The organism is Acinetobacter sp. 18QD2AZ41W (assembly GCF_009829025.1).
In the GTDB taxonomy this organism is placed as follows: domain Bacteria; phylum Pseudomonadota; class Gammaproteobacteria; order Pseudomonadales; family Moraxellaceae; genus Acinetobacter; species Acinetobacter pseudolwoffii.
The window spans coordinates 461,373-519,043 of record NZ_WURP01000002.1 but is presented as its reverse complement, the minus strand read 5'-3'; the positions used below and the strand labels follow the sequence as shown (position 1 = coordinate 519,043).

Below are 57,671 nucleotides of genomic sequence, written 5' to 3'. Positions count from 1 at the left end.
CTTTGGCAATATTTACAGTACTTGAAGCACTTGGATCTTGTGCCACGCTAATACTGTTAATCTTCATCTCAGGAGTGGTATTTTGAAAATGCTGATACAGCTGAGCAGGCGTAAGTTTGTCACCTTGCTGAACCTGAACCGTATAACTGTCGTTATTTATCCATTTTAAGATTTGTTGTTCATAGGAATAAATTGCGCCAGTGACGCCCATCAAAGAGAGGATTAAACCTGCTGTAATCCCCAGAAACCAGTGGATTTGGAAAAATGTTTTTTTAAACATGGTCGTCAGATTAAGGGTGAGCTTTATAAAAGTGGGCAAATTATAACTGAACTTTAATACTGAATTATAGGTGTTGAGGATAATATTTATTCTCATTATCATTTATTGTTTTAGGATTAAAAAAACCTCCATGCCGGGGCAGGAGGTTTTTTGTTGAAACGTGTACAAGTTTAGATTTGTTTGGCTGCGCCAACTTCTGCTTCTAGATGCTTACGAATCGTGTTAAAAGAAAAGTTTTTGCTGTCCAGACGTTTAGGCAGGATATAAGCACCTTGCTGGCCTTTTACCTTGAAATTGACCAACATGAATTCTGGTGTGTTGTACCATTCATAAATGTCTTTCCAGCTGATCGCACCCACACCTTCCTGCATGCCCATTTTCTGACGCATGATGATACCGTGCGGTTGTACGCCCAGACGAACACCTTTGATTTCCTGTACCGGAAATTCATTCATCTTGCGTTTAACATACCATTCCAGACCAAAGGTACGGATCAGGTAATACAACACCACACAGGCAATCGCCACCCAGCAGAACACGGTTGAATAGTTCTTGAGAAGCAGAAGGCCCAGAATAGAAAGTGCAACAACAGCACCCATGATCAGCCATGCTTTCATGCCAATTTTATTGGTACTACGCCAGATCACCAGCTGAGCATGACGCTGCTCGGCTTCTGAAATTTCATAGTTCACAGGCTGTAGGGTATAAGCGTATAAATTTTTCGCGGTCATAGTGAAACTAGCAGATTTAAAACTGTAAAAAGTTTAGCATTAATTGTACCAATTCAGTGAGTATATTGTTCCAAAATCATCCAAATTATAATGAACCGAGTTCTGTTGCCTGTTCATCACGCTCATGACTCAAACTTTGTTTCAATTGGCTCAACTGGTTTAAAATACTGAACATTAAAGACAGCTGCTGCAAAATGATCAGAGATTTCTGATCTTGTTCCTGATCATGTGACAGGCGCTGTCGAATATGGACAATCATATTTTGCGCCCTTAAATCGGGCGTTTCGTCTCGTAATAATGCACCGCGAATGTTCTCTAATGCATTATCCAGTAAATTCAGAATGTCCTGATCCTCAATTCTTCCTCGGTGCGCACCCAGCGCGGCGATATAACTGATAAAGGTATGGTTCAGACACAGGAACTCAAAGGCCAGCGATTTTTGTACCGGATCAATATCCGGTTCAGTGGCCAGGGTCGAAATGAGTGAAGCCACCTCGGCATCGGTATTGTGGGCAGCACGGCGCACAATCCGATATTTCAGGCCATTATTACGCCCCGATTTATATTGCTCGATCACTTCACTTAAATAGTCCGCTTCTGCCTGCAAGCTGCGTTTGATACTGCGCGGCAAACGTCGGAACTTCCAGTCCGGGAAAATAAAGCTGACCCCGAACCAGGCAATGGCACAGCCAATCAGGGTATCAATCATCCGCGGGATAGCCGCAGCAAAGCCCATACCATCCAGATTGAAGTTGATCAACGCAAGAATCGTGATAAAGGCCGTGGCTTGGGCATACTGTTTACTACGCAATTCAAAGAACAAGATCCCGCTGAACACCAGCAGTAATAATTGTCCTTCGACAGAAGGTACAAAATATAAAATGGCATAACCGAAAATAATACCGACCAAGGTACCGACAATCCGCAGACGTAAACGCCGTTTGGTGGCGTTAAAGTTTGGCTGGCTGACAAACAGTGCAGTTAATAAAATCCAGTAACCATATTCAATATTGCTGACCTGTACAAAGATATAGCTGATCAGCAGCACAATCGACAGGCGGATGGCATGCCGGAACAGCACCGATTCTGGGGTGAGATGCTGTTTAATTCGAACCTTGATGTCATCCCAGCCTTTCAGGTCATCATCTCTGAGCTGGTTTTCAATATGTTTAAAACGCTCGGCTTTGATACTTTGCTCGGTTTCCAGGTTACGTAACTGGGCATCAATCGATTTCAGGTTCTGAAATAGTGAAAATAAGGCATTAATCCAGACCTGATCATAATGCTGATCCTGACGTAATTTCTCCAGAGACAGCCGAAGATTGTCAAAAGCATGCTTGAAGCGTTTGTTATGTACATAAGGCTTGCGCAGCAGCAAACTTTCGCTCAGGTCCTTGCAGGCTTTGCCCTGAATCGACATGATGCGCTGAAAGCGGAACAGGATGTCGCTGTGCTGGAAAATCTTGGCCAGTTTCTGATAATCAATATGGGCTGAATCGGCACGTTCATGAATATCCTGCGCCACAAAATAATATTGCAGACTGCGACGGGTATCTTTTTGCCCACGGTCGCCTTTTAGACGGGTCAAGAGCGCCGTTTTCATTTCGTTAAAAATGGCAATCAGTTTGCCATTTTCAAGAGAAAGATCAATCATGCTCTGCTGATAACTGGTCGGGGTCATGTCCACATCAAACAGATTGGACTTGGCATATAAAAAGTCACCAAGCGAAGCATAAGAGGTGGCAAGCTTGTCTTGTGCCAACCGGGCAGGGAAGACCAGGAAGCTGAGCGTCGACAGAATGCCGTACCACATCGCACCGATGACCAGCAAGCCGGCCTGCTTATACCATTCATCGAACAGTTCGACACCCAGCATGGCATAGACGGAAACCACCAGACAGCCATAAGAAATTGTGGCATAGCGCCTGCCAAGGGAGCCAAGCAGAATCAGGCCAATACAAGAAACAATCAAGGCCAAGGCGAACAGCGGCGGATAAGGATAGAGCAGATAAACGCCAACCGCAGTAATAAAGAAACCCATGTAGGTATATAGCAGATTGAGAATACGCACCGAAAAGCGGTCATCAATATCGCTTAAACCGGCTGCGACCACGCCTAAAGTCAGGGGAATCGTCATCAATTGTTGCCCCATAAAATAGGGAACAAAGGCGGTACCTGCAAATGCCGTCATCATTCGCAGGTTATACATCAAGGTCGTATTATAGGTGGTTTGCTTGAGACGAGTGAGCCAAGATTTCAAAGGTCGTCCTTTATACTGCAGTCTTACAGGTGAATCTGAATATGCCAATGAAAAATAGTAGGTTTATAAAATTTCATTTCAAGTTAAATCATACTATGCACTGTGTTAACTTGTCTGCATATTAGCGCTTTAAATCTTCATGCTTATGCCATCGAATAAAATCGTACAACCACCTTATGCCATGTCCTGGATTGTTTTGCTAGCGGCACTGAGTGCGCTCGGACCTTTATCCATTGATATGTATCTTTCTGCCTTGCCGGCGATGGCAGCAGATTTTGGCGTCAGTACCCAAATGGTCTCGAATAGCTTGCCGGCTTACTTCTTCGGTCTGGCTGTGGGGCAACTGATTTATGGGCCGATCAGTGACCGGATTGGGCGTAAACCACCGCTGTATTTTGGGCTGTGTTTATACATTGTGGCAAGTCTGCTGTGTGTGTTTGCACAGGATGAATGGAGTCTGATCGCTGCACGGATTCTGCAGGCCTTGGGTGGTTGTGTCGGGGTGGTCATGGCCCGTGCGGCCATTCGTGATCGTCTGGATATGCATTCAGCAGCTCAGGCCTTTGCCAGCATGATGATTGTGACCGCCATTGCGCCAATCATCGCCCCAAGTCTGGGGGCCTGGGTGTTGATGTTTTATGAATGGAACATGATCTTTGTGGTACTGATGGGCTGTGGTCTGTTGAGTCTGGCCTGTGTACATTTTCTATTTAAAGAAACCTTGGAACCAGAACGCCGTCTCAAACTGAACTTTCAACAGGTATTAAGTTTGTACCGTACTATTTTTCAGGATCCAAGCTTTCGACGCCCGCTCTATGCCGGTTGTTTCTCCGGTGCGGTGATGTTCTGTTATATCAGTGCTTCTTCGGCCATTCTGATGGATCGTTATCAACTGACCGAGCAGCAGTTTGCTTATGCCTTTGGTGCCAATGCCTTCGGGATCATGCTGTTTTCGACCTTGAATAAACGTCTGGCTGGGCGATTCTCGATATTGCAGCGTCTGAAAATTGGCACCTGTCTGCAGTTTGCTGGTGTATTAGGGTTAATCTTACTCGGCTGTCTGGACGTCGATTCTGTGTTCTGGGTGTTGTTAGGCATGTTTATTGTGGTGGCGTCGATCGGTTTTACTGGCCCGAATGCTATGGCATTGGCTATGGCGAAGCAGGGTGCACGTGCAGGAACTGCTAGCGCGATTATGGGCAGTATGCAATTTGTCTGTGGCTTATTGGGCGGGCTTTTACTAAATTTTCTGGTTTGGAATGCTTTATTAAATATGGCATTGATTATGCTGGTTTTTGTTTGTATTACCGTCTGGGCAATTTGTCAACTTGAGCTGCCAGTATTCAAACATGAATAAATGCCTGATCTGGCTCTGGCCAGATAAAATCTAAAGATCTGAAAATAAGGCCAAGTCGATAGACTCAGCCTTGATTCAATCACTCATCAATAAATACAGCGAATTCTTCTACCGGGACACGCGGCGTAATAAAGCTGTTAATGATCTGCTCTGGATCGGCATAGCCCAAGGCCATGCCACAGACCAGTTCTTCATGTTCAGGTGCACCGACCAGATCGAGTACGATGGGATGGAAATGATTCCAGGCGGCCTGCGGGCAAGTATCCAGACCGCGGGCTTTTGCTGCAATCATGACATTCTGGATCATCATCGAAATATCCATTTTCGAACCAATGGCCAATGAGCGATGTACGGTAAAAAACAGTCCCACCGGTGCATCAAATAATTCAAAATTACGCAGCTGCTGCCGTGCCATTTTTTCTTTTTCGCCTTTTTGAATATTCAGCAAACCATATAAGCCCCAACCATTTTCACGACGACGTTCAATAAACGGCGAGAGCCATTGTTCAGGATAATAGGCAAAGGTTTCTTGGTATTGTTCCGCCAGCTCGGGATTGGCATAGATTTGCATTTGGGCCTGACAGACGCGTTCTACCAGTTCATCGCGTTTTTTACCTGTCACAACATAGACTTTCCAAGGTTGGGTATTGGTGCCCGAAGGTGCGCGGCTGGCCACAGTTAAAATCTGTTTCAAGATGTCTGTACTGACCGGCGTATTTAAAAAAGCGCGCACCGAATGGCGAGAGGTGATCGTTTGATCTACAGCATGAACAAGTTTTTGATCCATTTTGATGTCCAATCGAATATCCATATGAAGTTTTGAATGACTATAAACTAAACAAACAGTAGGGTGGACAGAAAAATTAAATCGCGGGCCAGAATGGAAAAAGTATTTATCAGTGAAACAAAAGATTGATATCTAGCTTGATGTTTTAAATAGCCTCAGTCAAATAGTCAGGACATTGGTTAAAAAGCTTTGATGAAATTAAAAATTAGCTTAAAACTCGGATGCTTGAACCATTTGAACATACTAATTGCCTGCACAGATGAAGTGGATTGGGATAGAAAACCATGTTAATTTCATTGAAATTTCTTGGTTTGATAAAGTTTTAAGTAAGAGATTAATATTTTTTTTCGATAACTAGAGAGTTTGACCCTCATCTAAAAACCCTAGACTAATAATTATTTTTTATAGATTGATTAACTATTCTTAATAAAAAACAATAAAACTTTATACAAAGAAACAGCATAATATGCAGCTTTTCATCTTAATCCATGCGCTTTGGGAAAATTCAAGGTCGGCATGCACAAGATTTATTTTAAATAACGCTATTCCAAGTGGCTTGAATTAAGCTAGTCAGGTTAAAAGCGCTCACTAAACCTTGGTGTTTTTTGAGAAGTAGAACACAGTCTTATAGATCTGACTCTCCTGTTAAATTTGTATGCTTATACCATTCATTGACAGCAATAGAGCTTAAATCAAAGCTGTATTTTGGCTTTTATAAATCTCTCATTTGTTGAATATGATCGTGATGATGATATTCATAAGTTTGAAAGAGATGGTGGATCATTTTGTTATTTTAAAAGCATTAGATGAGGTCAGAATATTTTAGGTCGAAATCGATGAGAGATCTAAAGCTCGGTATCTCTGCATCACTTTTAGAATGATAAAAAATCAACATTATCTTGGGCAAAAAATTATGGATTTTACTTTTAACGCATTTTATACCTTGATTGCCGCAGTTATTGTTTTGTTACTCGGCCGATTCCTGGTTAATAAAATCGATTTTTTAAAGCGCTACAATATTCCTGAGCCGGTCGCGGGCGGTTTGGTTGCGGCGATCATCTCATTGCTGGTGCATTCATTGTGGGGATATAGCATCACCACCAGTGCAGAATTACAAACCAGCTTTATGCTGATTTTCTTTGCTTCGATTGGTCTGAGTGCCAACTTTTCCAAGTTGCGTGAAGGCGGGATCGGTCTGGTTATTTTCCTGTTTGCTGTTTCGGCTTTCATTATTTTGCAAAATGCGGTCGGCATAAGTCTGGCCACATTACTGGGTATTGACCCCTTGATTGGCCTGATTGCAGGCTCAGTTACCTTAACCGGTGGTCATGGTACTGCGGGGGCATGGGGGGAAATTTTTGAAGTTGAACATGGTATTCAAGGTGCGCTGGCACTAGGTATGGCCAGTGCGACTTTTGGATTGATTATCGGCGGTATTATTGGCGGACCTTTGGCCAAGTTGCTGATCAACCGTTATAACCTGGCGACTGCACGTACCGATCAGCAGATCGAAAAGCGTGACAATACGCCAATGGACAGCACCACCAGCGAATATGTACCGTTTGAATATCCGCATCAGGTGCGTTTAATTACCGCTGATAATGCAATCACGACCTTGGGCCTGTTTGCAGGCTGTTTGGCTTTTGCAGAGTTTATGACGGGTTTCAGTAAAGGTACAGCATTTGAACTGCCAACATTCGTGTGGGCATTGGCGGGTGGTGTCATCCTGCGTAATGTACTGGAAGGTATTTTCAAAGTTCAGATTTTCGATCGTGCGATTGATGTGTTCGGTAATGCTTCATTGTCGCTGTACTTGGCGATGGCATTGTTGTCATTGAAATTATGGCAATTGGCTGACCTTGCAGGACCACTGATGGTAATTCTGGGTGCACAGACTATCACCATGGCTTTGTATGCCGGTTTTGTAACTTTCCACCTGATGGGCAAGAACTATGATGCTGCGGTACTTGCAGCGGGTCACTGTGGTTTTGGTATGGGTGCAACACCGACAGCGGTTGCCAATATGCAGGCGATTACCAATATGTATGGTGCATCACATAAGGCCTTCCTGATCGTTCCATTATGTGGCGCGTTCTTTGTTGACCTAATCAATGCCACTGTTATTCAAATGATCTTGAAGTTCTTTGTATAATTTAGACCTGATACGATGAGTCATAAGCTCATAAGGATGTGACATGAATGATCAGTTAAATGAAACCTTGCTCGGCTGGATTAATGCCCTGAATGGCCCTTTATGGGACTTTCTAGTGGTGTTTCTGGTCGCAGTCGGTATTTTCTATACGATCATGACCGGTGCAGTACAAATTCGTTTGTTCTGGCACAGCATGAAAGTCATGAAAAATAGCCGTGGCAAGGTTCAGGATACACATGGGATTACCCCGTTTCAGGCCTTTGTCACTGGTCTTGCAAGCCGGGTCGGGGTGGGTAATGTTGCGGGTGTGGCAATTGCCATTGCGATTGGCGGGCCGGGCGCGGTGTTCTGGATGTGGGTTACTGCATTTCTAGGTATGAGCTCTGCTTTGGTGGAATCCTCATTGGCGCAATTGTTTAAGGTGCGCGATCATAAAAACCAGCAATTCCGTGGTGGCCCCGCGTATTACATTACTCAGGGGCTAAAACAGAAATGGCTCGGGATTGTCTTTGCAATTGCATTGATCACGACCTATGGCTTTGTGTTTAATGCGGTTCAGGCCAATGCAATTAGCGGCGCAACCTCGCATGCCTGGGGCTGGGATCAGGCGAACCTGCTGCTGCCCTTAGGTGGATTGAATCTGGAAATATCATGGGTCGGTCTGTTCCTGGTTCTAATCACGGCTATGATTATTTTTGGCGGGATTAAACGGATTGCGAAAGTCGCTGAAAGCTTTGTGCCTTTTATGGCCGTGCTTTATCTGGCGGTGGCCTTGTATATTGCCGTGATCAACTACGATGTCTTGCCCTCCATTTTTCAGCTGATTTTCAGTAAAGCCTTTGAGTTTGAAGCTGCCGCGGGTGGTTTCTTTGGTGCCATGATCTCTATGGCCATGATGATGGGGATCAAACGCGGTCTGTTCTCTAACGAAGCCGGGATGGGTTCAGCACCGAACGCTGCCGCAGCCTCTGATGTGAAGCATCCGGTCAATCAGGGTCTGGTACAAATGCTCGGGGTATTTGTAGACACCTTTGTGGTGTGTTCATGTACTGCGATTATTATTCTGGTCTCGGGCCTGTATGAAAATGCCGGTTTTGAAGGCGTGACCCTGACTCAGATGGCGCTGGAAAGCCAGATTGGTGCCTGGGGTGATGATTTCTTGGCCTTGATCCTGTTCCTGTTTGCCTATTCTTCGATTATTGGTAACTATGCCTATGCCGAAGGAAACGTGCAGTTTATCAATAACAATCGCCGGGTCATGCTGATCTTCCGGATTTTTGTGTTGATCATGGTCTATTTCGGTTCTGTCGCCAGTGTGCCATTGATCTGGAATATGGCGGACCTGTTTATGGGCATCATGGCAAGTATTAACTTGATTGCGATTCTGTTGCTGATGCCATTCTTGCTCATGCTACTCAAAGACTATACCGGTCAGTTGAAGCGTGGCGTGAAAGAACCTGAGTTTAAACTGGATAATCATCCTAAGTTTAAAGACAAGGTCAAATCTGATATCTGGTAACCCTGAAAAGCAAAAAGCCCTGATCATTCAGGGCTTTTTTATGGCTGGAGTATTTTAAAAGAAATTCAAATAACTTTGATAAAGGATAAAACCCAGAATCAGGCTGAACCAGACTGGTAATTTTGAACGGAGTAAAGCAATCATTACCGCAACGAACAGCAGGTCGGAGATACTGTTAAAATAATGTTGTGACAGATTCAGGAGCAAAGCCAGTAACAAACCGACTACCGCTGCATTAATTCCCATCACGGCCTGATGGATTTGCCGTTGCTGCAGTAGCCATGACCAGTAGGGCAAGGTGGCAAAGATCAGAAAAAATGAGGGTAAAAAGATTGCACAGGTCGCTAAAAGTACATTCAGCCAGAGATAGGGCGTCCACGGCAGCACAGCGCCCATATAACTGGCAAAACTGAATAGTGGCCCGGGCATGAGCTGGGCAAATGCATAGCCAAGATCAAAAGATTGCGCATTCACTATGCCAGTCGCGACAAAATCCTGATGGAGTAAGGGCAAAATCACATGACCACCACCAAAAACCAGCGAACCGGTCTGATAAAAATCACTCAGGAATTGTAGGCCCGACCCATTCGATAGTTTATCCGCTAGGGGCAGCAGCAAAAATGGCAAGATAAATGCCAGCAGCCAGTAGGGTGCAGCAGCAGATTGCAGATAAGGCGAGCTGATTTCAGTACTGTCACTGTCTTTGGGCTTGTTCGGATTTAATCTGGAAGAATATCCCATCAACATTCCACAAATTGCGCCGAGGATGATGACGAGAATCTGGTTATAACTCACCGAAATTACCGTCAATAATATGACAGACAGCAGCAGGACTGCATATTGCCAGGCCGTTTTACAGCAGCCTCGCAGCATCTGCCAGAATGCCCAGGCAATAACAGAAAATACAATGAGCTGAATGGTATGAAAGCTATTTGAGTTTAGAATATGAACATAGTGTTGACCCAGTAGCGCGACACCAGTCATGAGTATGATCGAGGGCAGGGTGAATCCCAGCCATGCCATCAATGCACCTAGATAACCACGTTGCAGATATCCGATAGACAAACCCACCTGACTACTGCTCGGACCCGGTAAAAGCTGCGCCAAAGCCACCAGTTGACTGTATTGGGTATCATTGAGCCATTGTAGTTGCATCACAAATTTGCGGTGAAAAAATACCAGATGTGCGGCTGGCCCGCCAAATGAAATACAGCCCAGTTGCAGGAAAATCAGAAAAATCCGGTACAGTGAAATGACTGACATAGCATGAAGGGGAAAATGAAGACAAACTACCCGAACTGTATGACAATTTTACGAAATTCTACAGATTATTTAAGCAGGTGTTTATACACTATGCTGCTTTAGTTAATGAGGACATTCTCTACATGCAGAAATATGTGTTGAGTATTGTGGCACTGGGTGCATTCGGCCTGAGTGGTTGTCAAACCACACCGATGACAGTCCAGTCAGCTACCAATCATCTACAACCTGCTGCGCAACGTGGAGAAGCTCAGGCACGTCCGAATCAAATTGATTTTGAAAAGATCAAGCAAACTGAACAGCGTCCGGTCATTGCTCTCGTTTTAGGCAGTGGTGGTGCGCGTGGCTATGCACATATCGGTGCGCTCGAAGTACTGGAACAGGCCGGTATTCGTCCGGATTTTATTGTTGGAACCAGTGCGGGCAGCATCGTCGGATCTATTTATGCCAGTGGTAAACCGGCGATTGAGCTGCGCAATATTGCCTTGAGCATGCGAGCAACCGATGTACGCGATATCAAACTGGATCGAAAAGGTTTTTTTGATGGCAAAAAAGTAGAAGACTATGTCAATTTACAAGTCGATCAAACTCCACTAGAAGCCATGAAAATCCCGATGTTTGTGGTGGCCACAGCACTAAAAGAAGGCAAGAAAGTCGTTTTTAATTACGGCAATACTGGACAGGCAGTACGTGCTTCAGTGTCGATTCCGAGTATGTTTATTCCAACAATAATTGAAGAAAAAGAATATGTCGATGGCGGGCTGGTCAGCCCGGTACCGGTGAATGTGGCACGTGAGCTGGGAGCAGATATTGTGATTGCGGTTGATATTCTGGCACAGCCTATTCATACGGAAACCAGTAATGTCTGGGGACTGTTTAACCAGAATATTAATATTATGCAGCAACATCTGGCACAAGAAGAATTAAAGCATGCCGATGTGGTGATCCAGCCCGATTTACGGGAAAAAGGGCATATCTTTGATGTACGTGGCAGAGAATTAACCATGCAGGCCGGCATTGATGCTGCACAGTTAAAACTGATGGATATTTCTCTCGCTTATCAAAAATATAATTATGCTCGCGGCCATCATATTCCGCTCTTTGTGGCTCAGGAACAGCAGCAGCCCTAAAGCATATTGCGGTTAAATTTTTTTGTTCATTTTTTATGAGATCGAACCAGGTAGGCAAAGCTATTGCATTCCTATGCTTTCCAGATTCTGATCTTAACACTGGCTGATCGTTATAAAAGATTAAATCATTGTTTCTGCATATGAATTGGCCAGAATTTTCAGGAGAGATAAACTTTATTTTGACTATAAGTTGTTGAATTATAAATTATATTTTTTTGGGAATAAGTGTTGCTTTTCTAAGTCGAAATTTTAATATTATTATTCCTATACTTAAGTTGATCAAATATTTAAATATTGTTCATGACAGAATGTGCTTTGAAAGATTAATGAATAGATGTAACGACAATGAATCAGATTAAAATTGGACATCAGGTCAAGTTGGCGCAATTTGAACACTATATTTTTACAGTGACAGCTGCACATCCGGATGGTTCTTTCACGGTCACTACCACACTGGATGGTCAGCAAATTCTCAGCTATGAAAATGTCGCCCAGGAAATGTTAAAACCACTCATGCGCTAAATCAGTAATGATTTATCCAACATCTTGAATTATTTTTTGCAAAATGAGAGCGGCCCGAAAAAAACTTGAGCTGGGTAAGCAGATGCTTTGGATCAATAAGTGTTTATTTGTTTGGAACTTAGCTTCTTGCTGAGCCTTGAGATCTGTTAAATATATTTTTTTCTGTATGAGTGCAGTTTCTATATCAATAATTATGATGCTTCATTTGCCGAATTGAACATTTTATTCATGTTAAAAACGCTATAATAATAAGCGATAACCTTGTCATTCAAAGAGTTCAAAGAAAACGATGGCCCCTTTAGATCAAATTGCAGCAGTGTCAGATGACCAGTCAGAGTTAACGATGTCAGTTCTCATGACGCCAGATATGGCAAATTTTTCAGGAAATGTTCATGGTGGAACCATTCTGAAATTACTGGATCAGGTGGCGTATGCATGTGCGAGTCGCTATTCGGGCAGTTATGTCGTGACCTTATCGGTAGACAAGGTGAACTTTAAGGAACCAATTCATGTGGGTGAGCTGGTAACTTTCTTGGCCAGTGTCAACCATGTTGGTCGCACCTCGATGGAAATCGGGATTCGTGTAGAAGCGCAGAATATTCAAAAAAGAACGGTACGCCATACCAATAGCTGTTATTTCACTATGGTGGCCGTAGATGAAAATGGCAAACCGAAACAGATTCCGGCTTTGAACCTGGACAATGACTGGAAACGTTGCCGTTTTGAAGCAGCCGAACAGCGTAAAGTCGCGCGTTTGCAAGAGAATCATCATCCTTCATGCAGTATTTATAAAAAGACTGCACAGAGTTAAGCGGTGATTTAAAAACATCTTCATAAGAGTAATGCCAGTCAGTTAACCAATTGACTGGCATTTTCTTTTTTAAATTGAGGATTATATGTGATAGGTGGAAAAGTCATCCGCAACTGTTTGAGGCATGGGGTGTATTGCACCGCAAGATTTAAAAAATGATGGTCTCCATGACAAATTTACGAGTCGAGGGTGGCTGACGAGTTTTGCGGTGAGGAATATGACTGCAAGATGCCTTCCTTGCGAAGTTCCGCTGCTCATTTGAATGAAATCAAAGTAACAAATGATATTGAAAATATTTGATTTAAAACCTTAAGACTCCATCATGAATGACTAAGCAGTTAAAGCGTCTATTTTTAAATTCTTTAACTGATCAGCATGACTTTATAAGAGAGTCTTTTTTGCCTTAATTTCAGTTTATGTCTGGAGCTTTATCGTTTTTTGCTCTAATATAAAACGATACGTATCGTATCGATTGTGTTTGAAGATAAGTAGACTTTATGAATCATGACGAAAAAAGCTCACGACGACAGCAATGTATTTTGCAAGCGGTTGCCGATGCATTGGCAGAGGGAGAGTATCATCAACTGACTATTGAGGCTGTTGCAGCACGAGCTGGGGTGGGAAAATCTACGATTTATCGCTGGTGGAAGCATAAATCGGAGCTGGTGCTAGATACCTTCAAACAGCATACGGTCTCAGTCTTTGAGCCTGATCCTGCAAATGACCTGAAAAGTAATCTGATTCGACAGCTAAGCTTGTTGTCTCAGGCGCTCAACCATCCGATTGGTCGGGCTTTACTGGTGGTAATCGCCAATCATCGTGAACTGGCCGGTGAATTCTTTCAGCAATATTTATTGCCGCGTCGACAGCAGACTCATCAACTGATTCAGCAAGCGATTGAACGTGGCGAGATTCGCGCGGATTATCCTTTTGATTTAATGCTGGACAGTTTGTACGGCCCGATCCATTACCAGATTATTTTTTTCAATCGTATGCCGGATGAAAATTACATCCGGGCGCTGGTTGAGTTAGTGCTGCATCCTGCTGTGATTCAAGCCTGAGCCTGGTCTATTTTTCTTAAAGTTGGTTTTTATGTCTCTCAGCCCCGAGCGTTTATGGAATCGCTCATTTATCCTGTGCTTATTCAATAACTTTTTTCTGTTTGTTTATTATTTTGCCTTACTGACCATCTTGCCGATTTACATCATGAAAGATTTAGGGGGCTCAGTCAAAGAAGCAGGTTTGGCACTGACCTTGTTTCTGGCATCATCAATTGCAGTTCGGCCTTTTTCCGGCATGATCATCGAAAAACTGGGCAAGAAAATCTCGATGCGCGGTGCAGGCGTGATTTTTGCGCTGTTTGCCTTTGGCTATTTGCTCATTGATAGCTTGTGGTCACTGTTGCTGGTGCGATTTCTACATGGCATTTGGTTCAGCATTTTGACCACGGTGGCGGTGCCGGTGGCCAATGAATTTATTCCAGAACAGCGTAAAGGCGAGGGCATGGGCTATTTTGTCATGTCGACCAATCTGGGGGTGGTATTTGGCCCATTGCTGGCCTTGACCGTCATTCAATTCACCAGCTTTAAAAGCTTATTTGGGATTCTGGCTATTATTATTTCTCTAGGACTGATTTTCTGCTGGATGCTGAAAATTACCGAACTGCCAAAATCAAGGCGGATTGGCACAGAAAAAACCAAATTAAGTCTACAAGATATATTGGAAGTCAAAGTCCTGGCGGTAAGCTGTGTGGCATTGCTGACGGCATTTGCTTATTCGGGCATCATGAGTTTTATCACGGCATTTAGTGAAAGCAAGCAGCTTTTGGCTTATACCAGCGTATTTTTTATTGTATTTGCGGCTTCGATGCTGTTGGTACGGCCGTGGGTCGGGAAAATCTATGATCGTAAGGGGCCAAGTGCTGTCATTTATCCTTCCTTTATTTTCTTTGCGATTGGCCTAGTCATGGTGAGTCTGATATCCAATCAATGGACGCTCTGGTTATCAGCGGTCTTTGTAGGGATCGGTTATGGTTCATTATTTCCATGTCTGCAGACACTCGCAATTCAATCTGTCGATAAGCAGCGTATGGGACATGCGATTTCAACCTTCTTTACCCTGTTTGATCTGGGTTTGGCGGTAGGTTCCGTGGTGATGGGCCTATTGATTGCCTATTGGGGCTTTGAAGCGATGTATGTGTCGAGTGCTGCACTCGTCATTGTGACGATCTTGGTTTATCGTCAGTATGTGGCCAAAAGACCAATACACGTACCGGAAAATCAGGAAGCATAAAATGGAATTAAGACATTTACGTTATTTTGTCACTGTGGCCGAGGAACTGAATTTTACCCGGGCTGCGGAAAAATTGAATACTGTACAGCCTTCCTTAAGTCAGCAAATCAAGGATCTGGAGCATGAGGTAGGCGTACAGTTACTGGAGCGAAATAACCGTAAGGTCAACCTGACCGAGGCCGGACAGGTTTTTTTAAAAGAAGCTTTGCTCAGTCTGGAACATGCAGAACGTGCGATCCACGCTGCCAGACAGATTGCCAATGCACATCAGGATCAGCTGAATATCGGATTTGTACCGGTTGCGGAAATGAAAGTCTTTCCCTATATCATGCCCAATATCCGCGCACATTTTCCTGAACTGAAAGCACTATTTCATAGTTTGACCGACGCTGAGCAGTTTAGTGCTTTAAGAAAAGGCCAGATCGATATTGCTTTTACCCGCTATCCGGGACAGTCGAGCGAGTTTGATTCGATCCGGATTTTTGATGAACCTTTAACCCTGATTGTGCCTAAAGATTCTCCGGTTGCGACCCTGCCACATGTCAGTATTAAGAGCTTTGAAAATCAGGATTTTGTCATTAGTGATGAGCAGGCTTCACCACAACTGCATCGAATTATTCAAGACTTTTTTAAACAGTCCAAATTGAAGGTCAATGTGGTGCAGCATTCAACCAATATCCTGCTCAATGTCAATCTGGTCGGAATGGGCGTGGGCTGGAGTCTGGTACCAGCCTATGTGATTCCATTACTCGGCGATAATATCGTGGTGAAAAAGACCCTTGAACCTTTGCCCATGATTGGGCTATATGCCAATTATCGTAAAGACCAAAAACATGTGGTGATTGATCTGATTTTAAAAGTCTTAAAAGAAAAGTTTTGTGTCGATCTTTTTTAAGATTTGCATCTTTGGTCTGCCTATATTTTAAAAGCTGTGCGACAGAAATGATCTGTAGCACATCTACGTAAATTGACACAGAAAACCGTTTTATACTGAAGCTCTAAAAATAAAAAATGGTTAAAGCAATATGATGAAGCTCTATAACAATCCACGATCACGGGGCCTGACCCTGTTGCCCTTATTGAAAGAATTGCAGATTGAAGACCAGATTGAGCAGGTGGAAGTGTCCTATGAATATATGCATCAAGCTGAATATTTACAGATTAATCCGATAGGAAAAGTTCCCTGTCTGGTCGATCAGGAGATTGTCATTTCAGAAATGGCCGCCATTTTTATCTATCTGGCAGATAAGTATTCCGACCAAGGCTTGGCACCTGCTTTGGATGATCCCAAGCGTGGGGCATATTTAAAATGGATATTGTTCTGTCATGGACCCTTCATCGAATATATCGATCTAAAAAATTTGCAGGTCTCGCCAGAAAATATTGAAAAGAACCGCAGAAGTTTAAGTTTCGGGAATGAAGCTGCAGTATTTGATTTTCTGAAACAGGGCATAAGCCAGGCCAATCCCTATTTGCTGGGTGAAGAATTTTCCGCAGCAGACTTATATGTGGCCTATTGTTTGGTCTTTGCGATCTCTGCGAAAATTTTACCGCCATTTGACGAGTTCAGACCTTTTTTACAACAAATGGCACAGCACGACTCCCTAAAAGATATCCAGTGGTTTCAAGAGTACCGAGTCTAACTCCTCGGTCTATATATTGTCCGAGATATCTAAAAACAATAAAAAACCACGCCGAAGCGTGGTAAAAAATGACCTTAAAATTATTTCAGGTACAGCTTTTTAAACAGTTGCTGGCTGGTGTTTTCCAGTGATTGTGGAATGGCCAGTGCGGCCACAAAACGGTCAGGACGCAAGATCACCACTGAATCGGAAGTATTGCCAAACCAGGAGCGAATTTCTGTGCCGTTATCACCAATGGTGATGACATCTTCAAACGGTTGGCGCTGGGTATTTTGTAACTGCACTGCCGGAATCACCTGAATGAATTTTACCCCGAGGGTTTTCCACTGTTGCAGTGTCTCTGGACTCAGGCCCCATTTTGGATCGACACCCCAGGCAATAATGGCAAAATCATTGCCGATGACTTCATCCAGTAACACTGTTTCACCTGATACAAGCTGAACTTGAGGCTGAATGAACATCTTGCCAATTGGAGAATTTTTGGCGCCGTTGCTCAAAAGCACACCATCATGATATTTCGGCATCGGTTTAAAGCGCATTTCCAGCAGGTACTGTTTGATCGGCTTGATATAGTTCAGGGCATAGGCGATACCGTCACGGACAAAACCTTGCCACTTTTTTGGTGGTGCCAATACATGACCGGCCATCACGGACAGATCAATCATGGCTTTGGCATGGTCTTTACGTTCAATCTGATAAGAATCTAAAAGTGCGGGGCCGGTTTTGCCTTGAACCACCAGTGCGACTTTCCAGGCCAGGTTAAAGGCATCCCGCATCCCGCTGTTATAACCCTGACCTTGCCAGACGGGCATAATGTGCGCAGCATCACCTGCCAGTAAAATACGGTCTACCCGGAATTTGTCCGCAATACGGGCATTATGGGTATAAACACGCTGACGGATCACTTCGATGCCGTCGGTACTTGGAAGCACTTTGGCCAGTAATTTGGCAATATTTTCCGGTTTGCTGAGTTCTTCCTGAGTTTCACCCGGCATGACCATAAATTCAAAACGGCGAATTCCATGGGGCAATGCGGCGGATACATAAGGACGTACCGGATCACAACACAGGTAAATATGCGGTGTCGCAAGCGGATCATTTTCAAGATCGATTACGATCCACTGATTTGGTGCAGTTTCACCCTCAAAAGCAATGCCCAGATTACGGCGTACATAAGAGTTACCGCCATCACAGGCAATCAGGTACTGGGCACGGACTGTTTCTGTATTCCCTTGTTCATTTTGCAGGTTAAGCGTTACACCCTCGGCATCCTGACTAAACTGGGTCAATTGACGTGAGAACAGCACCTGCGTATTTTCATATTGTTTTAAGCCCTGAAGCAGAACCTGATCGACTTGTGGCTGAATAAAGGCATTACGGCGTGAAAATCCAAATTCACGGGTTAAAGGTTGAATATCTGCAAAACAGCGACCCTTAGGTGTTAAAAAGCGCATAGCATGATTGGGCGTGGTATGGGGCAAGACTTGATCGACCAAACCTAAGGATTGAATGGTACGCAAAGATTCATCATCGATCCCAATGGCACGTGGATAATCAATCAAACTATCCAGTTGCTCGACCATCGTGACGCTCACGCCTTGCTTGCTCAGATAGTTGGCAATGGTTAAGCCTACAGGCCCAGCGCCGAGGATTGCTACATCAGTGCTGTAATTGGTATTGCTCATAGTGAATGTCCATTCAATCGACTTGCATTTCAATCTATTAAGGGACAGTTCTGAGCTGTAAACAAGTTAGGCGATAGTAGTTGAGCTATATGAATAATATTAATCTTAAGTGGGTTTTTATTATTTAAATAATTGAATTTAAATGATAAATTTAAAATAATTCAATAGTCATTCTCAATCCTGTGATCAGTTTTAACTATGATGGGCATTTAAATCTAGTCAATAAAAATGCTGAACCCGCAGCAAGCATGATTCAGCATCGATCAATATGAGGCAGTACAGGCTAAGCCTACTGGAGAAATACTGCCCTGATATTTTCTTTGATCATTTAACCCGTCGTTAAATCACTTAACGTGCTGCAGGTTGTGCAGGTGTTGCGCTTTCTGCAGCAGCTTCAGATGCAGCTGGTTGTTCTGCATTTGCGCCAGCAACCGGAGCATTTGACTCAGGCAATTCCTGGGTACTGACAATCACTTTTTCTTCAGTGTTTGTATTTGCGTTTGTTGTTTCAGTCGCGGCAAAGCTGGTGGCTGCAGCAGCAGTAAGCGTTGTTGCAAGTAAGATTTGTGCATATTTCATTTTTGGCATCCTTTATTTATGTCATGTAATTTGCCGAGCTGACCATCACATCAATTCGACAGGAGTTCATCCTAAGCACTGAAATTTTGATGAGCAAATCAATTAACAAAAGCGACACGGAGTGAATAACTCAGCATATACACAATGCAGAAAGTTGTTTAATTACTGTTAATTATGCAGTGTTCTATTTAATGAAAATGTATATGAATGTTTCAAAAAAGCTGAATTTTAAATATGAATAAACATCAAGATTCTCTATTTGAGATAATTCTATTAACTTATAAACTGATAGTTTCAAGTCGCCATTGAGCAAGAAAATGTCTCTAAAACCATGCTGTGCCCTATAATACAGGGCATGATCTTGTCTATTTAATCTCTTGAGAACCGATTTTGAAAATTCTGTCCGCAGCACAGCCGATTCCTGTCCATATCATTTCTGGATTTTTGGGGGCGGGTAAAACCACACTGCTTAAGCATTTATTACAGCAGAAACCTGAACAGGAAATCTGGGCCGTACTGATGAATGAGTTCGGTCAGATCGGGGTCGACCAGCAGTTATTGCCACAAGATTCAGGCTATGCGGTAAAGGAATTACTGGGTGGCTGCCTATGTTGTAGTAGTCAGTTGCCGATGCAGATTGCCTTGTCACGTTTACTGTCCGAAGTGAAACCGGATCGGCTGTTTATCGAGCCGACCGGGCTGGGACATCCTGCACAATTGTTAGAACAGTTGACCGAACCGCATTGGCACAGTCATTTAAACATGCAGGCTTTGGTCACGGTGGTCGATGGTTCACGTTTGCATGATCAGGATTGGTCACAGCAAAATCTGTATGCAGATCAGCTTAAGGCCGCGCAGATTGTGGTGATTTCACATACAGATTTAATGACAGCTGAAGATCATGCTGCGCTTACGCAGCTTCAGGCGGAATATCAAGTCTATGCCCAGCAGTGGTTGTGCACAGAGCAGGGACAGCTGAGTATTGAGCAGATTAAACAGGATTATCAAGGTTCTGTACGTCAGCTCCAGCCTTTATTAAAACAGCAACAGATCAATCCTTCCCCAGAGGTACCCGTGCTGATTCAGCAGCTGCCTTATCATTATGTGGAAAGCGCGCAGGGCTATCAGGTTGCGGGCTGGAAGTTGCCAAAACGCTGGCAATTTCATTTTTATGATTTGCTCGACTTGCTGTGTGAACAAAAAGACTGGCTCAGAATCAAAGGAATTTTTAATACCGATCAGGGCTGGAAAAGCTTTAATTTTAATCCGGAACAGTTTAATTATCAGTCGGTCGAGGCAGGTATTGATAACCGGATCGAAGTGATTTATCAACAGTCACGGGATTGGCTGGAGTTTGAAACTGCCTTGATGCAATGCCGTATTGATCCGGAAAAATAATAGTACTGTTTCCAGTGCACTGAATGAGTTATTGACCTAAATCTGTTCAGCAAAATACTGCTAAATCTTATATGCTAGGCGCCAAATTTGAGGATTGTGTTATGGCGTTAAAAGCGACGATTTATAAGGTTGATTTGAATATTGCAGATATGGATACGCACCGTTATGCAGATTATCAGTTGACGATGGCGCTGCATCCTTCAGAAACCATTGAACGCCTGATGGTGCGTATTCTGGCGTATGCGCGTTATGCCGATGAAGCGCTGGAATTTACCAAGGATCTGTTTGAAACCGATGAGCCGGCCTTGTGGGAAAAAGACCTCACTGGTCAATTGGTGAAATGGATTGAAGTCGGTAGCCCGGATGAAGATAAAGTCAAAAAAGCCAGTGCGCGCTGTAAGCAAGTGGCTGTGGTGACCTATGGTTCTGCGGTAGATGAATGGTATAAGCGCAGCAGCAAATTAAAGACGTTAAAGAATGTGGAGGTGTGGAAATTATCGACTACAACCACCGATGCATTGCCACAATTATGTGCACGCACCATGCAGTTACAGCTCAATGTGATGGATGGTGAATGGACTCTGATTGGCGATCAGGGGCAGGTGCTGGTCGAGTGGGAACAGTTACAATAAGGACGCATAAGGATGCACGTCTGGACTTGTATCCTGTCGCTTAAATTGCGTATACCTGAGGGATAAAAATACTCAGGGTTATGTCATGTACCATGAACTTTATGATTTACTGCTGGCCGTCGCGATCGGAGCCATTATTGGTGCAGAACGTGAATATCATAGTAAATCTGCCGGACTGCGTACCATGATCATGGTCAGTCTCAGCTCCTGTCTGTTTACTATCATTTCCCTGAAAATAGGTGTGGAAAATCCTGACCGGCTGGCGGCCAATGTCCTGACGGGGCTAGGCTTTTTAGGGGCAGGGGTCATTCTCAAAGATGAGAACCGTATTTCAGGAATTACCACGGCCACCACCATCTGGATGACTGCAGCACTGGGCATGGCAGCCGGTGCGGGTTATGAAATCCTGAGTATCTGGGCCACTTTAATGGTCATGGTGGTGCTGGTTCTACTGATGTATGTACAGCGCGGGATCGAGTCGCTGAATCAGGAACGTAATTACGAAATTGTCTGTCCTTTTGAGAAACATGAGCTCAACCATTATGAATCGCTTTTCAAACAATATAAGCTAAAAGTCATGCATTCTTCACAGCGCAAGGTTGAGCAGCAGATTAGCGGAAGATGGGTGCTGATGGGATCGGCCAAAAACCATCAAAAACTCACCCTGCATTTACTCAATGATCAGAATATTCAGGAACTCAGCTTTTAATCCATCAAGGACTAAAGCCTAAAAAAATCAATCAATCCGGTTTATACTGGTTTTTGAATTTATGCCAATCTCAGGTAAATAAGCATGATTAACGAACTTGAAATTATTGATTTAAAAGTAGGCGAAGGGAAAGAGGCGGTAAAAGGCGCGCTGATTACCACACACTATACCGGCTGGCTAGAAGATGGAACCAAGTTTGATTCATCGATTGATCGCGGTAATTATTTTGAAACCGTGATCGGAACAGGCCGTGTGATCAAAGGTTGGGATCAGGGCATTTTGGGCATGAAAGTGGGCGGTAAACGTAAACTGCTAGTGCCGGCACATTTGGCCTATGGCGAACGTAAAATGGGCAAAGTGATTCCAGCCAATTCAGACCTGATTTTTGAAATTGAACTGTTTGATGTAAAAACACGTGATTAATTCATTGAAATAAGATTCCTTCAATATCATGAGTGAATGCTGATCGGGAGAAGTCTCAGTATTGGGGGCTTCTTCCGATAAACTACAAAAAAATATTTGAACTCCCTGATATTCCAAGTAGATTATAAGAAGAATAAAGCTCTTTTTCAGGAAACTACTGTCTTTGCAAAACGTGATAAGGAATGTCTATTTTGTAATGTGGGTTTGGGCCATAAGCTGGGGCATCTTGATGAGCACTTCAGTATCTGCCCAGATCGCTGCCACATCCCCCGGGGTGCAGCAGCAGTTCCGTGATCATATCTCTGAAATTCATTTTAGCGAACACAGCAGCAGCCCTTTGCAGGGGAAATGGTTATTTTATCCGAGCCAGTTTATTGTCCAGCCAAGTTCCGTACTGTTATCAAAAACAGTGGAATTACCGGCTTCCTTTAAAATACTGACCAACTCAAATATTGGTTATGGCACATTTATTAGCCATTATAAAATTCCTAAAGAATTTATCGGACGCCGGATTGCCATTCGGATTCCTGCTCAATATGGCGCTTATCGGGTCTATGTAAATGGCGAGTTTATTGTCCGGCTTGGGCAAATCAGTAAAACACCTGAACAGCAGATCACTGAAAAAGCCCCCCGGATTGGCTATTTCGTTGCAGACAGTGAATACATTACCTTAAGCATTCAGGCCTCGAATTACACTCATTTGCATGGAGGGCTGGAACGCCCAATGCAGATTGGGGTCGCAGGTACAGTCAATCGTCAATTCCAGCAGTTGATGATGAGTATTGCCATGGCCTGTGGCGCAGTACTCGGGGTGGGTGTTTTCAATATCCTGTTTTCAATATTTCGAGGATCGAAAGAGCGTAATAGCAAAAGCATTTTTGTGTTTGGCTGTTTTATTATCTTTCTGGCCCTGCATAATATGTTTTCAGCGCCCTATGCTTATTCGGTATTTACCAATATCGACTGGTTATGGGGAACACGTTTAGAGTATCTGTTTACGTTTCTGGCGGTATTGTTTTTCCTCAGTTATATGCATCTGTTTAATCAGCGCTATTTAAAACCGCTGATTTATTATATTGCGATCGTCTTATTGATTTTGAATATCAGTGTGACGCTATTTTCTACCCCAGAGTTATTTGAACGTCTTGCGCTCTATAGTGCGATTTATGGTCTGGTGATTATTGGGAATTTCATGTACGGGTTTTATCAGACCCTACGTGATAAGCAACCGTATTCACGCCTGAATCTGTTTGCCATTATTTTCTTGTGTCTGACATTTTTAAATGACTATCTCTTGCTGATTAATGTCATTCAAACCACACATTTGTCTTTCATTTCCACCAGTTTATATGCCTTGTTGATTATGTTTCAGCAGTCTAGACACTATGCGCATCAAACTTATCAGACAGAACAGCTAAATTTTAACCTCATCGAGCTCAACAGTTCGCTTGATCAAAAAGTCAAAGAGCGTACCCAGCAACTGCATCAACTAAATGCCAAACTGGAACATCAGATGAAGATTGATGCGCTGACCGGTGCTTTTAACCGGCGTGCTTTAAATAGTGAAATCCAGCAGAAGTTTTTGCAAAGCCAGCAACATTCACATGCCACACTGCTTTTTGCCATGCTGGATGTTGATTATTTTAAAAATTATAATGATCATTATGGCCATTTAAAGGGTGATGAGATTCTACAAAACCTGGTTAAGGTGATTCAGGCCAGCTTGCCTCAATCGGGTTATCTGGCGCGTTATGGCGGGGAGGAATTTGCCATTCTGCTTGGTGATATACCGATTCAGGTTGCCCTGCAATATCTGGAACGTGTCATTCAGCAGGTTCGGGAACAACAATTTGAACATCTAAACCGGCCGGATGGCAAAGCCTGGATCACGGTCAGTGTGGGCGCTGCTTGGATAAGCCCACAACATCAATATACCGATATTCATGCCTTGATGAAAGCCGCAGATGTGCAGCTGTATCTGGCTAAACAGACCGGGCGTGATCAATTAAACTTTGAGCAGGGTGCAGATTAAAAAACGTATTTATACAGATATGATCCATCATCTTGTGAATGTGCGGTGCTCGAATCAAATCCACATCGCTGATAATAGCTGAGGGCTGTTTGAGTCGACTTGACTGCAATCTGATAGATTTTTTTCTCTACTAATGCTGCATGCATTTGATTAAATAATTTGGTGCCAAATCCAAGCCTCTGGCAATGTGGGGCGACATAATGCATCCGGATTTCTCCAGTATCACTGACCAATAAAAACCCGACTACTTTGTCGTGCACAAGGCAAACCCAACAATCGTTATAAAGCATATCGACAATCAGGCTGGCGTGATCAAATTTTTCCAGCCAGCTTTGGATGCGACTGTCCTCACGTTGATGATCTAAAACACAAGATTGAATACTGTCATGAATCACCTGAATAATTTGAGGTATATCCTGAATCTTCCCTTCACGAATCACCATGTTATTCATTTTCTCGAACATTTACAGGAAGGCTTCATTGGAAGAGAAATGCAGGTTGAAACAAAATAACAATCTTGTAGTTTTTTGAGAGGATTTTCTTAAAAACCAGTAGGTGAAGATAACTTATGTTGCTGATCTGTCGGTTTTGTTTATCTGATTTTCTAAAATCAACGCTTCTCAGGAGCGGGTGCTCAAATTTACAGCAAGCTTTGCTAGAATCGCCGTGCTTACTTTAAATCCCCATAAAATCGAGTCAAGGATGCCATCATCGAAATAGTGCAGGAGTTTGCACTGTCTAAAAAATAGACGTATGCTAGGTGTTAGGCCATTATTCAAATGAATATGAAGTGCTCGGTAATAAAAATAAAATCAGCCACACGAGATGATCTACTATGTTTAAATTGTTGCTCTTGCTGTGTATTTTTTTGCTGTTCAATGCCGCCTGGATCGTGGGGCGGAAAATTTATAAAACCCAGTCTTATCTCTCTGCGCAGCGTGCAGAAAAACCTGAACAAATTGCCAGTATTTCAGAACATGTCATGACTACGCATGAGGAACAGGTGCATCTGGTTGATGCTTATGAACTGGAACTGTTTGATGATGTTGCTCAGCTGTTTTTTCAGCGTCATGTAGCTATTCAGGACAGGGCACAGGCAGAGCAGTTACAGCAGGAAATCTTGCAAAAAATGCCCATGCAAAGCAGTACACAAATTCGTCAGATGGATTTAGGGGAGTGGTCGATTTTCTGGAATTTTTACCATCAGTCACTGGAATATTATGTCGGCCGCTATGGCGTGTTTTATACGCATGTCGACCGTTTTGGCCAAGAGCATCGTCAGGAAATTCGTACCGATCTTTTACGGTCAGATTGTGCTTGATCTCTCTGCTCAGGAAGCTTGTAAGTTTTGCAGGAAACGATAGGCATTAAACATCAGGCTGCATATTTAAGCCGATGTAATTCGGAAAAGGTATTTAAGGCATCTTGCCAGATTTTTTCTGCCCCCTGACGGAAATAGCCCATATGACCAATGTCCTTTAAACCATAATCTTCAGCTTTAAGATCAATATAATGCACGTTTGCCTGACGGTAATATTGCATAAAAGCATGTCTGGAATTAGGCAGGGCCCAAGCATCATCGAGAGCAGCAACCGCATAAATCGGAGTACTTACCGCAGCATAACGTAGGTGTAAGTCTTTCAAATCCGGATCGGCAAAGAAATAGGTCGGATATTTGCACCACTTACGCCACTGATCATAGACATCACGTGGCAAGTCTGCACCCATGTTAAATTTGCTCCATGGCAAATAGTCGGTGATTGCTACAAGTGGAGGGAAAACAATATTCCAGATCATCTGAACCTTGATTTTTTCCTTGAGTGGCATATAACCATGCCAGCCGGCGCCTGTGCCATAACAGTACATCGCTTCGATGCGGTCATGATGTTTACACAGACCTAATGCCTGACCTCCATAGGAATGGCCAATCATATAAATATCCAGTCCTGTCCGGCCCAAATATTCAATTGCCGCACTCAGGTCATATTCTCCCCAGTCCAGATAAGACATTTTAAAGCCTTTGAGCTGTTTCGGTGCGGAAGCGGCCACCCCTCGATAATCGAAGGTCAGCACCTGAAAACCGGCATGAGTTGCATATTCTGCAAAACGGCGATAAAACGCTTGCGGTACTCCCGTCGCACAGGCAACGACAATATTGGCCTTCGCCACAGACGGTGTCCGGTAGAGTTTGCCACTTAAGCTATAACCATCTTCTGCCAGAAACTGGACACTTTCTACCTGCATTTTTCCCTGCACCATGAGTATATCCTTCGTTATATTGGATGAGATCTTGTTTTTTGTGCGCTAGCTTATGTTTAATCCAATAATGGGCCAGATGTCAAAACTCGGCAGTCGTATAGCGAGAAGAACCCTTTAAACATATATGAAGATCGCTGCGCTATCATCATGTCTAAACAGGGGGAAATAGTATGATTATTGATTTTCAGCAGGCGCAATTACAGAAGTTTATGGCTCTGGCAATGAAGATCGAAGCGCAGCCTGAACTGTATGTGCAGTTTGATTCGGTTTCAGACTTTTATAAAGCAGACTGGTTGCAGGATTTTCCAAACGGAACCACATGGTATGTGTCCGGTTTAGACGATGGCGCCGATGAATTTCATGTCGTGATTGACTATGCCACAGCGCAGCTACAGATCAGTTGTGGCCAGACACAGTTGTCTGCAAAACTATCTTGCAAAGATTGACCGAATTGCCACTATTTCCCGATAAAAGAATAATGACAGATGCTATAAAGTTGATATAAATTGCAGAATCATCTCTGTGTTTGGTTTTATTTGCGATAGTCCGGAGTGACCTAAGCGAATAATGCAATAAAAATAAGGAAAAATAGCATGGCACATCAGTTCACTGTGAAAGCAATTATCAATGGCGTGTCTATTGATGAATTTAAACGTCTGGCCAATGATATTCGTTTGCATGAGGCAGTCTGTCATCGAATTCCTGCGCAAAATTTAGAAATTCTGGTCTCGGAAAAGCAGGGGCATATGTATACCTTGAAACGTGCCTATAATCTGGATGTCAACATCCCGGATATGGCAAAAAAATTACTTAAGGATGCATTCCGTTTGCAGCGTACCGATATCAGCGATCTGAATCAAATGACATCGACGGTACAACTCGGGGCAAATTTACCGATCGAGGCGACCTGTCAGCGTGCAGTCACGGGAGATGAAGACCAGATCCAGTTTCAGCTTAACTGGACAGTAAAAGTTAAAGTACCATTGCTCGGCGGTATGCTGGAAAAGCATGCAGAAGGCGAGATTCGTAAATTTAGTGAAATTGAACTCAGTATCGTTGAAGATGAATTACGCAAGAGCCTAACAGCCTGAATTAGTGCACCCATCTCGTTCACCAATATTTAAAAAGGGCACTTTTAAGCTGGGTGGTGGCGGTCAATTCGGCAATGTATAGCCATTTAGCTTGCTGCCGTTCTCTAAGCAATGCGGCTTAAGACGTAGAAAAATAATAAGGCAATACAGATGGGATTGAGTGCCGTTTGATCGACTGAAGAAACGGCATCATATTATTTGTATTTATGCCGCTAACTTTGAGCTTAATCACTTCTTCTATGATATTGCATCCCCAGTCGATAAGCGAGTTGATCCACATTCAGTAATTATCTGCGCGTACTGCGCAACATGAGCTAACCATCTGCATGCTATTGTTTATATAGCTATTTTTAGATTAGTGAAGTAGGCTGCTGAATTGCAGTGCCATAAGCAAAGACTTCGACCATACCGCCTTGCATGCCCAGTTCCGTAGTGCTCAGCCGAATCCCCATAATCTGGGTGGCTCCGATTTTTTCAGCTTCAAGTTTTAAACGTACAATCGCCTCACGCCGCGCCCGCTCTACCACGCTTTCATAGCTGGTCAGACGACCTCCCAACATGTTCTGCACATTGGCAATTGCGTATTTAAAATAATCATGGGAAATGACGACATTACTGCTGATCATCTGTCCGGAATGTTCAGATAAGATAAAGCGGCTGTTGTTGACCTGGATATAAGCCAGTCGTTGTTCCTGTTCGTCTAGATAACGAAAATGTTTGCGTTCATTATAACGACCAAAGCCAAAACCGACGCTAAACAGAATGACAAAAATGACGATCTGAAAAATTAAACCGTCCATGAATTATTCTGCCTGTGGAAAAGGGTCGGGTAATTTTGGCATGACTGGATCAACAATGACTGCCGTTCCATAAACAAACAGTTCAGAGGCGCCTTGGGCAATATTGGAGGTCGAGAAACGAATACCGACAATCGCATTGGCACCCATGCTACGGGCTTTTTCAACCATCCGGTTCATCGCTTCCTGACGGGATTCTTCCAGCAGCTCGGTATAAGCAGTAAGCTCACCCCCGACAATATTTTTCAGGCCAGCGAGTAAATCACGCCCGACATGTTTGCTGCGTACCGTACTGCCATAAACCACATCAATTTGTTGGCGAATAGTATGTCCCGGTACAGATTCCAGATTGCTAAGTAACATGCGTATGTTTTCTAAATAAATTGCTGGTCTATGACAATAGGAAAACTGCCTTGAAAATGCAATAAAAAAGCCCACCGAAGTGAGCTTTTCTTTTTCTATTTTAAATCTATTTCGCCTGCTGTTCTGCTGCGCGGCGTTGTTCAGTCACGGACGGCTGATTCGGCAGGGTATCCGTGGTATTGACTTTTAAGCCTCCGCCGAGGGTCTTGTAGACTTCAACCTGATTGTTCAAGTTGGCCTGTTCAAGCAAGAGCAAGCCTTGTTCTGCGGCATAAGAGGCACGCTGTGCATCCAGTACCGTCAGATAGCTGTCAATCCCGGCGCGAAAACGTGCCTGCGACAAGCGATAGGTGGTATTGGTGGCTTCTACCAGACGGCGCTGTGCAGCAATACGATCACCGATGTTTTGGCGAACTGCTAGCGCATCATTTACTTCACGAAAAGCGGCTTGAATCGACTTTTCGTAATCTGATAATGCAATTTGCTGATCGGTTTCAGAAATCTGGATATTGGCCTGACGGGTACCCCAATCGAAAATTGGAATATCCAGACTTGGGCCAAAGGACCAGCCAAAACTGCCTGATTTAAACAGATCGCCTAAATCGGTCGATGCATAACCTGCTGAACCGGTCAAACTGATGGTCGGGAACAGGCGTGCGCGTGCTGCTGCAATATTGGCACCCGCTGCAGACAGACGATACTCGGCAGCGCGTACATCTGGACGGTTAATCAGCAGATCACTTGGCAAGCCTGCACCCAGTGCCGTATTGGACGTGATGCGGGTTACGCGTTGTGCCGGCAATAAAGTCGCAGGCACTTGCTGACCGACCAGCAGGTTTAACAGGTTTTGTGCCTGTGCCACCTGAGTGCGGTAATTCGCGACATCATTGCGTGCCGTTTCGACGGAAATCTGGGCCTGACGCACAGGAAGTTCGCTGTCGATCCCGACATCAAAACGTTTCTTGTTCAGGTTAAACGATTCAAGCTGTGCTTTTAGTGTTTGTTCAGCCAAAGCCAGATTGGCATTGGCAAATGAATAGCTGAGCCAGGCTTGAGACACCTGACCAATCAGCGCAATTTGTGTCGCATCTCGCGCACTTTGAGTTGCCAGGAAGTTATCCAGTGCATTGTCACTTAAGCTACGTACACGCCCCCAAAAGTCCAGCTCAAATGCGGTTACACCCAGACCTACATTATAGGTGGTTACAGCACCGCGGCTTTGAGGATTGCTGCTGCCCGTGTCTTGACGTAACACGCTGCCACTGGCACCAATGGTCGGTAACTGATTGTTTTCAGTAATCTGATACTGTTGCTGGGCGCGTTGAATATTCAGGGCAGCAGTGCGCAGATCACGGTTATTGTTTAATGCCAGATCGAGCACCTGTAACAGGCGCTGATCGGCAAAAAAGTTTTTATAACCTTGTTCTGCTACAGAAGTACCAGACGCATTGGTATAGCTGCTCGGGATATTTGCCTGTGCAACCGGCTCTGGACCACGCATGCTTTGACAGGCTGTCAAAGCAAGCGCAAGGGCAGATACCGCAATGCTACGACCTGTAATAGACCATACATTTTGCATTACGACTTATACTCCTGATTTTGTTGTTTTGGTTTGTATTTAAAGATACTTCGAATCCACACGTAGAATACCGGGATAAAGAAGATACCTAACAAGGTCGAGCTGATCACGCCACCAAGTACACCATAACCGACTGAGTGCTGACTACCTGCACCTGCACCTGAAGCCAGGGCAAGCGGCAATACACCAAAACCAAAGGCCAAAGTGGTCATGATAATTGGACGTAAACGCATTTTCGCCGCATGCAAGGTTGCTTCGAATAAATCTTCACCTTGCTCTTGTAGCTCTTTCGCAAATTCCACGATCAAGATCGCATTTTTCGCAGAAAGACCAATCACGGCAATGATCGCCACCTGGAAGTAAATGTTATTCGACAGGTTCGGGTTTTGCAGCAGCACCATCCCGCCATAAGTCATGAGCAATGCACCGACGATACCCAATGGCACCACCAGCAGAACCGAGAACGGAATCGACCAGCTTTCATACAGGGCTGCCAGACACAGGAATACGATCAGGAGTGACAGGGCATACAGGAACGGCGCCTGTGCACCAGATTCACGTTCTTCCAAAGACAGACCGGTCCATTCGAAGTCAAAGCCGGTTAAGCCCATTTCTGGTAACTTCGCCGCAATTTCTTCCATGGCCACCATGGCATCACCCGAACTGATTCCCGGAGCCGGTGTACCTTGAATGTTCATCGACGATACGCCGTTATAACGTTCAAGACGTGGTGAACCATAGGTCCATTCGCCTGTGGCAAAGGCCGAGAAAGGCACCATTTCACCGCGATTATTACGCACATACCACTGGTCCAGATCTTCCGGCATCATACGTGAGCCAGCTTCACCCTGAACATAGACTTTCTTGACACGACCGCGATCAATGAAGTCATTGATATATGAACCGCCCCAGGCAATACCCATGGTGCTGTTAATTTCGGCAACGCTGACACCCAGTGCACCTGCTTGCGCATGATCCACAATGACACGGTACTGAGGAGTATCTTCCTGACCGTTTGGACGTACACCTGCCAGACGCGAATCTTGTGCTGCCATGCCCAGAATTGCATTACGTGCTGCCAGAAGCTGGTCATGACTTTGACCACTTGCAGCCTTGAGCTGTAAGTTGAAGCCAGCCGACACACCCAGTTCAGGCATCGCAGGAAGCTGCAATGGCATGATATAAGAGGCATCTTTGACAATCATGTTCAGCGCCATACCACGTTGAATAATGGCACCGACCTGAGATTCCGGACTGTTACGTTCAGACCAGTCTTTCAGTTTAATAAAGGCCAGACCTGCGTTTTGTCCCACACCGGTAAAGGAGAAACCTGCCACACTAAACACCGACTCGACATGATCTTTCTCGTTTTCCAAGAAATAGTTGGTCATGGTGTTGACCACTTTGTCGGTACGTTCCAGGGTAGCATTTGGCGGTAGCTGAACCAGCGCCATAACCACACCCTGATCTTCATCCGGCAGGAATGAAGACGGCAGTTTCTGGAACAGCAGCACGATAACACCCAGCACTACTGCATAGACAATGCCTGAGAAAATCTTGCTGTGGGTCATGCGATTTACGCCGCCCTGATATTTCACCGCCACATTGTCAAAGCTGCGGTTAAACCAGCGGAAGAAGCGGGCAAAGATACCGTTACTTTGCGGCTTGTTCGGATCATGCTGTTTCAGCAAGGTCGCACACAGGGCAGGGGTAAAGGTTAATGCCACTATCAGCGACAAGACCATTGCTGTGACCAGCGTAATCGAGAACTGACGATAAATAACCCCGGTGGTTCCACCGAAGAATGCCATAGGAACGAATACTGCTGACAGCACCGAGGTAATACCAATCAGTGCGCCAGAAATCTGTTTCATCGACTTTTCAGTCGCAGAAACCGGATCCAGATGCTCTTCCACCATGACCCGTTCTACGTTCTCGACCACAACAATGGCATCATCGACCAGAAGACCGATCGCCAGCACCATGGCAAACATGGTCAGGGTATTAATCGAGAAGCCGAAGACGTTAATCACGGCAAAGGTACCCAAGACCACGACTGGAACGGCCATGGTTGGAATGATCGTGGCACGCCAGTTCTGTAAGAACAAGAACATGACTAGGAACACCAGAATAATCGCTTCGATCAGGGTCTTAACCACACTCTTAATCGACAGTTCAATAAATGGTGTTGTATCAAAGGCCAGTTGATCGACCATGCCTTGCGGATAGTTCGGACGTAACTGTTCTAAGCGTTCTTCAACCGCTTTTGCTGTATCAAGCGCGTTAGCACCTGTGGCAAGTTTAATTGCCACACCACCAGCCGGTTTGCCATTAAATTTCGAATCAAACTGATAGTTATCTGCACCGAGTTCCACCCGTGCCACATCACCCAGACGAACTTGCGCGCCCGAAGTGGTGTTTTTCAGGAAGATATTGCTGAACTGTTCCGGAGTTTGTAACAGGCTTTGAGCCGTTACGGTCGCATTCAGCACTTGACCTTCAACTGCAGGAGCACCACCAAGCTGACCCACCGCAACCTGTGCGTTCTGGGTGCGAATTGCAGTCGCAATATCGCTCGGTGTTACTTGCAGGCTGGCCATTTTGGCCGGATCTAGCCAGATGCGCATCGCATAAGAGCCACCAAAGACCTGAACTTCACCAACCCCGGCCACACGGCTTAAAGGTTCAGAAATATTCGAGTTGACATAGTCTTTGATGTCATCGGCGGTCAGGCTGCCATCAGGTGAATAGAAAGCCAATACCTGAAGGAAGCTGGCACCGGATTTGGTGACACGCACACCCTGACGCTGTACATCTTCGGGAAGAAGTGCAGTGGCAGACTGTAATTTGTTCTGAACCTGAACCTGTGCGATATCAGGATCAACACCCTGGTCAAAGTTCAAGGAAATAGAAGAAGAACCGTTACCCGCACTGTTAGACGAGATATAACGTAAGCCATCCATACCGTTCATCTGCTGCTCGATGATCTGGGTCACTGTATTTTCAACAGTTTCAGCAGATGCACCTGGATAAGTCGCAGAAATGGTCACGGTTGGCGGAGCAATCGTTGGATATTGTGCAATTGGCATTTTGCTGATGGTTAAAATACCGGCCAGCATGATAACCAATGCAATCACCCATGCAAAAATCGGGCGATGAATAAAGAATTGAGCCATGAACCATTACTCCTTATGCATTTGCAGCAGGTTTTTGTTCAGGTTGTTCTTTCTTTGCATCATCTGCCTTTTTCTCGCTTGCTGCAGGCTGTTGCGGTGCAGCACCTTGAGGTTGATAAGGTTTAGCTACAACTTGCTGTTCAGGTTTCACTTTTGCAATCCCATCCACAATCACTTTATCACCTGGATTCAGACCTTCAGTCACAATCCAGTTGTTGCCTTGAGAGCCGGTGGTCGTGACTGGACGTGGTGCTACTTTACCATCAGCACCGACCAGCATCGCCATTGCCTGACCTGTTGGAGTACGGGTCAACGCCGCTTGTGGGATCAGGAAGGCATTGGGCACTTCACCCTGTACGATTTGCGCAGTCGCAAACATACCTGGCAGGAGTAAATGGTTTTTGTTCGGGAATACCGCACGTAAAGTCACCGTACCTGTTTCTGGATTTACGCTGGCATCCGAAAATGCAAGACGGCCTTCAATCGGATAGATGCTGCCATCTTCAAGCTTTAACTTCACTTTAGTGTTGTTTGAGCTATTCAAGTCGCCTTTGTTGAGCTGCTGACGTAAACGTAAAAGCTCAGCACTGGACTGGTTGATATCCACATAAATCGGATCTAAACGCTGAATGGTAACCAATGGCTCTGGTTGATTCGCCGTCACTAATGCACCCGCAGTGACAGACGAACGGTTGGTCTGGCCCGAGATCGGTGCACGTACAGTCGAATAGCCCAAGTTAATTTCGGCATTACGCAAGGTGGCACGGTTGGCATTCAGATCGGCTTCAGCCAGTTTGACCTGTGCCACGATGTCATCATATTCTTGTTTAGAAATGGCATTGGTTCCAACCAGCTGGCGGTAACGGCCTTCCTTCACACGTAATACACCCAGATTGGCTTCAGCACGGGCAATTGCTGCACGAGCATTATCCACGGTCGCACGGTTGGTGCTTGAATCGATTTCGTACAGAGCCTGACCTTCACGCACATAACTGCCTTCAGTGAACAAGCGTTTAAGCACCACACCACTGGCTTGCGGACGTACTTCTGAAATTTCAAATGCTGTTGTACGACCCGAGAGCTCTACAGACTGCTCTACACTTTGTGGTTGTGCAACAAGAACACCGACTTCAGTCGGTGGCATCTGTTGTTGAGCACCAGCTTGCTGGCCCTCTTTTGGATCTTTGCTACAACCAACAAGTGCAAGACTTGTTGCTAATGCGCAAGCAGTCAGGGCAGGTGCCCAAAGCTTTGCAGACATCATTGTTTCACCTCTATTAGATCTTTATCTAAATTTTCTTATTTGTGCGCCGCGCAATATCTGATCCAGACCATATACCACAACGAAATCCAAATAAAACTGATACTCCAGCCGGATATGACATCTGAAGGAAAATGTACGCCTAGATAAACTCTTGAAATCCCCATCATCAGCATCCATAAGCCTGCACCGATCATGATGATGGTAAAGCGAGAATGTTGCCGATACATGTAAATTGCCAGACAAGCCAGACATGCCGCATACAGACTATGCGCACTTGGAAAGGAACTTCCAAAACTTTCAACCAGATGCAAGGACTCTGGTGGTCGGGGTCGGGCAATTGCAAACTTTAACAGCCAAGCTAGGAGTATTCCTCCGATAATTCCGATACATATAAAAATTACGCTTGTATGCTTTTTATACCACAGCAAGGCAATACACCATAGTGTGGATAAAAATAATACAAATGGCATGCCACCTATCACTGATAAGGACAGAGTAATTCGATTCCAAAACTCGGTGCGATACAGACTCATCCACTCCACTGCGTGCAAATCAAGCTTGCTTAAAGCAGGGATATTCAGGATGAACACACTGAAAATTAAAAATAAAATACCGACAAAAAGTAACAAGTAATGCATGCCAAAAATCCTTGTCCCTTTAACCGTTCGCAGATCGGTTAATTGTCTGGAGTAGAAGTGTACTTGTCAGTACACTTTTTTTCAAGTGTGCGTATTTTATGCGAATTCCATTTTTTTAGTAAGGAATTTGTTGCTAAATATACTGTAATTGTCGCAGTTTTAAGATTTTGTCGATGTATGATTTTCGTCAATTTCAATGCTTTGCTTGGGTGGCCAGAAGAAATCACTTGGCCGGGTCAGGAAGTGAGTCATGACCAGTTTTGCCAACGGTTTCCACTGTTCAAAACGTACCCGTCGTGCACGTAAGGCCACAATAATGGTCAAACTGAAACTGACAAATAAGTTGGTCAGGCCAATCAACAACACACCGAGGAAAGACACCACAATCAAGCCAATATCCGGGCCATTAATATTGATCAGGCCCTGAATAAAGTTGGCCGAGGCAAAGGCAATATGACGGATATCGAGCGGCAACCCCAGAATAAAACCAATGGTGCCCATACTGCCGAGCATGATGCCAAACATGAAATTACCTGCCAGCGCTCCCAGATTACGTTCAATATAATCTGCAAACCGGTACAGCCGTTCCTGTCCCATCAATTGCGATAAACGTATATGGGCTTTCAGGCGGGGGCCTACTTTGCGGTAGACGGCCATGTTGTCAAAATAACCGGCCAATAACCCGGACAGGAACAGACATACCCCGGCAATCGCAGCATGCGGGATCGCCAAAGAGGTAAAGGGGTTCAGGTCATGTAAGGTTTTGGTTGCCTTGGCATGATTCATTAAGGGTTCATGCAGAGCAACGTCCCACATTAAGGTAATCAATGCCGCCACCGGAATGGCAATCGAAATATTGCCCAGAATTGCCACAAACTGGGTACGGATAATATTCACAATCAGCGCAGCCAGCTCGGCAATTTGCGCCATTTTTGAGCCTTTGCGTTGCTGGACTGTGGCCGCCAGTGCAGCGGCTGTCATCGCTGGCTGTTTGGTCGCCACGGTAAAATGCAGCACATGAATCAGCATAAAACCCAGCGAATAATTCATGCTATAGCTAAAGGCCTGCATGAGAGGCGCCATGCTCAGGCGTGTCATCAGGATTTTCAGGGTGGCCATCGTCGCGATGATTGCACCTGCACCGGCGGCCGATTTGTACATGGCCAGAAAGCCTTTTTTGTCGGTACTGACATAGTGTTCGCCAGTTTTACTGGCATTCTCAGTCACCTGCAAGGCCAGGAGTTCACTGTTGGTCGCCAGCAGGGCACGTACACTGCGTTCGCTATAAATCGCTTCAGTGATATCTGCAATAAACAGGCCGATGGACTGGTAGCGTAGGTCATCCTCGTCCATGACCATGTTGAGCAGGATTTCAACCCGCTCCAGACACTGCTCCAGCAGTGCCAGCATATAGGTCAGACTCACACTGACCCCAATCCGTTTGGTAGAGCGGCGAATTTTTGCCACGACATCATGGCACTGTTCCAGCATGACCAGCGCTTGCGAAGCATCTGGCGGGGTGATCGAATCGACCAGCGTGACCGTGTTATAGCGTTTTTTGTATTCCTGAATAAATTCGTTAATCTCACGGTTCTGCACCAGAAAAGGAGATTCATATTCCATCAGTTCCGGCTGTGCATTAATAAATTCAGGATGCAGACCAATACCACTGATCCGATACGACAAAATGGTCAGTGCCTTGATCAGTTGATCTTTAATGCGGGTCTTTTCAGGCTGATTGGAGTGACCCTGATTGAGAACTGAAAATAAGCGTTGCCAGTCATCTTCATCAAAATAGTCGAGCCAGTATTTATCGGTCGGCTGATAAAAAACCTTGCGAAATAATTCTTGTAATTGCTGATGATCCGGAATAACTGGCAGGATATGCGCGCCAATACGCTGATTGAGCTGATTCCAGAAACCATCCAGAGACAAAATACCGGTATCGGAAAACAGACTGGTCTGTTTATAACGGTTAATGATCCGCAGGGTAAATGTCTGTAATGCTGAAACTGCATTCGGCGTCAATAATAAAGCCTGGATAAATGCATTGAACTTTGCTTCGATTTCTTCGGTATTTCTGCTGTCTTCCGGTCTGATTCTTTCAATCAGTTCAATGAGAAGATTTTCATCCAGCACCGCCTGAGGTTGCTCAAGCTGATGCTGCATGTTTTGGAAAAGATCAAGAAAATTAATATGCATAGGCGAGTTTAAAGATTACTGAATTCGGTGTAGGGCCAGTTTGGCCAGATTAATCAGAGCTTGACGATACTCAGAGTCAGGTAATGCCTGCAGGGCATGAATGGCGGTTTCCGTTTCTTCAGTCGCACGTTGACGGCAATAGTCCAGTGCCCCAGATGCATTGACAATTTGAATGACTTGATCGAGATGTTCTGTACCGCCAGTGGCAATACTGCGACGAATAATTTCATGCTGCTCACCGGAGGTATTTTTTAGCGCAGCAATCAATGGCAGGGTAGGTTTGCCTTCCATCAGGTCATCACCAATATTTTTGCCGAGGGTTTCTGCATCGGAGGTGTAATCTAGAATGTCATCAATAATCTGGAAGGCATTGCCGAAATGACCGGCGAAAGTTTTTAAAGGCTCACGGAATTCATCTTTACCCGACAGAATCGCTGCGCCTTCTGTCGCCAGTTCAAACAGGCGCGACGTTTTACCATGAATAATATTTAAATAAGTCGCTTCACTGGTTTCTGGCTGGTGCTGGGATTGCAATTGCAGCACTTCACCTTCAGCAATTTCACAGGTGCCGGTCGAGAAATCTTTCAGCAAGACCATATTGTTTAAATCGACCAGCAGATCAAATGCACGTGAAATCAGGAAGTCACCGACCAGAACAGCAGTCTGGTTATTCCATGTCGCATTGGCAGTCGGACGGCCACGACGCAGGCCAGATTCATCGACCACATCATCATGCACCAGCGTCGCCGTATGCAGCATTTCAATAATCGCGGCCAGCTTGCGATGCGGTTCTAAATCTTCAGCACCACAAGCCTTGGCAGCCAGAAGACACATAATCGGGCGCATGCGTTTGCCACCCGCTTCGACCACATGTTTGCTGACGGCCATCACCAGTGCAACTTTTGAAGTAATTCCTTCATTAATGAATGTGTCCATCGCAGCAAAGTCGTTAGCAACAGGAGCGAGAATGTCTTGCTTAAAGTCGATGGTCATGTGAAAGAAAACCTCTAGTCTGGTAAATCGCAGGTCGTAGTTTAACAATTTATAACATGAGTGAAACCTAAGAAATGCATAAACTCCACTAAAAATCAGCTTTTTATAGATCTTATTCAGATTCGATCTATATTCTGCGCTACAAAAAATTAGGAAAGGTCAGCGATGTCGCCCTCTTCATCAGGCTGAGTATATTAATCAAACTGGCCGAATTTCTGCTGTATTATTTTGTTGCTGAATATATCTTGAGTGTCTGATTTGATAGAAATTATTTAAGTGTTAAATAATTAGCACATACTCGCCATTATTATTTCAGTAAAATGGCTTGTTGTTTTTTTGAATATCCCTTAAAATCCTCGCCCTTAGATATCCCCCAGTGGCGTACGTCTTAAGATCGATATCTTCCTTTATCGGCACGACGACACGGGCTTGTTTGGAGTACATTATGTACGCAGTAATCCAAAGCGGTGGTAAACAACACCGTGTAATCGAGGGTGAAACCCTTAAAGTAGAATTACTGAAAGCTGAAACTGGCTCAACTATTACGTTTGATGACGTATTGATGCTTGTAAACGGTGAAAGCATTCAAATCGGTGCTCCAGTTGTTGCTGGCGCTACTGTAACTGCTGAAGTAGTTAGCCATGGTCGTCACGACAAAATCCGCATTATCAAAATGCGTCGTCGTAAACACTACCGTAAACAACAAGGTCACCGTCAATGGTTCACTGAGTTGAAAATTACAGCTATTTCAGGCTAATTACGAGGAGTAAATAGACATGGCAACTAAAAAAGCCGGTGGTTCGACTAAAAACGGTCGTGATTCGAATCCTAAAATGTTAGGTGTTAAAATGTACGGCGGTCAATCTGTGACTGCTGGTAACATTATCGTTCGTCAACGTGGTACTGAATTCCACGCTGGTCAAAACGTAGGTATGGGCCGTGACCATACTTTGTTTGCGACTGCTGACGGCGTAATCAAATTCGAAGTGAAAGGCCAATTCGGTCGTCGCTACGTATCTGTTGAAGCGTAATTCGCTGAGATAGAAAAAAAGCCCACAGTTTCTGTGGGCTTTTTTATGCCTGAAAATCGGCTGTAATGAACGCCTGATCCAGCTTATGTAAAAAAACGGCTGAAATCTTCATCATGATGAACAAAAAAATAGATTTCGAATTAATAACCATACAAAAGTTCTTATTTTCTATCATTTTAGCTTTTAATTTTCGTTTAAGATGAGACATCAAATAAATTGCGATGACACAAAATATAAAGGTGAAATTATGAATATGCTTCGTAAAACCGTCTGTGCTATGGCTCTGGGTGCAGTGACTTTAGCACCGGTGATGAGTACAACCGTGTTTGCTGCACCTGTGGCAGCGTCGGAGCAACAGGCAACTGCCAGTCTGGTGAAGCAGCTGAATTATGTGCGTAGCATGACGGCAAATTTTGAGCAAAGCACCAAGGTGACCAATCCGAGAGCAACCCAGAAAAAAGGCTTGAGCGCACAACATATGAATCAGACCTTTCAAGGGGTGATGAAAGTCGAGCGTCCGGGTAAATTCTATTGGGAAACGACAGCACCATCGAAGCAAACCATTACAACGACTGGTAAAACAGTATGGATTTATGATCCGGATTTGCAGCAAGCGGTTCGTCAAAACCTGGATGAGCAAGTTGCCAATACACCGGCTTTGCTTCTGTCAGGAAATACCAGTCAGATTATGCAGTCTTACCGGGTCACTCAGCCAAATAAGGGTAAAACCTATTACACGCTGTATCCTAAAAATACCGATGGTGTTTTTGAGAGCCTGACCATTAGCTTTGGCGCCAATAAAGCACCGAGCCTGATGATCTTGCAGGATTCACTTGGCCAAACTACAAATATTAAGTTTAGTAATGTGAAAGTGAATAACAGTATTCCGGCTTCTACCTTTAACTTTACCCCGCCAAAAGGTACGGACATTATTGATCAATAATCAGAAGTATCAAGTAAATCAAAGAGCAACCGATTCTGGTTGCTTTTTTATTGCCGATTATCAGGATTGCTTTGAGCAGGCTACAAGGTTCAGCTATATCTAGACACAAGAGCATCTTAAAATAAATAAAAGTCAAGTCAATGAAATTGCAAAATTTTGGGAGCTCAGGATGAAGATCAATCTGTTTAAAACTGCTGAAATTTATGCTGTCTTATTAATCACTGTATATATGTTGGGCTGTCAGCCGCCATCTAATTCAGTTGTTACCCAAACAGATCCGTGGGTGCAGATTGAAACCAAGAGTATTCCCGTCAAAGGAGTGGCCAAAGTGGTGTGTGAAATAGAAGGCTGTGTACGCTTTGAGCTTCATACGGTGGATACCAATCTCGACTGGATTGATCAATATTTTATAGCGCGTATTCGGGATACCGAGCCGGTTGCATTCACCAAAGTGACTCAGAAAAATCCTAAAAAAGCCGATGAGCCCTATTATCTGGATCAGCGTTTTATCAAGGTAGTATTTATCGCTCAGCGTGATCATCTGGCGACTTTTGCCTTAATAAGTTCCAATCTGGTGAAGAATCAAACTGCATCAAGTGAACATGTGGAATATATCAATTTTGATCTGAAACAGAAAAAGCGTCTGGCTTTGCATCAATTGATGTTAAAGGGCGGTGAGCAGAAACTACTCAATGTGATATATCGAACCAATACTCGATGGCTACGCACACAGGGGATACAAGCACAGCAGTTAAAACTGAGTGATAACTATTATTTTGACAGGTCGGGTCTGGTGTTGGTGTACCCGGCAGGTGAATTAACTTCTAAAGCAGCAGGAACGCCTGAATTAAAAGTGTCCTATGCAGATTTGGGTGAAGTGATTTGGCCTGAATATTTAGCCATTTTACAGTCCAAGACTTCCTAAATATTGTGCTAATAAGGCACAGCTGTGGTCGTAGTCACTGTATTTTTTGACGTTAAGAGCTTACACTATAGCCAGTTTTTTTCTTCTGCAAAGATTGATTATGATCGACCCGAAATTACTCAGAAACAATATTGAGGCTGTAAATTTGGCCTTGGCAAAACGTGGTGTTCAACTCAATGTTGAAGAGTGGGCCTCCCTAGAAGCGCGCCGTAAAGAAATTCAGTCCAAGACAGAAACACTGCAAGCTGAACGTAATGCCGGTGCAAAACAAGTCGGTCAAATTAAAAAAGCAGGCGGTGATGCCTCTGAAATCATGACACGCATGTCTGCGATTGGTGATGAAATCAAAGCGGCTGAAGCAGCATTGGCTGAACTGCAAGCGGAGCTTGAAGAAAAATTACTGTCTATTCCAAACTTGCCAGATGAAGCTGTGCCTGAAGGCAAAGACGAAAGCGATAACGTGGAAATCCTGAAATGGGGTACACCACGTGAATTCGATTTTGAGATCAAAGACCATACTGACCTCGGTGAAATGATGGGCGGTCTGGAATTTGAAACCGCAACCAAATTGACCGGTTCTCGTTTCAGTGTTTTGAAAGGCCCATTGGCGCGTTTACAACGTGCATTGACACAGTTCATGCTGAATACGCATACAGATCAGAATGGTTATACCGAAGCCTATGTACCGTATTTGGTGAATGCGGATTCATTACGTGGTACAGGCCAATTGCCTAAATTTGAAGAAGATCTGTTTAAACTTCAAGGCGAAAAAGAATTCTATTTAATTCCAACTGCTGAAGTGCCAGTGACTAACTTCGTGCGTGATGAAATCATTGATGCAGATCGTCTGCCATTAAAATATGCAGCACATACCCCATGTTTCCGTAGTGAAGCAGGGTCTTATGGCCGTGATACCCGTGGCCTGATTCGTCAGCACCAGTTCGACAAAGTGGAAATGGTTCAGATTGTTAAACCTGAAACGTCTATGCAGGCACTGGAAGATTTAACCGGCCATGCTGAAGGTATCTTGCAAGCATTAGGTCTGCCATACCGTAAGATCATCCTTTGTGGCGGTGATATGGGCTTTGGCGCGACCAAGACTTATGATCTTGAAGTTTGGGTGCCAAGCCAGAATACTTATCGTGAAATCTCTTCATGTTCAAACATGGGTGACTTCCAGGCGCGTCGTATGAAAGCGCGTTACCGTGCCGACCAGAAAAAAACTGAATTTGTACATACCTTGAATGGTTCAGGTCTGGCAGTGGGTCGTACTTTACTTGCTGTGATGGAAAACTATCAACGCGCTGATGGCTCGATTGAGATTCCTGAAGTATTACGTCCATATATGGGTGGTGCGGCTTATATCGACTAATTGTCGATCTCAGCATCCCTAAATGTGCATGAAAATTGCATAGACAGTCAGATTTAAAATTTTGAGGTAGTTCGTGGATATCTTTCCAATCTCGTTAAAGTTGCAACAGCAACCTTGTCTGATTGTCGGTGGTGGACATATTGCCTACCGTAAAGCGGTATTATTAGCAAAAGCCGGAGCAGTGATTCATGTCATTGCACCTGAAATTGATGCCAATTTACTTGGGATTGTTCAGCAGTCTCAAGGGCAATATGATCAGGCACCATTCAGTACACAGATTCCTTTACGTCATTATCGTTTAGTGATTGCAGCAACAGATGATGCTGATGTGAATCGTCAGGTTTTCGAGCTGTGCGAAGCTGAAAATGTACTGGTCAACAGTGTTGATGATCCGCCACATTGCCGTTTTATGGTGCCTGCGATTATTGACCGCTCACCGCTGGTGATTTCGGTGGCATCGAATGGCACGTCGCCGGTGTTGTCACGCCAGATTCGGACTCAACTGGAAGCGACGATTCCACATGGCATGGGCAAGCTGGCTGAGTTCTCAGGCAAATGGCGCAGTCGCGTTAAAGCAAAAATTGTCAATCCGGATCAGCGCCGTATTTTCTGGGAAGATCTGTACGCCAGTCCGCTGAAAGAACAGGTGTTTAATGACAATATGGCTGAAGCAGATCGCCTGATCGAGCAAGCATTACAAGAATGGCAAAAGCCAAAAGGTGAAGTCTACTTGGTCGGTGCGGGTCCGGGTGATCCAGAATTGTTGACCTTAAAAGCCTTACGTTTGATGCAGCAAGCCGATGTGGTGATTTACGACCGACTAGTTTCAGCGCCAATTATGGAGCTGTGCCGTCGTGATGCGGAAAAGATCTATGTGGGTAAGGCACGTTCCAATCATGCGGTTCCGCAAGATGGAATTAATGCCTTGTTGGTGAAATATGCCAGTGAAGGAAAGCGGGTTTGTCGTCTGAAAGGCGGTGATCCATTTATCTTCGGGCGTGGCGGTGAAGAGATTGAAGAGCTATTTGCTGCTGGAATTACTTTCCAGGTGGTTCCAGGGATTACCGCAGCTTCAGGATGTTCAGCCTATGCCGGTATTCCATTAACCCATCGTGATTATGCGCAAAGTGTGCGTTTCCTGACCGGGCACTTAAAAGAAGGTTCGCCAGAATTGCCTTGGAGTGAGTTGGTCTATGAAAACCAGACCTTAGTGCTTTATATGGGGCTGGTTGGACTGGAGAAAATCTGTGCAGAATTAATCGCTCATGGTCAGCGAGCCGACATGCCGGTGGCCTTGGTGTCTAAAGGTACGACGCCTGAACAGAAAGTTGTAGTAGGAACGCTTGCAGATATTGCATCCAAAGTGTCTGAGCATCAAATTCAGGCACCGACTTTAACCATTATTGGTGAAGTGGTTCGCTTGCGTGAACAACTGCAATGGCATGAGCGAGGATAAGCAAAGCACTGCTTTGCCCGAGCGCAAGACGAAGGCTATGCCTGAGTAAGAGGATAAGCAAAAGTTGTTTCTTGGTTTGACCGCAAGACGAAGGCTGTGCCTGAGTAAGAGGATAAGCAAAAGTTGTTTCTTGGTTTGACCGCAAGACGAAGGCTGTGCCTGAGTAAGAGGATAAGCAAAAGTTGTTTCTTGGTTTGACCGCAAGACGAAGGCTATGCCTGAGTAAGAGGATAGCAATAGTTGATACTCTTTGTCTGAATGCAAGACGAAAATTACACCTGAATAAAAGGATATGACGATTAATCTCATGGTCCGAATACAGGAAAAAGCTGTATCTAGATAACAGCACTGATGTTGCTGTTTGATCTATAAGTTGAAAGCTATATCTGAATGAAATGTATAAAGTGAGAAATAAGTGATCCACGTTGTTTTATATGAGCCCGAAATTCCTGCAAATACAGGCAATATTATTCGTCTGTGTGCTAATACGGGAGCACAGTTGCATCTGGTCAAGCCACTGGGTTTTGAACTGGATGATAAAAAACTGAGACGTGCCGGTCTGGATTATCACGAATATGCACGTATGCAGATTTGGGACACTATCGAAGATTGTCTGGCCGATCTGGCAAGCAAAGGCATTGCTCTGGATGCGGTCTATCCACTGACCACCAAAGGGACTGAAACGCCACATACCTCGGACTTGAACCGTCCTGTGGCATTGTTGATGGGGCCGGAAACGCGTGGTCTGCCTGAACATGTTCGGATGATGTTCCCGCAGCAGCACTGGATTCGTTTACCGATGGCAAAGAACTCTCGTAGTTTAAACCTTTCGAATGCCACGGCAGTGATTGTATATGAAGCCTGGCGTCAGCAGGGTTTTAAAGCGCTCTAAGCTTAAATTTACAATAATTTGAAAAGCTGCCTTTAGGTGGCTTTTTTATTTGCTAGGATAGAGAGAGACAACTGATTGGAATAAGAAGGATATACGCGTGAAGCCGATATTAAAATTTGCCTTGGCCTGTTGTATTGGAATGACTGCTTTACACCTCGGTGCGCAAGAAGCAAGTGATGTAATGGGGGAAACGCAACAAGTTCAGCCAATTACGCAAGCGGAAATACAGCAAGGATTGGCCGACATGCAAAAACGCTTGGATGCGCGGATCGATAACTGGGGACAGAGTCTGAATTCCGATGGTTTTGAATGGACTTGGCGTGGACGTAAATTGAAGCAGACCAAACGTCAGGAAGTTTGTGATATTTTTCAGGATGTGGTCAATGAAATGTATCAGCTGGCGGTCAAGAATAAAGCCAGACTAAATCCGGAAGAGCAAAAATTATTGTCGAATAGAAGTCTGTTCATTGAAAAACTGGGCTATGAAAATAATCGGGTCAATACCCAAATGGGTTTTGATTGTCGTTTATCCTAAGTAAAATCAAAACATAAAAAAGGCGCTTAAAGCGCCTTTTTTATTTGAACCGGAACGATATTATTTATCGTCAAATTCGTTGTGCTGAGGTGCAGGATGCTTGAAACCTTTGGTTTTATAACCTAGGTACAAGATACCGCCAAATGCCCAGATCAGACCATATTTCAATGAGGTTTGATCAACTTCGAGCCATAAGGCAAATACTGCAATGAAACCTGCAAGTGGTACCACTACAAAGTTCAGAATTTCTTTCGCAGTTTTGGTACGACCATCACGTAAAGCATAGCGTGAAATGACAGACAAGTTTACGAAACTGAACGCCGTCAATGCACCGAAACTGATCAGTGAAATCACAAAATCAAGATCCATGAAGCCAGCTGTTAAGGCTACAGCACCGACAATCATAATGTTGTATGACGGTGTGTAGTTTTTCGGACTGATATGACCAAAGATTTTCTTGTTGATCACGCCATCACGGCCCATGACGTACATTAAGCGAGATACACCTGCATGTGCAGAAATCCCAGATGCCATGACGGTAATGATTGCAAAACCAAGTACATAAGCCTGGAACAAGGACCCACCCACCAGCATCAAAATTTCCGGCTGAGTTTCAGCAATATTCTGGAAATATGAACCTGGATTGTTCGGGAAGTAAATCTGCATGAAGTAAGTGCTGATAATGAAAATAATACCGGCAATTAAAGCGGTCAAGAAAATCGCTTTAGGCAAAGTTTTTTCAGTATCTTTGGTTTCTTCAGCCAGCGAGCTTAAAGAGTCAAAACCAGTGAAAGAGAAGCACAGTAAAGTCGCACCAGTAATCAGGGCGCCTACTGACGTTAATTCATTCCAGAACGGTTCCAGACTCCAGAGCTGATAGCGTTGCTCAGCTGTGATTGGACCATCCGCATTAAAGCCAGCCTGTAACTTGCTGTAGACCATCCAGGTAAATACGGCAATGACAATCAACTGCACGAACACGATCATACTGTTGAAGTTCGCTACAAAGCGCGCACCACGTAAATTGATGCCAGTCATGAATGCAGTCAATACCACGACCCAAACCCAATGATTGATATCAGGGAACAGGGCTTCTAGGTAAATGACGGCAAGAATGATGTTGACCATTGGCGACAATAAATAATCGAGCCAAGATGACCACCCCACCATGAAACCCACATTCGGGTGAATGGATTTTTGCGCATAGGTATAGGCCGAACCCGAAGAAGGGTAGCGACGAATCATATGACCATAGCTCAAAGAGGTTAACAAAATTGCAATCAGTGCAAAAATGTAAGAGGTGGGAACGTGGAAGTTACTTTCTTCAGATACCAGACCGAATGTATCAAACAAGGTCATGGGTTGAATATAAGCCAAACCAATAATAATGATGTGCCAGAGTCCCAGCGTTTTTTGCAGTTTAGCTGCCGATTGAGTCCCAGAGATATTAGTCAACGGCGTTATCCTCTTAATCGTTGATCAAGGATCAGTCATATTTATAAGGATCGTTTGAGACGAACGATCCCCCCTACAGTTTTCTATAAAAGCCCGCCAATCTACTTGAAAAGAAGGGCTTTTGCTAGCTATTTTTTTGACTTTTGAGGTGCATAAAGTATGCCATTCAAATTAACGCAATGATTTCTTTATGCAAGATAAAAGCCTGATGTCTAAAAAAACATCAGGCTTTAATTTTCGCTATATTGGCTTATTTTTCAGTAATTACCAAGCCTTTTTTAAGATAGATTTTAAATCTTCCAGGGTGGCTTCTTTCGGGTTATAAATGATGGAACCATCGTTCAGGGCTTTCTCTGCCACTTCATCCAGCTGCGCTTCAGAAATCTTGCCGGTTTCACGTAATGTACGTGGCAGTTTGGTCAGACTATAAATCCGATCTCGCATGGTCAGAATAGTGGCAATGGTTTTGTCTGCGCGTAAATGTGCTGGTGTTTGCGCATAAATATCGGCACCTGCCAAAGGTAGCAACAGATCAGCAATCTTGTCACCATTGACCTCTTTGTTGTATTCCAGCACATACGGCAGGAACAGGTTCATACATAAACCATGCGGCAAGTGCACCACTGCACCCAGTGAATGACCGAGTGAATGCACAATCCCGACCATCGAGTTAGAAAATGCAATACCGGCCATGGTCGATGCTTGAGCCAGTTCCAGACGGCCTTGCGCATCATTGGGATTATCCAGCACATTGAATAGATGGCTACTGATCTTCTTGACTGCTGCGGTGGCATAAGCATCCGAGATTGGATTGGCTGCCATACAGGTATAAGCTTCGACCGCATGGGTCAGTGCATCCATTGCGGTCATGGCGGTTAAATGCGGCGGCAGAGTCTGGGTCATGCGCGGATCTAAAATCGCAGCATGCGGCATCAGATAATACGATGCGAAAGGCATTTTAACGTTCTTCTCGGTATCTGAGACGACAGCCACCATGGTGACTTCTGAACCTGTCCCTGAAGTTGTTGGAATCACAAAAAATGGTTTCAGTGGCTTAGGCAGGTTGTGGGCACCAGAATATTTAAGCAAGTCATCACCCCCTTCAGACACCAGAATATTGGTGGCCTTGGACGTATCAATGACTGAACCACCGCCTACAGCAATGATCGCGTCACAGTGATTTTCACGATACAGTTTCGCCGCACTACGTACTGTACCCAAGCTAGAATCGGGTGGTACATCATCAAAAATGGCTACAATTGCAGCATCCGCCATTTCAAATGCAGCTTCAATCGGTGCCAGAAGATTATTGGCGCGTACACCTTTGTCGGTAATGATGAGTGGACGTTTTGCACCTAAAGTCGCAAGTTCAAACGGAATATGTTCTAACGCGGCATGTCCGGCAATGACTTTAACCGGACAGAAAAATTCATAATAAGGTTTAGCCATGTTATACACTCCGTTTTAAATAAGATTGAGCGATTTTTAGATAAATACTGCTCGCTTCGCTTAGTTTTTCTTTGAGGCTGAGATTGCTTGGATATTCTTTGACAGCCAGTTGCGCCACCAGTTTAGGCAAAATCAGTGCTTCCATTTTATTTAGACAACGCACCAGACGAATGGCATTGGAAATATCGCCATCGGCAATCATGCGGTCATTGGCAAAGGCTTGAGAGGTGCTTTCCTGAAAGGAAAAAACTAAAAAAGCATGGTGCAGATGTTTAAAGGTAATAGTCAGATCAGGTGCTTTTTCCAGATTTTTCACCAGTTCCAATTGCTTGTCCTCAGTGACCCGCGCCACAAAGGCTGGGCCATGCGGAAAGACTTTCATGGAAAGAGTGAAATGGACTGGAAATTGGGCAACTTCCTGTTTGATTTCTTCATCCACCTGACTTGCCATGACCAGACCGCGGCCAATCACATCCATCATGAGTTTGACATAGGCAAGCTGCAAAGCGGGTTTTACGGATTTAGTTGCAATCACGTGATGATCCCTATCTCAATATTATTGGTTTAGAGTAAATACTCTAATTTATTTGGGGGTGAAATGCAAAGGCTTTATCTTTGCTCGACAGTGACTTGATTAAAGTAACCGCTGTGGCGCAAAGTTTCAATAATTTCACGACATAACTGGTTGAATTGTGGCGGTTGTTCCAGTAGGTCGCTCATGCGAACCATTTCCAGTCCCGCATAACCACAAGGGTTGATGGTATTAAATCCGCTCAGGTCACAATCCAGATTTAAGGAAAGACCATGATAGCTACGGCCTTTACGAATTTTAAAACCCAGTGACCCAATTTTTCGTTCAGCCACATAGACCCCCGGTGCATCGGGTTTGGCATAAGCATCGATGCCGTATTTTTTCAGCAGATCGATCATCAGGTTTTCAGCATAGGACACCAGTGTACGCACATTCCAGCCCAGGCGATTCAGGTCAAACATGAAGTAAGCCACCAGCTGGCCCGGGCCGTGCCAGGTCACTTGACCACCACGATCGGTTTGAATTACCGGGATATTGCTCGGTATCAGAATATGTTCTGGCTTACCGGCCTGACCTTGAGTCAATACATCCTGATGTTGCAGAATCCACAGCTGATCCGGACTATATTCATCACGGTTTTCCGTAAATGTTTTCATTTCCAGAAAGCGATCTTCATAAGGAGTAAGGTCGTGATATTGACGAATGATCAGCTCGGGCTTTTGCAGCACATCAGTCACAGGGAGTGTCCTTGGTAATTATAAAAAACTGGTCATAATTATAATGATTTCGGCATGAAATAGGGGCGAGACCTACAATATTTAAGCGCTAGCTCAGTCATTGTACAGGCATAAAAAACACGCCCGAAAGCGTGTCTTTTGTATTTTTGATTACAGTGCGGTTTTAATCAGCGGACAGGCGGCCAAATCTGCATATACTGCATGTACCTGCTCCAGTTCCAAAAAGCGCAGTTGTGCGGTAATGGAATGATATTTGCCAGTACGCGACGGTGTGATGGTCATTTCACTGCCATCAAACTCAGGAAAATGTTTTACAAAGATATCATTTACGGCCTGACGCAGTTCAATGCCAGCAAGGCCAATCAGTTTGATGGGATAGTCCATCGGGAACACCCAGAGGTGTTCCTGTAAGTCACGAGAAGGTGTGCGGTCTAACATGGTAGTCCCCCTATTTGAAACGCCTGCAATCATGCAGGCGTTTGGGTCTGTCTTGGCTACTTAAAATGGAGACACTGAAGTAAATTTCAAGTCCCCATAGCAAGCATCAAATCTTAATCATTCTCGAGGAATGAACGTAAATGTTCTGAACGTGATGGATGGCGAAGCTTGCGTAACGCTTTAGCTTCAATCTGACGAATACGTTCACGTGTCACATCAAACTGTTTGCCCACTTCTTCCAAGGTGTGGTCGGTCGGCATGTCGATACCAAAACGCATTTTCAGGACTTTGGCTTCACGTTCAGTCAGGTTTTCCAGAACTTCGCGTGTCGCTTCTTTCAGGCCTTCTGAAGTCGCAGCATCAATTGGTGACGTGATGTTGCTGTCTTCAATGAAGTCACCCAGATGCGAATCTTCATCATCACCGATCGGTGTTTCCATCGAAATCGGTTCTTTGGCGATTTTTAGCACTTTACGTACTTTGACTTCGTCCATTTCCAGACGTTCGCCCAACTCTTCAGGTGTCGGTTCACGCCCCATTTCTTGAAGAAGCTGACGCGATACACGGTTGATCTTGTTGATGGTCTCGATCATGTGCACCGGAATACGAATGGTACGTGCCTGATCGGCGATTGAACGGGTGATCGCCTGACGAATCCACCAGGTTGCATAAGTCGAGAATTTATAACCACGACGATATTCAAACTTGTCTACCGCTTTCATCAAGCCAATGTTACCTTCCTGAATCAGATCCAGGAACTGCAAGCCGCGGTTGGTGTATTTTTTCGCAATTGAAATCACCAGACGCAAGTTGGCTTCGACCATTTCTTTCTTGGCGCGACGTGCCTTAGCTTCACCAACGGCCATGCGTTTGGCAATGTCTTTAATGCCTTTAACATCAAGACCCAATTCTTTTTCAATATCGGCAATCTTTTGCTGGAAGGCCAATACATCTGGACGTACTTTTTCCAGATAGGCTTTCTGGTCTGCAGGTGTTTTCGCGATCTGTTCATCTAACCAGGCTGGATTCGATTCCTGTCCCGGGAAAGAAGTACGGAACTGGGTACGATCCATACGACCACGGCGCACGGCATAACGCATTACTTCACGTTCTGCACCACGAATCTGGTCATGCGTACCACGAATCATTTCTGAAATGATATCGAATAGACGCGGCGTGAATTTGAACATCATGAATACGGTTGCCAGTGCTTCCAGCGCAGCTTCAGATTCTTCGCTGTCACGACCATGTTTTTCGATGGCTATTTTGGTATTCAACCATGCATTTTCAAGTTCAGTGAAGCGCGCTTTGGCAATTTCAGGATCTGGACCAGAATCAGCTTCTGAATCATCTTCAGTTTCAGCTTCTTCCTCTTCATCATCGTCCAGTTTTACATCTTTGGTCGATTTTTTCGAGTCAGTCTTGTCTTCAGCGATCTCGACTTCTTCTTCGAGTACTTCAGGAATTTCTTCGTCTGATTCAGGATCTAAATAACCCGATAACAGGTCAGCAAGACGGCGTTCGCCCGCTTCATAATCTTTATATTCTTGGAGTACAACTTCTACCGCATTGGGCCAGTAAGCAATCGAGTGCAAAACATCACGAATACCTTCTTCGATGCGCTTTGCAATGCTAATTTCGCCTTCACGGGTTAAAAGCTCAACGGTACCCATTTCACGCATATACATACGCACAGGGTCAGTTGTACGACCTGGCTCATTTTCTACAGAGGCCAATACGGCTGCAGCTTCTTCTTCTGCAACTTCATCGGCAGCTTCTGTAGTATCTTCGAACATCGTATCATCAGATTCAGGCGCGCGATCATGTACAGGAATACCCACGTCATTCAGCATCTGAATGATATCTTCAATCTGCTCGCTTTCTGTGATGGAGTCCGGCAGATGATCGTTAACCTCAGCGAAGGTTAAGTAACCTTGTTCTTTGCCTCGGCTAATCAGAGCCGCTACTTGTGAAGTAGGGGAAGTCATATCGCTCATCTTTTGCTTACTCTTCGTTGAATCTGTGACAGGAAAAACCGTACAACTTATGCACGATTTAAGCTCATTAAATTTAGTGAATAGCCTACGTATTTCATCAGAGTATTCAGCGTTCAAGCTGTCTGATAAAATATTTAAAATGAAATTCAGTAATTTAAGATGGGGATGAATTTGTTATTTTCAAGTCCAACCCCGGCATCTGTGTATTTGACCAAAAAATGTGTAGTCAAAAAACATAAGGACGCAGGGTGGATTATATCATGTCACACAATGTCCTTAAAAAAAAGCCCTATTTACAACTTTAAAATACGAAAATTTAAATAAAACTTGACTTGTGGTTTTAGGCAAGATAAATAGCGCTAAAACCATTTACATTTTTCACTATGAGGAAGTTTTAGTGTCTTCTACAGATTTTGAACTAGATGATAGCTTCGGTGAGGATGATGTTAATTTCGATGAAGCTTCCAGCAAGCTGAGCGCTAAAGAGTCGTTGGAAAAACGTCGTCTGATTGATGATTTACTTTCACAACGTCGCTTGGAACGCGAACTCAAAGATTTTGACTATGACTTCGACGATGATGACGATTTTGATGACGAAGATTAACGAATTCGGATTTAGCATGGCCTGAATAAATGCTATGCTAAACCTTTCGGTTTTCTAAGTTTGGATGTTAGATGAGTGCTTTAGATTTAGACCTGTTGAGTGAATATCTAGATGGTGACCAAAATGAACATGGTCTAGATTTCGCAGCAACCCATGGTTTCTTATGTGCTATTGCAGTAGGCCCAAAATTCGACAAATGGTTAGACGAGCTTTTTGATAGCAATCAAAAGAAAGTGCCTGCAGAAATCATCACTCAGGTACAAGCATGGTTAGAGTCTATCCGTCAAAGCTTAGCCAATGAAGAAGGGATTACATTCCCATTTGAAATTGAAGAAGCAGACACCGAATCAAGCTTGGGTGACTGGAGTGTGGGCTTTGTCGATGCCATGTTCCTGAACGAAGAAGCTTGGTTTACTGAAGAATTTGAAGAGCAACTGGTAGATTTAACTCTGCCAATCATGGTCTTCAGCGGCATTGATGATGAAGATCCACAAATGGAAACTTTCCGTCGTAATGGCCAGTTAATGGACGAACTTGCAGAAGAAATTCCAGACAACTTAAATGAATTGTATCTGATGTATCACACTCCAGAATAATTCATAAAAAAAGCACCGCACGGTGCTTTTTTTAGCTTTGGACTTTTATCAAAGCATCGAAGGGATTTTATTTTCTTTCAATACCGACCCGTTTGCTCAGACTGTAGCGGGCATAGCCATTATAGGCAATATGAAAGATCAAACCATGTACCGCAATCACAGCGGCCATCAGAAATGAATTCGGGCCCCTTCCGGTATAAGCCATGTTGTTGAAGATGGCTTCAGTCTGTGGATGCATCCAGATCACAACAAATATAAAAATAAACCCAAATGTAATCGCAATGATGGTAGAACCCCATACCAGTTTGCTTTTCTCTTCCTTGCTGGGTAAACGTTGTTCTCTCTTCACAAAGTATCGGGCACTGAGAAAGGCCGACGCGATCAGGGCCGGGATCAGGAGAATCGCGCCCAGATTGAATACATAAATGAGTACGCCCACGAATAGAACCAAGCTAAGATAAACGGTGGCAAAATATTTAAGATAGTGCGACATCGTTTTAGCCTCCTTCATGCTGAGGTCTATTCAGGATGGACGATTTTTACGCTGCTGTCTACGGTAGATAACCCAGGCAATAATGACTATAACAATCGCAATAATCACATAACTGACTTTACTGAAAATTTGCTGCATCAACTCTTGGTTTTCACCAAAGTAAAATCCGACACAGGCCAAAAACGTGGTCCAGATGATGGTTCCGAGTGTGCTATAGAACATGAATTTCCAGAAGGGCATACGGCTCATGCCGGCAGGAATGCTGATCAGTGAGCGGACGGCAGGAACCATGCGGCCAAAAAACACAATCCGATGTCCATAATGTTCAAACCAGCTCAGTGATTTTTTCACATCATTGGATTTGATAAACAGATATTTGCCATAACGGTCGACAAACTTGAAAATGGAATCGTGATTGAATTTATAACCCACCCAGTACAGCAAGGCTGCTGCTAGTAATGAGCCAATGCAACCGGCCATGATCACCCCGGCCAGTATTAACTCACCCTGAGAGGCTGAATAGCCCGCAGAAGGCATAATGATTTCGGAAGGGATGGGTGGGAAGACATTATCCAGAAACATGAGCAGGGCAATACCCCAGTAGCCCAGTTGTTCCATGACGGAAATAATCCATTCAGTTAAATTCATAAGATGGTCAAAATAAAAAATACTGCCTGTATCCTAAGCAGTATTTTTTATGCGGTAAAGTCTTGGAATATAAATGAGCAGGCAGAATCAGCTATGTGTCAGCGTATAAATATAGACTTTGCGTAAGCCATAGGCCAAACAGACAGGTAAAACACTCAGCAGCATAAAATGAATGACACTGGTATTAAGATGATAACCAATAAACAGCGCTAAAATCGCGCCAATCACAGTTCCCAAGATGACCACAAACACATGTGACTGGCTCTCAAGCTCGTCATTAACCTGATGAAGTCGTTGTTGTTTTATATTCTCTTTGGGTTGAAACTGAACCAGATTATCTGGATCTCGAGCAAGTGAACTGGTCATGTTATATTCCTTTTCATTTTAAAATTTAAGTTAATAATGAAAGACTTGGCTTAAGATAGACTTTTCAATAGACTAGCAATCTTGCTTGGAAAAAAATAAGGTTCTTGGTAATGAATTGGTGAGAGTTTTATTACTGTTGTAATTTTTATGTAAATAAAAAACCCTCCGAAGAGGGTTTTTATATATTTTCTTACAAAGCGGCTGGCTTAGAGACGTTTACGTTTTGCTGCCAGAATTTGGGACTGACGCATACGGAAACCGTCTTTTTGTTTCTCTGTGGTCTTGTCAATGCAGTACACGCAAGAGACACCATGTTCATAACTTGGCAGCGCCACTTCTTCAGGAAGCAAAGGCCAGCCACAGGCATGGCATTTGGTGTTTTGACCTTCTTCGACACCGTGTGTTACTGCTGTACGGCCATCAAATACGAAGCATTCGCCTTCCCACATACTTTCTTCAGCCGGAGTTTCTTCCAGGTATTTTAAAATACCGCCTTTCAGGTGATACACCTCTGTAAAACCTTCTTGCAGAAGCAGAGAGGTTGATTTTTCACAGCGAATACCACCGGTACAGAACATGGCAATTTTCTTGTCTTTGTGCTGTTCCAGATTATTTTTCACATATTCAGGGAATTCACGGAAGCTTTCAGTTTTCGGGTCAATCGCGCCTTTGAACGTTCCTGCTTTGTATTCGTAATCGTTACGGGTATCAACCAGAATCACGTCATCACGCGCAATCAGTTCATTCCATTCCTGAGGATCAAGATAGTGACCGACCAGATCACGTGGTTTCACTTCTACCCCTAAAGTCACGATTTCTTTTTTTAATTTAATTTTCATTTTACGAAATGGCTTGTCAGAGCTGTCTGACTCTTTATATTCCATCTCAACAAAGCCTTCATTGAGAAGGAACTGGTGAATTTGATCAATCGATGCACGGTCACCTGCAACCGTACCGTTAATCCCTTCACCCGCTACAATGAGTGTTCCACAAAGGTTGATTGTTTTTACCAAGTCTAAAAGACGTTGTTGAAGATCGGCAGGATCTTGAACTTCTTTGAATTGATAAAGTGCGGCAACAACCCAACCTGAGGTCGCTTGCTGTTCTACAGGTGCAAGCTGTTCTACAGTAGCGTTCATGGAATACTCCAACGTAGCATGATAATTTAAAGGCGCATATTTTAGCGTGATTCGAGTGAATAAGCGAGTAAAACACTTGCCTTTTAACAGGCTTCAATTCATGGGGGAGAGCGTGTATAGTCATGCCCGACCCGGAATTTTGTAAAGTTTTATGCAGTGATGCAGGTACTGGAAGTTGTAGTATCTTTGGAGTGTGTTTTGAGTTCAGATCGTCGTATTGCGTCTTTAACCCCGTGTGCTGGGCGTTGCTCGACCGTATTTGGTGATGCGGTATGTCGTGGTTGCCGCCGTTTCAATCATGAGGTGATTCACTGGAACACTTATGGCGCTGATCAACATCATGCCGTATGGCGGCGTCTGGATGCACAGCTGGATCAGATTTTAGTGCCGTTGTTGCCACATGCAGATATCGTCAAGGTTCAAGCCTTTGTGCTGTCAAAACGGGTACGTTTACGTGACGATGCCTCCAAAGGACGTAAGCTGTATCATGCTTTAAAGCTCTGTGAAAAAAATCGGCATTTTACCGATGATAGTGGTTTGGGGATTCATTATAAGCAGGTACGTCCACTCTGGGATGAGTTTGAGCGCCGGATTCTGGCTTTGGCCACTGCCAGTTATGATCTGGCTTTTCTGCGGGCGGATGGCATTAGTCAGCATCTGATTCATCTGCAGGAAGAGGAATAAGTCCTCTTTTTTTATGCAGAAAAATAACAACAGCTGAGGGAAAAGCATGAATATCAGTGAGTATCTCTTGTATTGTCTGGCTGTTGTGGTAATGATCGCCACGCCTGGTCCGGTGATGTTGCTGGTGGCCAGTGCCGGTCTAAAAGGCGGTTATGCTGCGGCTTTAAGAACTATTTTTGGCACCAATTTCGCTTCATTGATATTGATTGCTTTATCGATATTAAGCCTGAAAGGCTTGCTGGTCATTAATGAACAGTGGCTGGATGCCATCAAGTTGCTGGGTTGTCTGTATATTGGTTATCTGGGGCTGCAAATATTTCGGGAGGTGATTTTCCAGCAAGCAGAGTCAACTCAAAAGAAGTTATCTCCGGTACGTGGCGGCTTTCAGCAGGGTTTTCTGGTCGGTATTTCCAATCCCAAAGATATTATTTTCTTTGCGGCTTTTTTCCCGCAGTTTATTGGTATTACATCTGATCTCGATTTGAGTCTCATAATCTTAACCTTGAGCTGGATCGTGCTGGATTTCCTGACCCTGTCGGTGGTGTATTTGGGTTTTAACCGTTTATCCCGTTCTCGGTTGTATCCGCATTTGCTGGCCTTGTGTGGTCTCATTCTGCTGATCATTGCTCTTTACGGCATTTATCAGATCCTGATTTAAAAAAGTACTGCACAGTTGTAAGGTTCCTGCCTGGCATATGCGCTAAAAATCATGCTAAGGTAAAATCAAATAAAAATTGAACAGATCAGCATGTCTAAAACAGTAACCAAGCCCGATCATCCATTCTCACCGCTGTTATTTATTCAACCTGCTGTTA

Annotated in this window: 58 protein-coding genes (2 of these 58 cut by a window edge); 31 read left to right on the top strand and 27 right to left on the bottom strand. The window is 44.3% G+C overall.

Annotated elements, in window-relative coordinates:
* The 3 genes from GVV58_RS05500 to yccS form a co-directional block, all read right to left on the bottom strand.
* Window positions 1-280 carry the start of a sulfite reductase flavoprotein subunit alpha gene (locus tag GVV58_RS05500; RefSeq protein ID WP_179999743.1) on the bottom strand. The gene continues 2,300 nt to the left of window position 1, outside the view, so 280 of the gene's 2,580 nt are visible here — the first part of the coding sequence; it begins with the start codon at window positions 278-280; its stop codon lies off the left edge, out of view.
* A 170-nt stretch (window positions 281-450) separates the two neighbouring features.
* Complete coding sequence (locus GVV58_RS05495; protein ID WP_005169724.1) at window positions 451-1,011, bottom strand: YcxB family protein; 561 nt, start codon at window positions 1,009-1,011, stop codon at window positions 451-453.
* An 85-nt stretch (window positions 1,012-1,096) separates the two neighbouring features.
* Window positions 1,097-3,271: a YccS family putative transporter gene (yccS, locus tag GVV58_RS05490; RefSeq protein WP_074383432.1), complete on the bottom strand. Its 2,175-nt coding sequence runs from the start codon at window positions 3,269-3,271 to the stop codon at window positions 1,097-1,099.
* A gap of 139 nt (window positions 3,272-3,410) precedes the next feature.
* Here yccS and GVV58_RS05485 point away from each other — a divergent pair, with 139 nt between their 5' ends.
* Entirely contained in the window at window positions 3,411-4,628 is a 1,218-nt protein-coding gene (locus tag GVV58_RS05485; RefSeq protein WP_159516123.1) for a multidrug effflux MFS transporter, read from the top strand.
* Between the two features lie 79 nt (window positions 4,629-4,707).
* Here the strand turns inward: GVV58_RS05485 and GVV58_RS05480 are convergent, their stop codons facing one another.
* Window positions 4,708-5,415 (bottom strand): nitroreductase, encoded by a 708-nt coding sequence (locus GVV58_RS05480; RefSeq protein ID WP_005097826.1) that lies wholly within the window; start codon window positions 5,413-5,415, stop codon window positions 4,708-4,710.
* A 913-nt stretch (window positions 5,416-6,328) separates the two neighbouring features.
* Here GVV58_RS05480 and gltS point away from each other — a divergent pair.
* Complete coding sequence (gene gltS / locus GVV58_RS05475; RefSeq protein WP_159516122.1) at window positions 6,329-7,567, top strand: sodium/glutamate symporter; 1,239 nt, start codon at window positions 6,329-6,331, stop codon at window positions 7,565-7,567.
* A gap of 43 nt (window positions 7,568-7,610) precedes the next feature.
* Window positions 7,611-9,086 (top strand): alanine/glycine:cation symporter family protein, encoded by a 1,476-nt coding sequence (locus GVV58_RS05470; protein ID WP_074383429.1) that lies wholly within the window; start codon window positions 7,611-7,613, stop codon window positions 9,084-9,086.
* Between the two features lie 54 nt (window positions 9,087-9,140).
* On the opposite strand, the gene chrA is transcribed toward GVV58_RS05470, so the two are convergent.
* Window positions 9,141-10,349 carry a chromate efflux transporter gene (chrA, locus tag GVV58_RS05465; RefSeq protein ID WP_159516121.1) on the bottom strand — a complete coding sequence of 403 codons (1,209 nt, stop codon included), beginning with the start codon at window positions 10,347-10,349 and terminating at the stop codon, window positions 9,141-9,143.
* Window positions 10,350-10,471: 122 nt separating this feature from the next.
* On the opposite strand from chrA, the gene GVV58_RS05460 reads away from it, so the two are divergent.
* From GVV58_RS05460 to GVV58_RS05435, 7 genes are all read left to right on the top strand, one after another.
* Entirely contained in the window at window positions 10,472-11,476 is a 1,005-nt protein-coding gene (locus tag GVV58_RS05460; RefSeq protein WP_005169741.1) for a patatin-like phospholipase family protein, read from the top strand.
* Between the two features lie 345 nt (window positions 11,477-11,821).
* Window positions 11,822-11,998, top strand: coding sequence for a hypothetical protein (locus tag GVV58_RS15440; RefSeq protein ID WP_005097818.1), 177 nt, complete (start codon window positions 11,822-11,824; stop codon window positions 11,996-11,998).
* A gap of 289 nt (window positions 11,999-12,287) precedes the next feature.
* Entirely contained in the window at window positions 12,288-12,809 is a 522-nt protein-coding gene (locus GVV58_RS05455; RefSeq protein WP_004280680.1) for an acyl-CoA thioesterase, read from the top strand.
* 497 nt (window positions 12,810-13,306) lie between these two features.
* Window positions 13,307-13,870 carry a TetR/AcrR family transcriptional regulator gene (locus GVV58_RS05450; protein WP_005097816.1) on the top strand — a complete coding sequence of 188 codons (564 nt, stop codon included), beginning with the start codon at window positions 13,307-13,309 and terminating at the stop codon, window positions 13,868-13,870.
* Between the two features lie 31 nt (window positions 13,871-13,901).
* Complete coding sequence (locus tag GVV58_RS05445; protein WP_159516120.1) at window positions 13,902-15,101, top strand: MFS transporter; 1,200 nt, start codon at window positions 13,902-13,904, stop codon at window positions 15,099-15,101.
* Window position 15,102: 1 nt separating this feature from the next.
* Window positions 15,103-15,996: a LysR substrate-binding domain-containing protein gene (locus GVV58_RS05440; protein ID WP_159516119.1), complete on the top strand. Its 894-nt coding sequence runs from the start codon at window positions 15,103-15,105 to the stop codon at window positions 15,994-15,996.
* A gap of 133 nt (window positions 15,997-16,129) precedes the next feature.
* On the top strand, window positions 16,130-16,744 hold the full coding sequence (locus tag GVV58_RS05435) for a glutathione S-transferase family protein (protein ID WP_171502631.1): 615 nt from the start codon (window positions 16,130-16,132) through the stop codon (window positions 16,742-16,744).
* Between the two features lie 80 nt (window positions 16,745-16,824).
* On the opposite strand, the gene GVV58_RS05430 is transcribed toward GVV58_RS05435, so the two are convergent.
* Window positions 16,825-18,429 carry a bifunctional 3-(3-hydroxy-phenyl)propionate/3-hydroxycinnamic acid hydroxylase gene (locus GVV58_RS05430; RefSeq protein WP_159516117.1) on the bottom strand — a complete coding sequence of 535 codons (1,605 nt, stop codon included), beginning with the start codon at window positions 18,427-18,429 and terminating at the stop codon, window positions 16,825-16,827.
* Window positions 18,430-18,777: 348 nt separating this feature from the next.
* Window positions 18,778-19,008, bottom strand: coding sequence for a hypothetical protein (locus GVV58_RS05425; RefSeq protein WP_005097806.1), 231 nt, complete (start codon window positions 19,006-19,008; stop codon window positions 18,778-18,780).
* A 390-nt stretch (window positions 19,009-19,398) separates the two neighbouring features.
* Here GVV58_RS05425 and GVV58_RS05420 point away from each other — a divergent pair, with 390 nt between their 5' ends.
* The 5 genes from GVV58_RS05420 (at window position 19,399) to GVV58_RS05400 (ending at window position 24,202) form a co-directional block, all read left to right on the top strand.
* A complete protein-coding gene (locus GVV58_RS05420) occupies window positions 19,399-20,406 on the top strand; it encodes a GTP-binding protein (RefSeq protein ID WP_159516116.1) in 1,008 nt (335 codons plus the stop codon).
* A gap of 101 nt (window positions 20,407-20,507) precedes the next feature.
* Window positions 20,508-21,038, top strand: coding sequence for a YaeQ family protein (locus GVV58_RS05415; protein WP_005169770.1), 531 nt, complete (start codon window positions 20,508-20,510; stop codon window positions 21,036-21,038).
* Between the two features lie 85 nt (window positions 21,039-21,123).
* A complete protein-coding gene (locus GVV58_RS05410) occupies window positions 21,124-21,747 on the top strand; it encodes an MgtC/SapB family protein (RefSeq protein ID WP_005097799.1) in 624 nt (207 codons plus the stop codon).
* Window positions 21,748-21,831: 84 nt separating this feature from the next.
* Window positions 21,832-22,170: an FKBP-type peptidyl-prolyl cis-trans isomerase gene (locus GVV58_RS05405; protein WP_005097798.1), complete on the top strand. Its 339-nt coding sequence runs from the start codon at window positions 21,832-21,834 to the stop codon at window positions 22,168-22,170.
* A gap of 229 nt (window positions 22,171-22,399) precedes the next feature.
* Window positions 22,400-24,202 carry a diguanylate cyclase gene (locus GVV58_RS05400; RefSeq protein WP_159516115.1) on the top strand — a complete coding sequence of 601 codons (1,803 nt, stop codon included), beginning with the start codon at window positions 22,400-22,402 and terminating at the stop codon, window positions 24,200-24,202.
* On the opposite strand, the gene GVV58_RS05395 is transcribed toward GVV58_RS05400, so the two are convergent.
* Window positions 24,199-24,666: a GNAT family N-acetyltransferase gene (locus GVV58_RS05395; RefSeq protein WP_159516114.1), complete on the bottom strand. Its 468-nt coding sequence runs from the start codon at window positions 24,664-24,666 to the stop codon at window positions 24,199-24,201. The genes GVV58_RS05400 and GVV58_RS05395 overlap by 4 nt on opposite strands.
* 371 nt (window positions 24,667-25,037) lie before the next feature.
* Here GVV58_RS05395 and GVV58_RS05390 point away from each other — a divergent pair, with 371 nt between their 5' ends.
* On the top strand, window positions 25,038-25,523 hold the full coding sequence (locus tag GVV58_RS05390; RefSeq protein ID WP_074383421.1) for a hypothetical protein: 486 nt from the start codon (window positions 25,038-25,040) through the stop codon (window positions 25,521-25,523).
* A gap of 53 nt (window positions 25,524-25,576) precedes the next feature.
* On the opposite strand, the gene GVV58_RS05385 is transcribed toward GVV58_RS05390, so the two are convergent.
* Window positions 25,577-26,461 (bottom strand): alpha/beta fold hydrolase, encoded by an 885-nt coding sequence (locus GVV58_RS05385; RefSeq protein WP_005097791.1) that lies wholly within the window; start codon window positions 26,459-26,461, stop codon window positions 25,577-25,579.
* A 170-nt stretch (window positions 26,462-26,631) separates the two neighbouring features.
* Between GVV58_RS05385 and GVV58_RS05380 the strand changes: the two genes are divergently transcribed.
* Both GVV58_RS05380 and GVV58_RS05375 read left to right on the top strand, forming a co-directional pair.
* The gene (locus GVV58_RS05380) at window positions 26,632-26,907 is read left to right on the top strand and encodes a hypothetical protein (RefSeq protein WP_159516113.1); all 276 of its coding nucleotides are present in this window, start codon (window positions 26,632-26,634) and stop codon (window positions 26,905-26,907) included.
* Window positions 26,908-27,054: 147 nt separating this feature from the next.
* Window positions 27,055-27,552 (top strand): DUF2505 family protein, encoded by a 498-nt coding sequence (locus tag GVV58_RS05375; RefSeq protein WP_005097789.1) that lies wholly within the window; start codon window positions 27,055-27,057, stop codon window positions 27,550-27,552.
* Window positions 27,553-27,902: 350 nt separating this feature from the next.
* Here the strand turns inward: GVV58_RS05375 and GVV58_RS05370 are convergent, their stop codons facing one another.
* The 8 genes from GVV58_RS05370 to sdsA form a co-directional block, all read right to left on the bottom strand.
* Window positions 27,903-28,352, bottom strand: coding sequence for a heavy metal-binding domain-containing protein (locus GVV58_RS05370; RefSeq protein WP_159138255.1), 450 nt, complete (start codon window positions 28,350-28,352; stop codon window positions 27,903-27,905).
* A 3-nt stretch (window positions 28,353-28,355) separates the two neighbouring features.
* Window positions 28,356-28,712: a YbjQ family protein gene (locus GVV58_RS05365; protein ID WP_005097785.1), complete on the bottom strand. Its 357-nt coding sequence runs from the start codon at window positions 28,710-28,712 to the stop codon at window positions 28,356-28,358.
* Between the two features lie 106 nt (window positions 28,713-28,818).
* The gene (gene adeK / locus GVV58_RS05360) at window positions 28,819-30,291 is read right to left on the bottom strand and encodes a multidrug efflux RND transporter AdeIJK outer membrane channel subunit AdeK (protein WP_005097784.1); all 1,473 of its coding nucleotides are present in this window, start codon (window positions 30,289-30,291) and stop codon (window positions 28,819-28,821) included.
* Complete coding sequence (locus GVV58_RS05355; protein WP_005097783.1) at window positions 30,291-33,467, bottom strand: efflux RND transporter permease subunit; 3,177 nt, start codon at window positions 33,465-33,467, stop codon at window positions 30,291-30,293. The genes adeK and GVV58_RS05355 overlap by 1 nt, the downstream gene beginning before the upstream one ends.
* Before the next feature lie 13 nt (window positions 33,468-33,480).
* Complete coding sequence (locus tag GVV58_RS05350; RefSeq protein WP_159516112.1) at window positions 33,481-34,731, bottom strand: efflux RND transporter periplasmic adaptor subunit; 1,251 nt, start codon at window positions 34,729-34,731, stop codon at window positions 33,481-33,483.
* A 35-nt stretch (window positions 34,732-34,766) separates the two neighbouring features.
* On the bottom strand, window positions 34,767-35,369 hold the full coding sequence (locus GVV58_RS05345) for a phosphatase PAP2 family protein (protein WP_005097780.1): 603 nt from the start codon (window positions 35,367-35,369) through the stop codon (window positions 34,767-34,769).
* 159 nt (window positions 35,370-35,528) lie between these two features.
* A complete protein-coding gene (locus tag GVV58_RS05340; protein WP_034608441.1) occupies window positions 35,529-37,571 on the bottom strand; it encodes a site-specific recombinase in 2,043 nt (680 codons plus the stop codon).
* Between the two features lie 15 nt (window positions 37,572-37,586).
* On the bottom strand, window positions 37,587-38,564 hold the full coding sequence (gene sdsA, locus GVV58_RS05335) for an All-trans-nonaprenyl-diphosphate synthase (protein WP_005097778.1): 978 nt from the start codon (window positions 38,562-38,564) through the stop codon (window positions 37,587-37,589).
* 445 nt (window positions 38,565-39,009) lie between these two features.
* Here sdsA and rplU point away from each other — a divergent pair, with 445 nt between their 5' ends.
* The 8 genes from rplU (at window position 39,010) to GVV58_RS05295 (ending at window position 45,718) form a co-directional block, all read left to right on the top strand.
* Window positions 39,010-39,321 carry a 50S ribosomal protein L21 gene (gene rplU / locus GVV58_RS05330; RefSeq protein WP_005097776.1) on the top strand — a complete coding sequence of 104 codons (312 nt, stop codon included), beginning with the start codon at window positions 39,010-39,012 and terminating at the stop codon, window positions 39,319-39,321.
* A 19-nt stretch (window positions 39,322-39,340) separates the two neighbouring features.
* Window positions 39,341-39,595 carry a 50S ribosomal protein L27 gene (gene rpmA / locus GVV58_RS05325; protein ID WP_005097774.1) on the top strand — a complete coding sequence of 85 codons (255 nt, stop codon included), beginning with the start codon at window positions 39,341-39,343 and terminating at the stop codon, window positions 39,593-39,595.
* A gap of 247 nt (window positions 39,596-39,842) precedes the next feature.
* Window positions 39,843-40,538 (top strand): outer membrane lipoprotein chaperone LolA, encoded by a 696-nt coding sequence (gene lolA / locus GVV58_RS05320; RefSeq protein WP_005097772.1) that lies wholly within the window; start codon window positions 39,843-39,845, stop codon window positions 40,536-40,538.
* Window positions 40,539-40,707: 169 nt separating this feature from the next.
* Window positions 40,708-41,463 (top strand): DUF3298 domain-containing protein, encoded by a 756-nt coding sequence (locus GVV58_RS05315; RefSeq protein WP_159516111.1) that lies wholly within the window; start codon window positions 40,708-40,710, stop codon window positions 41,461-41,463.
* A gap of 100 nt (window positions 41,464-41,563) precedes the next feature.
* Window positions 41,564-42,835, top strand: coding sequence for a serine--tRNA ligase (gene serS, locus GVV58_RS05310; protein WP_159516110.1), 1,272 nt, complete (start codon window positions 41,564-41,566; stop codon window positions 42,833-42,835).
* Window positions 42,836-42,908: 73 nt separating this feature from the next.
* Window positions 42,909-44,291 (top strand): siroheme synthase CysG, encoded by a 1,383-nt coding sequence (gene cysG, locus GVV58_RS05305; protein ID WP_159516109.1) that lies wholly within the window; start codon window positions 42,909-42,911, stop codon window positions 44,289-44,291.
* A 415-nt stretch (window positions 44,292-44,706) separates the two neighbouring features.
* The gene (locus GVV58_RS05300; protein WP_159516108.1) at window positions 44,707-45,183 is read left to right on the top strand and encodes a tRNA (cytidine(34)-2'-O)-methyltransferase; all 477 of its coding nucleotides are present in this window, start codon (window positions 44,707-44,709) and stop codon (window positions 45,181-45,183) included.
* Window positions 45,184-45,322: 139 nt separating this feature from the next.
* Window positions 45,323-45,718 carry a hypothetical protein gene (locus GVV58_RS05295; protein WP_252721259.1) on the top strand — a complete coding sequence of 132 codons (396 nt, stop codon included), beginning with the start codon at window positions 45,323-45,325 and terminating at the stop codon, window positions 45,716-45,718.
* Between the two features lie 60 nt (window positions 45,719-45,778).
* On the opposite strand, the gene GVV58_RS05290 is transcribed toward GVV58_RS05295, so the two are convergent.
* The 6 genes from GVV58_RS05290 to rpoD form a co-directional block, all read right to left on the bottom strand.
* Window positions 45,779-47,173, bottom strand: a complete 1,395-nt coding sequence (locus tag GVV58_RS05290; RefSeq protein WP_005097762.1) for an APC family permease — start codon at window positions 47,171-47,173, stop codon at window positions 45,779-45,781.
* A gap of 264 nt (window positions 47,174-47,437) precedes the next feature.
* Complete coding sequence (locus GVV58_RS05285; RefSeq protein WP_005097761.1) at window positions 47,438-48,622, bottom strand: iron-containing alcohol dehydrogenase; 1,185 nt, start codon at window positions 48,620-48,622, stop codon at window positions 47,438-47,440.
* A gap of 1 nt (window position 48,623) precedes the next feature.
* Window positions 48,624-49,157, bottom strand: a complete 534-nt coding sequence (locus GVV58_RS05280; protein ID WP_005097759.1) for a hypothetical protein — start codon at window positions 49,155-49,157, stop codon at window positions 48,624-48,626.
* A gap of 74 nt (window positions 49,158-49,231) precedes the next feature.
* Window positions 49,232-49,891, bottom strand: coding sequence for a lipoyl(octanoyl) transferase LipB (gene lipB / locus GVV58_RS05275; protein ID WP_005097758.1), 660 nt, complete (start codon window positions 49,889-49,891; stop codon window positions 49,232-49,234).
* A gap of 150 nt (window positions 49,892-50,041) precedes the next feature.
* Window positions 50,042-50,329 (bottom strand): DUF493 domain-containing protein, encoded by a 288-nt coding sequence (locus GVV58_RS05270; RefSeq protein WP_005097756.1) that lies wholly within the window; start codon window positions 50,327-50,329, stop codon window positions 50,042-50,044.
* Between the two features lie 113 nt (window positions 50,330-50,442).
* Window positions 50,443-52,377, bottom strand: a complete 1,935-nt coding sequence (rpoD, locus tag GVV58_RS05265; protein WP_228730826.1) for an RNA polymerase sigma factor RpoD — start codon at window positions 52,375-52,377, stop codon at window positions 50,443-50,445.
* 346 nt (window positions 52,378-52,723) lie between these two features.
* Between rpoD and GVV58_RS05260 the strand changes: the two genes are divergently transcribed.
* Window positions 52,724-52,930 (top strand): PA3496 family putative envelope integrity protein, encoded by a 207-nt coding sequence (locus tag GVV58_RS05260; RefSeq protein WP_005169810.1) that lies wholly within the window; start codon window positions 52,724-52,726, stop codon window positions 52,928-52,930.
* Between the two features lie 71 nt (window positions 52,931-53,001).
* Window positions 53,002-53,526 (top strand): YecA family protein, encoded by a 525-nt coding sequence (locus tag GVV58_RS05255; protein ID WP_005169813.1) that lies wholly within the window; start codon window positions 53,002-53,004, stop codon window positions 53,524-53,526.
* 67 nt (window positions 53,527-53,593) lie between these two features.
* Here the strand turns inward: GVV58_RS05255 and GVV58_RS05250 are convergent, their stop codons facing one another.
* From GVV58_RS05250 to GVV58_RS05235, 4 genes are all read right to left on the bottom strand, one after another.
* Window positions 53,594-54,019, bottom strand: coding sequence for an ABZJ_00895 family protein (locus GVV58_RS05250; RefSeq protein WP_074383409.1), 426 nt, complete (start codon window positions 54,017-54,019; stop codon window positions 53,594-53,596).
* Between the two features lie 30 nt (window positions 54,020-54,049).
* Complete coding sequence (locus GVV58_RS05245) at window positions 54,050-54,667, bottom strand: DedA family protein (protein WP_100355549.1); 618 nt, start codon at window positions 54,665-54,667, stop codon at window positions 54,050-54,052.
* Window positions 54,668-54,754: 87 nt separating this feature from the next.
* A complete protein-coding gene (locus tag GVV58_RS05240; RefSeq protein WP_005097750.1) occupies window positions 54,755-55,033 on the bottom strand; it encodes a hypothetical protein in 279 nt (92 codons plus the stop codon).
* A 206-nt stretch (window positions 55,034-55,239) separates the two neighbouring features.
* Window positions 55,240-56,172: a rhodanese-related sulfurtransferase gene (locus GVV58_RS05235; RefSeq protein ID WP_005097749.1), complete on the bottom strand. Its 933-nt coding sequence runs from the start codon at window positions 56,170-56,172 to the stop codon at window positions 55,240-55,242.
* 198 nt (window positions 56,173-56,370) lie between these two features.
* Here GVV58_RS05235 and GVV58_RS05230 point away from each other — a divergent pair, with 198 nt between their 5' ends.
* The 3 genes from GVV58_RS05230 to GVV58_RS05220 form a co-directional block, all read left to right on the top strand.
* Window positions 56,371-56,856, top strand: coding sequence for a DUF1289 domain-containing protein (locus GVV58_RS05230; protein ID WP_035337988.1), 486 nt, complete (start codon window positions 56,371-56,373; stop codon window positions 56,854-56,856).
* Between the two features lie 46 nt (window positions 56,857-56,902).
* Window positions 56,903-57,514, top strand: a complete 612-nt coding sequence (locus GVV58_RS05225) for a LysE family translocator (RefSeq protein ID WP_005097747.1) — start codon at window positions 56,903-56,905, stop codon at window positions 57,512-57,514.
* A gap of 90 nt (window positions 57,515-57,604) precedes the next feature.
* A protein-coding gene (locus GVV58_RS05220) for a DUF2157 domain-containing protein (RefSeq protein WP_159516105.1) crosses the window boundary here: on the top strand, window positions 57,605-57,671 show its 5' portion. It continues 1,736 nt past the right edge of the window; the window shows 67 of its 1,803 coding nt (coding positions 1-67); the start codon lies at window positions 57,605-57,607; the stop codon falls past the right edge of the window.

Excerpts from the sequence above, each read along its gene's own strand:
- GVV58_RS05385 (WP_005097791.1), bottom strand. The coding sequence starts at position 26,461 with ATGGTGCAGGGAAAAATGCAGGTAGAAAGTGTCCAGTTTCTGGCAGAA.
- GVV58_RS05380 (WP_159516113.1), top strand. The coding sequence starts at position 26,632 with ATGATTATTGATTTTCAGCAGGCGCAATTACAGAAGTTTATGGCTCTG.
- GVV58_RS05460 (WP_005169741.1), top strand. The coding sequence starts at position 10,472 with ATGCAGAAATATGTGTTGAGTATTGTGGCACTGGGTGCATTCGGCCTG.
- GVV58_RS05235 (WP_005097749.1), bottom strand. The coding sequence starts at position 56,172 with ATGAACGCTACTGTAGAACAGCTTGCACCTGTAGAACAGCAAGCGACC.
- GVV58_RS05485 (WP_159516123.1), top strand. The coding sequence starts at position 3,411 with ATGCTTATGCCATCGAATAAAATCGTACAACCACCTTATGCCATGTCC.
- GVV58_RS05270 (WP_005097756.1), bottom strand. The coding sequence starts at position 50,329 with ATGTTAGACCGCACACCTTCTCGTGACTTACAGGAACACCTCTGGGTG.
- serS (WP_159516110.1), top strand. The coding sequence starts at position 41,564 with ATGATCGACCCGAAATTACTCAGAAACAATATTGAGGCTGTAAATTTG.
- GVV58_RS05435 (WP_171502631.1), top strand. The coding sequence starts at position 16,130 with ATGAAGCTCTATAACAATCCACGATCACGGGGCCTGACCCTGTTGCCC.
- GVV58_RS15440 (WP_005097818.1), top strand. The coding sequence starts at position 11,822 with ATGAATCAGATTAAAATTGGACATCAGGTCAAGTTGGCGCAATTTGAA.
- GVV58_RS05255 (WP_005169813.1), top strand. The coding sequence starts at position 53,002 with ATGAGTGCTTTAGATTTAGACCTGTTGAGTGAATATCTAGATGGTGAC.
- GVV58_RS05375 (WP_005097789.1), top strand. The coding sequence starts at position 27,055 with ATGGCACATCAGTTCACTGTGAAAGCAATTATCAATGGCGTGTCTATT.
- GVV58_RS05250 (WP_074383409.1), bottom strand. The coding sequence starts at position 54,019 with ATGTCGCACTATCTTAAATATTTTGCCACCGTTTATCTTAGCTTGGTT.
- GVV58_RS05240 (WP_005097750.1), bottom strand. The coding sequence starts at position 55,033 with ATGACCAGTTCACTTGCTCGAGATCCAGATAATCTGGTTCAGTTTCAA.
- GVV58_RS05365 (WP_005097785.1), bottom strand. The coding sequence starts at position 28,712 with ATGTTACTTAGCAATCTGGAATCTGTACCGGGACATACTATTCGCCAA.
- sdsA (WP_005097778.1), bottom strand. The coding sequence starts at position 38,564 with ATGACCATCGACTTTAAGCAAGACATTCTCGCTCCTGTTGCTAACGAC.
- lolA (WP_005097772.1), top strand. The coding sequence starts at position 39,843 with ATGAATATGCTTCGTAAAACCGTCTGTGCTATGGCTCTGGGTGCAGTG.
- adeK (WP_005097784.1), bottom strand. The coding sequence starts at position 30,291 with ATGCAAAATGTATGGTCTATTACAGGTCGTAGCATTGCGGTATCTGCC.
- chrA (WP_159516121.1), bottom strand. The coding sequence starts at position 10,349 with ATGTCAGTCATTTCACTGTACCGGATTTTTCTGATTTTCCTGCAACTG.
- GVV58_RS05285 (WP_005097761.1), bottom strand. The coding sequence starts at position 48,622 with ATGGCTAAACCTTATTATGAATTTTTCTGTCCGGTTAAAGTCATTGCC.
- rpmA (WP_005097774.1), top strand. The coding sequence starts at position 39,341 with ATGGCAACTAAAAAAGCCGGTGGTTCGACTAAAAACGGTCGTGATTCG.
- GVV58_RS05440 (WP_159516119.1), top strand. The coding sequence starts at position 15,103 with ATGGAATTAAGACATTTACGTTATTTTGTCACTGTGGCCGAGGAACTG.
- GVV58_RS05370 (WP_159138255.1), bottom strand. The coding sequence starts at position 28,352 with ATGGACGGTTTAATTTTTCAGATCGTCATTTTTGTCATTCTGTTTAGC.
- GVV58_RS05340 (WP_034608441.1), bottom strand. The coding sequence starts at position 37,571 with ATGCATATTAATTTTCTTGATCTTTTCCAAAACATGCAGCATCAGCTT.
- GVV58_RS05245 (WP_100355549.1), bottom strand. The coding sequence starts at position 54,667 with ATGAATTTAACTGAATGGATTATTTCCGTCATGGAACAACTGGGCTAC.
- GVV58_RS05390 (WP_074383421.1), top strand. The coding sequence starts at position 25,038 with ATGTTTAAATTGTTGCTCTTGCTGTGTATTTTTTTGCTGTTCAATGCC.
- GVV58_RS05480 (WP_005097826.1), bottom strand. The coding sequence starts at position 5,415 with ATGGATCAAAAACTTGTTCATGCTGTAGATCAAACGATCACCTCTCGC.
- gltS (WP_159516122.1), top strand. The coding sequence starts at position 6,329 with ATGGATTTTACTTTTAACGCATTTTATACCTTGATTGCCGCAGTTATT.
- GVV58_RS05470 (WP_074383429.1), top strand. The coding sequence starts at position 7,611 with ATGAATGATCAGTTAAATGAAACCTTGCTCGGCTGGATTAATGCCCTG.
- GVV58_RS05455 (WP_004280680.1), top strand. The coding sequence starts at position 12,288 with ATGGCCCCTTTAGATCAAATTGCAGCAGTGTCAGATGACCAGTCAGAG.
- GVV58_RS05225 (WP_005097747.1), top strand. The coding sequence starts at position 56,903 with ATGAATATCAGTGAGTATCTCTTGTATTGTCTGGCTGTTGTGGTAATG.
- GVV58_RS05410 (WP_005097799.1), top strand. The coding sequence starts at position 21,124 with ATGTACCATGAACTTTATGATTTACTGCTGGCCGTCGCGATCGGAGCC.
- GVV58_RS05295 (WP_252721259.1), top strand. The coding sequence starts at position 45,323 with ATGACTGCTTTACACCTCGGTGCGCAAGAAGCAAGTGATGTAATGGGG.
- GVV58_RS05450 (WP_005097816.1), top strand. The coding sequence starts at position 13,307 with ATGAATCATGACGAAAAAAGCTCACGACGACAGCAATGTATTTTGCAA.
- GVV58_RS05495 (WP_005169724.1), bottom strand. The coding sequence starts at position 1,011 with ATGACCGCGAAAAATTTATACGCTTATACCCTACAGCCTGTGAACTAT.
- GVV58_RS05430 (WP_159516117.1), bottom strand. The coding sequence starts at position 18,429 with ATGAGCAATACCAATTACAGCACTGATGTAGCAATCCTCGGCGCTGGG.
- GVV58_RS05425 (WP_005097806.1), bottom strand. The coding sequence starts at position 19,008 with ATGAAATATGCACAAATCTTACTTGCAACAACGCTTACTGCTGCTGCA.
- GVV58_RS05355 (WP_005097783.1), bottom strand. The coding sequence starts at position 33,467 with ATGGCTCAATTCTTTATTCATCGCCCGATTTTTGCATGGGTGATTGCA.
- GVV58_RS05345 (WP_005097780.1), bottom strand. The coding sequence starts at position 35,369 with ATGCATTACTTGTTACTTTTTGTCGGTATTTTATTTTTAATTTTCAGT.
- GVV58_RS05315 (WP_159516111.1), top strand. The coding sequence starts at position 40,708 with ATGAAGATCAATCTGTTTAAAACTGCTGAAATTTATGCTGTCTTATTA.
- rplU (WP_005097776.1), top strand. The coding sequence starts at position 39,010 with ATGTACGCAGTAATCCAAAGCGGTGGTAAACAACACCGTGTAATCGAG.
- GVV58_RS05405 (WP_005097798.1), top strand. The coding sequence starts at position 21,832 with ATGATTAACGAACTTGAAATTATTGATTTAAAAGTAGGCGAAGGGAAA.
- GVV58_RS05395 (WP_159516114.1), bottom strand. The coding sequence starts at position 24,666 with ATGTTCGAGAAAATGAATAACATGGTGATTCGTGAAGGGAAGATTCAG.
- GVV58_RS05350 (WP_159516112.1), bottom strand. The coding sequence starts at position 34,731 with ATGATGTCTGCAAAGCTTTGGGCACCTGCCCTGACTGCTTGCGCATTA.
- GVV58_RS05445 (WP_159516120.1), top strand. The coding sequence starts at position 13,902 with ATGTCTCTCAGCCCCGAGCGTTTATGGAATCGCTCATTTATCCTGTGC.
- GVV58_RS05400 (WP_159516115.1), top strand. The coding sequence starts at position 22,400 with ATGAGCACTTCAGTATCTGCCCAGATCGCTGCCACATCCCCCGGGGTG.
- GVV58_RS05415 (WP_005169770.1), top strand. The coding sequence starts at position 20,508 with ATGGCGTTAAAAGCGACGATTTATAAGGTTGATTTGAATATTGCAGAT.